This is a genomic window from Paenibacillus sp. V4I3, from assembly GCF_030817215.1.
Lineage (GTDB): Bacteria > Bacillota > Bacilli > Paenibacillales > NBRC-103111 > Paenibacillus_E.
The window spans coordinates 7,164,000-7,221,670 of record NZ_JAUSZA010000001.1; the positions used below are offsets into that span (position 1 = coordinate 7,164,000).

General features: G+C 45.0%; 55 protein-coding genes, 1 tRNA gene, 2 pseudogenes, 2 riboswitches and 1 other annotated feature (1 of these 61 only partly in view). Of the genes and pseudogenes, 10 read left to right on the forward strand and 48 right to left on the reverse strand.

Annotated elements, in window-relative coordinates; translation table 11 throughout:
- The 12 genes and pseudogenes from QFZ77_RS32800 to QFZ77_RS32855 form a co-directional block, all read right to left on the reverse strand.
- A protein-coding gene (locus QFZ77_RS32800; protein WP_307446629.1) for a M50 family metallopeptidase crosses the window boundary here: on the reverse strand, positions 1–130 show its 5' portion. The gene continues 746 nt to the left of window position 1, outside the view; the window shows 130 of its 876 coding nt (coding positions 1–130); its start codon is at positions 128–130; the stop codon falls past the left edge of the window.
- Positions 123–1,016 (reverse strand): M23 family metallopeptidase, encoded by an 894-nt coding sequence (locus QFZ77_RS32805; RefSeq protein WP_307446632.1) that lies wholly within the window; start codon positions 1,014–1,016, stop codon positions 123–125. Before QFZ77_RS32805 ends, QFZ77_RS32800 begins: the two co-directional genes overlap by 8 nt.
- Positions 1,017–1,127: 111 nt before the next feature.
- Positions 1,128–2,276, reverse strand: coding sequence for an FtsW/RodA/SpoVE family cell cycle protein (locus QFZ77_RS32810; RefSeq protein WP_307446634.1), 1,149 nt, complete (start codon positions 2,274–2,276; stop codon positions 1,128–1,130).
- A gap of 7 nt (positions 2,277–2,283) precedes the next feature.
- A complete protein-coding gene (gene minD / locus QFZ77_RS32815; RefSeq protein WP_057306153.1) occupies positions 2,284–3,078 on the reverse strand; it encodes a septum site-determining protein MinD in 795 nt (264 codons plus the stop codon).
- 40 nt (positions 3,079–3,118) lie between these two features.
- Positions 3,119–3,778 carry a septum site-determining protein MinC gene (minC, locus tag QFZ77_RS32820; RefSeq protein ID WP_307446638.1) on the reverse strand — a complete coding sequence of 220 codons (660 nt, stop codon included), beginning with the start codon at positions 3,776–3,778 and terminating at the stop codon, positions 3,119–3,121.
- Between the two features lie 72 nt (positions 3,779–3,850).
- Positions 3,851–4,378, reverse strand: a complete 528-nt coding sequence (gene mreD, locus QFZ77_RS32825) for a rod shape-determining protein MreD (RefSeq protein ID WP_307446641.1) — start codon at positions 4,376–4,378, stop codon at positions 3,851–3,853.
- Positions 4,379–4,391: 13 nt separating this feature from the next.
- On the reverse strand, positions 4,392–5,252 hold the full coding sequence (gene mreC / locus QFZ77_RS32830; RefSeq protein WP_307446644.1) for a rod shape-determining protein MreC: 861 nt from the start codon (positions 5,250–5,252) through the stop codon (positions 4,392–4,394).
- Between the two features lie 21 nt (positions 5,253–5,273).
- Positions 5,274–6,309: pseudogene (locus QFZ77_RS32835) on the reverse strand (rod shape-determining protein).
- 36 nt (positions 6,310–6,345) lie between these two features.
- The gene (gene radC / locus QFZ77_RS32840) at positions 6,346–7,035 is read right to left on the reverse strand and encodes a RadC family protein (RefSeq protein WP_047675978.1); all 690 of its coding nucleotides are present in this window, start codon (positions 7,033–7,035) and stop codon (positions 6,346–6,348) included.
- Positions 7,036–7,146: 111 nt separating this feature from the next.
- Positions 7,147–7,596 carry an RrF2 family transcriptional regulator gene (locus QFZ77_RS32845; protein ID WP_307446648.1) on the reverse strand — a complete coding sequence of 150 codons (450 nt, stop codon included), beginning with the start codon at positions 7,594–7,596 and terminating at the stop codon, positions 7,147–7,149.
- 120 nt (positions 7,597–7,716) lie between these two features.
- On the reverse strand, positions 7,717–8,319 hold the full coding sequence (locus QFZ77_RS32850; RefSeq protein ID WP_307446651.1) for a Maf family protein: 603 nt from the start codon (positions 8,317–8,319) through the stop codon (positions 7,717–7,719).
- 57 nt (positions 8,320–8,376) lie between these two features.
- Positions 8,377–8,619 carry a DUF4321 domain-containing protein gene (locus QFZ77_RS32855; protein WP_307446653.1) on the reverse strand — a complete coding sequence of 81 codons (243 nt, stop codon included), beginning with the start codon at positions 8,617–8,619 and terminating at the stop codon, positions 8,377–8,379.
- Between the two features lie 146 nt (positions 8,620–8,765).
- Between QFZ77_RS32855 and QFZ77_RS32860 the strand changes: the two genes are divergently transcribed.
- Positions 8,766–9,476, forward strand: coding sequence for an N-acetylmuramoyl-L-alanine amidase family protein (locus tag QFZ77_RS32860; RefSeq protein ID WP_307446657.1), 711 nt, complete (start codon positions 8,766–8,768; stop codon positions 9,474–9,476).
- A gap of 73 nt (positions 9,477–9,549) precedes the next feature.
- Positions 9,550–10,011: an S-layer homology domain-containing protein gene (locus tag QFZ77_RS32865; RefSeq protein WP_307446661.1), complete on the forward strand. Its 462-nt coding sequence runs from the start codon at positions 9,550–9,552 to the stop codon at positions 10,009–10,011.
- 49 nt (positions 10,012–10,060) lie between these two features.
- Here the strand turns inward: QFZ77_RS32865 and QFZ77_RS32870 are convergent, their stop codons facing one another.
- The 6 genes from QFZ77_RS32870 to QFZ77_RS32895 form a co-directional block, all read right to left on the reverse strand.
- Entirely contained in the window at positions 10,061–11,410 is a 1,350-nt protein-coding gene (locus QFZ77_RS32870) for an SPOR domain-containing protein (RefSeq protein ID WP_307446664.1), read from the reverse strand.
- A gap of 160 nt (positions 11,411–11,570) precedes the next feature.
- Positions 11,571–12,959: a UDP-N-acetylmuramate--L-alanine ligase gene (gene murC, locus QFZ77_RS32875; RefSeq protein WP_307446668.1), complete on the reverse strand. Its 1,389-nt coding sequence runs from the start codon at positions 12,957–12,959 to the stop codon at positions 11,571–11,573.
- Between the two features lie 7 nt (positions 12,960–12,966).
- Positions 12,967–14,343, reverse strand: coding sequence for a bifunctional folylpolyglutamate synthase/dihydrofolate synthase (locus tag QFZ77_RS32880; protein ID WP_373462696.1), 1,377 nt, complete (start codon positions 14,341–14,343; stop codon positions 12,967–12,969).
- Between the two features lie 70 nt (positions 14,344–14,413).
- Positions 14,414–17,083 carry a valine--tRNA ligase gene (locus tag QFZ77_RS32885; protein ID WP_307446674.1) on the reverse strand — a complete coding sequence of 890 codons (2,670 nt, stop codon included), beginning with the start codon at positions 17,081–17,083 and terminating at the stop codon, positions 14,414–14,416.
- Between the two features lie 99 nt (positions 17,084–17,182).
- Positions 17,183–17,435: a binding site (T-box leader), on the reverse strand.
- A gap of 177 nt (positions 17,436–17,612) precedes the next feature.
- Complete coding sequence (locus tag QFZ77_RS32890; protein ID WP_307446677.1) at positions 17,613–18,635, reverse strand: LysM peptidoglycan-binding domain-containing protein; 1,023 nt, start codon at positions 18,633–18,635, stop codon at positions 17,613–17,615.
- Between the two features lie 117 nt (positions 18,636–18,752).
- Positions 18,753–19,640 carry an RluA family pseudouridine synthase gene (locus QFZ77_RS32895; RefSeq protein WP_307446680.1) on the reverse strand — a complete coding sequence of 296 codons (888 nt, stop codon included), beginning with the start codon at positions 19,638–19,640 and terminating at the stop codon, positions 18,753–18,755.
- Positions 19,641–19,921: 281 nt separating this feature from the next.
- Here QFZ77_RS32895 and QFZ77_RS32900 point away from each other — a divergent pair, with 281 nt between their 5' ends.
- Positions 19,922–21,400, forward strand: coding sequence for a phosphodiester glycosidase family protein (locus QFZ77_RS32900; protein WP_307446682.1), 1,479 nt, complete (start codon positions 19,922–19,924; stop codon positions 21,398–21,400).
- Between the two features lie 60 nt (positions 21,401–21,460).
- Here QFZ77_RS32900 and hemL read toward each other — a convergent pair whose 3' ends face one another.
- The 16 genes from hemL to lonB form a co-directional block, all read right to left on the reverse strand.
- Positions 21,461–22,759 carry a glutamate-1-semialdehyde 2,1-aminomutase gene (gene hemL / locus QFZ77_RS32905; RefSeq protein WP_307446685.1) on the reverse strand — a complete coding sequence of 433 codons (1,299 nt, stop codon included), beginning with the start codon at positions 22,757–22,759 and terminating at the stop codon, positions 21,461–21,463.
- 130 nt (positions 22,760–22,889) lie between these two features.
- Positions 22,890–24,356, reverse strand: coding sequence for a protoporphyrinogen oxidase (gene hemG / locus QFZ77_RS32910; protein WP_307446687.1), 1,467 nt, complete (start codon positions 24,354–24,356; stop codon positions 22,890–22,892).
- Positions 24,353–25,300 carry a ferrochelatase gene (gene hemH / locus QFZ77_RS32915; RefSeq protein WP_307446690.1) on the reverse strand — a complete coding sequence of 316 codons (948 nt, stop codon included), beginning with the start codon at positions 25,298–25,300 and terminating at the stop codon, positions 24,353–24,355. The genes hemG and hemH overlap by 4 nt, the downstream gene beginning before the upstream one ends.
- Position 25,301: 1 nt before the next feature.
- On the reverse strand, positions 25,302–26,366 hold the full coding sequence (gene hemE / locus QFZ77_RS32920) for a uroporphyrinogen decarboxylase (protein WP_307446694.1): 1,065 nt from the start codon (positions 26,364–26,366) through the stop codon (positions 25,302–25,304).
- 197 nt (positions 26,367–26,563) lie between these two features.
- A complete protein-coding gene (gene hemB / locus QFZ77_RS32925) occupies positions 26,564–27,556 on the reverse strand; it encodes a porphobilinogen synthase (RefSeq protein WP_307446697.1) in 993 nt (330 codons plus the stop codon).
- Between the two features lie 58 nt (positions 27,557–27,614).
- Positions 27,615–29,147, reverse strand: coding sequence for a uroporphyrinogen-III C-methyltransferase (cobA, locus tag QFZ77_RS32930; RefSeq protein WP_307446701.1), 1,533 nt, complete (start codon positions 29,145–29,147; stop codon positions 27,615–27,617).
- Positions 29,148–29,152: 5 nt separating this feature from the next.
- On the reverse strand, positions 29,153–30,100 hold the full coding sequence (gene hemC / locus QFZ77_RS32935) for a hydroxymethylbilane synthase (RefSeq protein ID WP_307446704.1): 948 nt from the start codon (positions 30,098–30,100) through the stop codon (positions 29,153–29,155).
- Between the two features lie 2 nt (positions 30,101–30,102).
- Positions 30,103–30,870 carry a precorrin-2 dehydrogenase/sirohydrochlorin ferrochelatase family protein gene (locus QFZ77_RS32940; protein ID WP_307446708.1) on the reverse strand — a complete coding sequence of 256 codons (768 nt, stop codon included), beginning with the start codon at positions 30,868–30,870 and terminating at the stop codon, positions 30,103–30,105.
- Positions 30,861–31,691 (reverse strand): cytochrome C assembly family protein, encoded by an 831-nt coding sequence (locus tag QFZ77_RS32945; protein WP_307446710.1) that lies wholly within the window; start codon positions 31,689–31,691, stop codon positions 30,861–30,863. Before QFZ77_RS32945 ends, QFZ77_RS32940 begins: the two co-directional genes overlap by 10 nt.
- A gap of 33 nt (positions 31,692–31,724) precedes the next feature.
- The gene (gene hemA, locus QFZ77_RS32950; protein ID WP_307446713.1) at positions 31,725–33,128 is read right to left on the reverse strand and encodes a glutamyl-tRNA reductase; all 1,404 of its coding nucleotides are present in this window, start codon (positions 33,126–33,128) and stop codon (positions 31,725–31,727) included.
- 190 nt (positions 33,129–33,318) lie between these two features.
- Positions 33,319–33,855, reverse strand: coding sequence for an S-adenosylmethionine decarboxylase (locus QFZ77_RS32955; protein ID WP_307446715.1), 537 nt, complete (start codon positions 33,853–33,855; stop codon positions 33,319–33,321).
- Positions 33,856–33,981: 126 nt separating this feature from the next.
- Positions 33,982–34,389, reverse strand: coding sequence for an adenosylmethionine decarboxylase (gene speD / locus QFZ77_RS32960; RefSeq protein WP_056836369.1), 408 nt, complete (start codon positions 34,387–34,389; stop codon positions 33,982–33,984).
- Between the two features lie 255 nt (positions 34,390–34,644).
- Positions 34,645–35,232: a non-ribosomal peptide synthetase module gene (locus QFZ77_RS32965; RefSeq protein WP_307446720.1), complete on the reverse strand. Its 588-nt coding sequence runs from the start codon at positions 35,230–35,232 to the stop codon at positions 34,645–34,647.
- Positions 35,233–35,476: 244 nt separating this feature from the next.
- Positions 35,477–36,136, reverse strand: coding sequence for a ribosome biogenesis GTP-binding protein YihA/YsxC (yihA, locus tag QFZ77_RS32970; RefSeq protein ID WP_307446722.1), 660 nt, complete (start codon positions 36,134–36,136; stop codon positions 35,477–35,479).
- A gap of 23 nt (positions 36,137–36,159) precedes the next feature.
- On the reverse strand, positions 36,160–38,505 hold the full coding sequence (gene lon, locus QFZ77_RS32975; RefSeq protein WP_307446726.1) for an endopeptidase La: 2,346 nt from the start codon (positions 38,503–38,505) through the stop codon (positions 36,160–36,162).
- Positions 38,506–38,799: 294 nt separating this feature from the next.
- Complete coding sequence (gene lonB / locus QFZ77_RS32980; protein WP_307446729.1) at positions 38,800–40,518, reverse strand: ATP-dependent protease LonB; 1,719 nt, start codon at positions 40,516–40,518, stop codon at positions 38,800–38,802.
- Positions 40,519–40,722: 204 nt separating this feature from the next.
- Here lonB and QFZ77_RS32985 point away from each other — a divergent pair, with 204 nt between their 5' ends.
- A complete protein-coding gene (locus tag QFZ77_RS32985; RefSeq protein WP_307446731.1) occupies positions 40,723–41,418 on the forward strand; it encodes an N-acetylmuramoyl-L-alanine amidase family protein in 696 nt (231 codons plus the stop codon).
- On the opposite strand, the gene QFZ77_RS32990 is transcribed toward QFZ77_RS32985, so the two are convergent.
- From QFZ77_RS32990 to QFZ77_RS33015, 6 genes are all read right to left on the reverse strand, one after another.
- Positions 41,411–42,229 carry a divergent polysaccharide deacetylase family protein gene (locus tag QFZ77_RS32990; protein WP_373462697.1) on the reverse strand — a complete coding sequence of 273 codons (819 nt, stop codon included), beginning with the start codon at positions 42,227–42,229 and terminating at the stop codon, positions 41,411–41,413. The two genes, QFZ77_RS32985 and QFZ77_RS32990, sit on opposite strands and share 8 nt — an antisense overlap.
- 291 nt (positions 42,230–42,520) lie before the next feature.
- Positions 42,521–43,618: a flavodoxin-dependent (E)-4-hydroxy-3-methylbut-2-enyl-diphosphate synthase gene (gene ispG / locus QFZ77_RS32995; RefSeq protein ID WP_307446734.1), complete on the reverse strand. Its 1,098-nt coding sequence runs from the start codon at positions 43,616–43,618 to the stop codon at positions 42,521–42,523.
- A gap of 97 nt (positions 43,619–43,715) precedes the next feature.
- Entirely contained in the window at positions 43,716–44,984 is a 1,269-nt protein-coding gene (gene clpX / locus QFZ77_RS33000) for an ATP-dependent protease ATP-binding subunit ClpX (protein WP_057306183.1), read from the reverse strand.
- Positions 44,985–44,996: 12 nt separating this feature from the next.
- Complete coding sequence (gene clpP, locus QFZ77_RS33005; RefSeq protein ID WP_307446742.1) at positions 44,997–45,587, reverse strand: ATP-dependent Clp endopeptidase proteolytic subunit ClpP; 591 nt, start codon at positions 45,585–45,587, stop codon at positions 44,997–44,999.
- 199 nt (positions 45,588–45,786) lie between these two features.
- Positions 45,787–47,088 carry a trigger factor gene (tig, locus tag QFZ77_RS33010; RefSeq protein WP_307446745.1) on the reverse strand — a complete coding sequence of 434 codons (1,302 nt, stop codon included), beginning with the start codon at positions 47,086–47,088 and terminating at the stop codon, positions 45,787–45,789.
- 110 nt (positions 47,089–47,198) lie between these two features.
- Positions 47,199–48,116, reverse strand: coding sequence for a hypothetical protein (locus QFZ77_RS33015; protein WP_307446747.1), 918 nt, complete (start codon positions 48,114–48,116; stop codon positions 47,199–47,201).
- A 157-nt stretch (positions 48,117–48,273) separates the two neighbouring features.
- Between QFZ77_RS33015 and QFZ77_RS33020 the strand changes: the two genes are divergently transcribed.
- The 5 genes and pseudogenes from QFZ77_RS33020 to QFZ77_RS33040 all read left to right on the forward strand — a co-directional run bounded on the left by QFZ77_RS33020 (position 48,274) and on the right by QFZ77_RS33040 (position 51,172).
- Positions 48,274–48,347 (forward strand) — tRNA-Arg (locus QFZ77_RS33020).
- A 122-nt stretch (positions 48,348–48,469) separates the two neighbouring features.
- A riboswitch (cobalamin riboswitch) is annotated at positions 48,470–48,663 on the forward strand.
- A 149-nt stretch (positions 48,664–48,812) separates the two neighbouring features.
- Positions 48,813–49,534, forward strand: a pseudogene (locus tag QFZ77_RS33025) (energy-coupling factor ABC transporter permease).
- A gap of 53 nt (positions 49,535–49,587) precedes the next feature.
- Positions 49,588–49,872, forward strand: coding sequence for an energy-coupling factor ABC transporter substrate-binding protein (locus tag QFZ77_RS33030; RefSeq protein ID WP_307446751.1), 285 nt, complete (start codon positions 49,588–49,590; stop codon positions 49,870–49,872).
- A 53-nt stretch (positions 49,873–49,925) separates the two neighbouring features.
- Positions 49,926–50,675, forward strand: coding sequence for a cobalt ECF transporter T component CbiQ (gene cbiQ / locus QFZ77_RS33035; RefSeq protein WP_373462788.1), 750 nt, complete (start codon positions 49,926–49,928; stop codon positions 50,673–50,675).
- Positions 50,672–51,172, forward strand: coding sequence for an energy-coupling factor ABC transporter ATP-binding protein (locus QFZ77_RS33040; RefSeq protein WP_307446754.1), 501 nt, complete (start codon positions 50,672–50,674; stop codon positions 51,170–51,172). Before cbiQ ends, QFZ77_RS33040 begins: the two co-directional genes overlap by 4 nt.
- Positions 51,173–51,354: 182 nt before the next feature.
- Here the strand turns inward: QFZ77_RS33040 and QFZ77_RS33045 are convergent, their stop codons facing one another.
- The 4 genes from QFZ77_RS33045 to QFZ77_RS33060 all read right to left on the reverse strand — a co-directional run bounded on the left by QFZ77_RS33045 (position 51,355) and on the right by QFZ77_RS33060 (position 52,914).
- Positions 51,355–51,726 carry a (2Fe-2S) ferredoxin domain-containing protein gene (locus QFZ77_RS33045; RefSeq protein ID WP_307446757.1) on the reverse strand — a complete coding sequence of 124 codons (372 nt, stop codon included), beginning with the start codon at positions 51,724–51,726 and terminating at the stop codon, positions 51,355–51,357.
- Positions 51,727–51,758: 32 nt separating this feature from the next.
- A riboswitch (cobalamin riboswitch) is annotated at positions 51,759–51,967 on the reverse strand.
- Between the two features lie 133 nt (positions 51,968–52,100).
- On the reverse strand, positions 52,101–52,232 hold the full coding sequence (locus QFZ77_RS33050; RefSeq protein ID WP_307446760.1) for a hypothetical protein: 132 nt from the start codon (positions 52,230–52,232) through the stop codon (positions 52,101–52,103).
- A 165-nt stretch (positions 52,233–52,397) separates the two neighbouring features.
- Entirely contained in the window at positions 52,398–52,511 is a 114-nt protein-coding gene (locus QFZ77_RS33055; RefSeq protein ID WP_307446763.1) for a DUF4023 family protein, read from the reverse strand.
- Positions 52,512–52,557: 46 nt separating this feature from the next.
- The gene (locus tag QFZ77_RS33060) at positions 52,558–52,914 is read right to left on the reverse strand and encodes a hypothetical protein (RefSeq protein ID WP_056836396.1); all 357 of its coding nucleotides are present in this window, start codon (positions 52,912–52,914) and stop codon (positions 52,558–52,560) included.
- 177 nt (positions 52,915–53,091) lie between these two features.
- On the opposite strand from QFZ77_RS33060, the gene asnB reads away from it, so the two are divergent.
- Positions 53,092–54,936, forward strand: coding sequence for an asparagine synthase (glutamine-hydrolyzing) (asnB, locus tag QFZ77_RS33065; RefSeq protein ID WP_307446766.1), 1,845 nt, complete (start codon positions 53,092–53,094; stop codon positions 54,934–54,936).
- 53 nt (positions 54,937–54,989) lie between these two features.
- Here the strand turns inward: asnB and QFZ77_RS33070 are convergent, their stop codons facing one another.
- The 4 genes from QFZ77_RS33070 to QFZ77_RS33085 all read right to left on the reverse strand — a co-directional run bounded on the left by QFZ77_RS33070 (position 54,990) and on the right by QFZ77_RS33085 (position 57,591).
- The gene (locus QFZ77_RS33070; RefSeq protein WP_307446769.1) at positions 54,990–55,637 is read right to left on the reverse strand and encodes an XTP/dITP diphosphatase; all 648 of its coding nucleotides are present in this window, start codon (positions 55,635–55,637) and stop codon (positions 54,990–54,992) included.
- Entirely contained in the window at positions 55,621–56,379 is a 759-nt protein-coding gene (gene rph / locus QFZ77_RS33075) for a ribonuclease PH (protein ID WP_171644825.1), read from the reverse strand. Before rph ends, QFZ77_RS33070 begins: the two co-directional genes overlap by 17 nt.
- A 197-nt stretch (positions 56,380–56,576) precedes the next feature.
- Positions 56,577–56,939: a GerMN domain-containing protein gene (locus tag QFZ77_RS33080; protein WP_307446773.1), complete on the reverse strand. Its 363-nt coding sequence runs from the start codon at positions 56,937–56,939 to the stop codon at positions 56,577–56,579.
- Positions 56,926–57,591 carry a GerMN domain-containing protein gene (locus tag QFZ77_RS33085; RefSeq protein ID WP_307446776.1) on the reverse strand — a complete coding sequence of 222 codons (666 nt, stop codon included), beginning with the start codon at positions 57,589–57,591 and terminating at the stop codon, positions 56,926–56,928. The genes QFZ77_RS33080 and QFZ77_RS33085 overlap by 14 nt, the downstream gene beginning before the upstream one ends.
- Positions 57,592–57,671: the final 80 nt, after the last annotated feature.

Below are 57,671 nucleotides of genomic sequence, written 5' to 3' on the forward strand. Positions count from 1 at the left end.
CAAATTCGTGAACCAGTACGATGCCAAATAACGTAACGGCCTCCAGGAAGTAGCCTGTAATGGCAGAGCCAATCATAATGAGCGTAAATAAGGGGTGGAATCGATACGTAGTTCCGGCCCATTTAATCAAAGCTAATCACATCCGATGGATTGACGGGATGCCCGTCCTTCGTAACGGCAAAGTAAAGCGTTCCCTTCGCAGGATCCTTCTTGGATGCCTTACCGATGGGTTCACCGACTTTCATCCAGTCACCTACCTCAACATTGGCCTCACTCAATCCGCCGTACAAAGATTGAAGACCTCCTGGATGGCGTATCACAATCGTTAGGCCCGTTTCTGCAGCTGCACCGGAGAAAATGACTTGACCTGTATCCAGCGCATATACTGGTGCAAATTCAATGGTGTTCAAATTAACTCCTATGTGGGAAGTTCCATCATATCGCGTAAGAATACTTCCCTTTGCAGGAGAAAAAAAGGTACGCTTAGAGGCATTCACTCTTATGGCCTCATTCCCTTCACGGTTGAAACTGGGAATGAACGAAGGTGACCCACCAAACTTATCGCTATACCAAGCTGACAATGACGAGAAATCATATGACTGTGTAAGAGAAGCAGTCACGATTTGCTTCCCTTTATTAGCCCAAGGCTGATTAAGCTGGAACATCCCGTATAGCGCTGCAAACAAAACACAGCTAATGAATAGCTTGACCGCAATCTTACGAGGCGAAGGCGGCGCTAATAGCCCTCTTTCACCATCCCTCAGATAATCTCGCCCGACTAATGCTGTATCCATTAATAATTTTTGCTGCCATGCATACTCAGGATCCTCCATTCGCCGTTTCCATTCGGAATCCACATAAAGAGGTGCTTCGGAATGCTGATGTATGGGCAACGAATTACCCCTAATTCGAGAGGATCTCACCGGACTTCCACTCCCGTTAGATGGATCTGACGTTTCACGCAAATTGCGAAGTCGTTCTATCCTTCGCTGTTTCACTTTATCTTTGACTTCCATGGAAGCCCCTCCCCATCCTTTACCTTTGTACAGCCTATGAGAAGAGGGACAAGATTATGTGGACAAAAAGAGCCCCTGACCAAGGTCAAGGGCTCAAAATTTCATATACGTTTAGAAAAATTCTGGCTCACGTTCCTGATGCAGCCTTACGCTCATCACGAGGCCTAATGAAAGCATGTTAATCAGTAGAGAAGTTCCCCCATAACTGACGAAAGGAAGTGTGATTCCTGTTAACGGCATGATACCAATCATCATCCCGACATTTTCAAAAATCTGAAAGACGAACATGGAAACCACACCGACCACAATATATGCTCCGCTAAGCTGAGTACTCTGGATCGAGATGAGAATCATGCGGTAAATGAGTAAAAAATAGATCAACAATAGAACCGCTGACCCGCGGAAACCGAATTCCTCACCAACTACGACGAAAATCGAATCGGAATACGCGAATGGAATGAAATTACTATGAACAGAAGTACCTTTCAGAAAACCTTCGCCTTCCAAACCTCCTGAACCGATCGCCCTTACCGCATTACGGACCTGATAATTATCATCATCAGACACATCTTGCGGATAAAGGAACGTATCAATACGATCCATCCAATGACTAAAACCATAACCCTTAAGCATATCAAACAGGGATTGATGGAAATACTTATATAACGTCAACAGCAAGAATCCAGCGCCTATGATTACGACTGTGCTAAGTAAGACATGCGAATATTTAATATTACCAATCCAAATCATACCCAAAAGTATGATCACAAAAATGATCGCATTCCCTAGATCAGGTTGAATGAGGACCAAGAAAAACGGGATCAACACGGCTACGCCGACTGGAATAATATCATTCTTAATTTGCAGTAAATCACCTTTGCGCCTTGCCAACAGTGCAGTAACAGCAACGATTAGAATTAATTTCACTAACTCAGCCGGTTGAAAGGTTAAGCCGCCCGGGAGCTCAAACCAGCCACGCGCCCCATGAATTTTCGTCCCAAAAAAGTAGACAGCGACCAAAGAAAAGATCCCGATACCATAAAGATAGGGAGCGATTCTGATTAGTATTCGATAATCAAATAAACTGCTTGCAACAAATGCTGCTAGACCAACGCCATATAAAATCAGTATTTTTGTGATACTAACGTTAATTTTAGGATGATCGATAGATGCACTATATACAAGCATCGTACTAATGACCATAAAGGCAATCAAAATGACAACAATAGGAATATCTATGTTTTTCAGTTTGGCAAGCACAGATCTATCATCCTATTCCGATAAACTTTTTCATTCGTTTGACCCAGCCGCTTTTGTCCTCCAATTGCATGAGCGGCACCGTGTCACCCAAAATACGACGAGCGATATTGCGGTAAGCAATAGCAGCGCGTGACGACGGGTTCATCACGGTGGGTTCCCCTAAGTTGGCTGCTTTGATCACATGCTCGTCATCTGGAACTATCCCTAACAAATCTATGGCGAGTACCGAGCATATTTCATCAATATCCAGCATCTCGCCTTTTTTCATCATCAATGGACGAATGCGGTTAATGACTAACTTAGGCGAGGAAATTTTCTCATTTTCCAGCAAACCGATAATGCGGTCAGCATCACGTACAGCCGCGTTCTCCGGGGTAGTAACAACGATCGCTTTGTCTGCTCCGGCTACGGCATTCTTGAAGCCTTGTTCGATGCCAGCTGGACAGTCGATAATGACAAATTCAAAATCTTTTTTGAGCTCCAAAATAATATCCCTTACTTGCTCTGGCGATACGGCATGCTTATCCTTCGTTTGAGCAGCTGGCAAAAGATAAAGCTCATCAAAGCGCTTATCCTTAATTAAGGCTTGGGGCAAACGGCAGCGGCCTTCTGCAACATCGACAAGATCATAAATAATACGGTTTTCCAGACCCATGACCACATCAAGATTGCGCAGTCCAATGTCGGTATCTACCATGCAAACTTTTTTCCCTAAAAGCGCTAGTGCCGTTCCAAGATTCGCAGATGTCGTTGTTTTACCAACGCCACCTTTTCCTGAAGTGACGACGATTGCCTCTCCCATATTTTCTCACCCCACACGCTATTTTCACATATACAAACGATTATTTTACATTCGATTCTGGCCAAATACGATGAAGTTGGTGCAGCTTGTCGATTTCCATTTTACCTTCTTTGACATAAGCAAATTCCATGAATGCCTCGTCGATTCCCCATTCATCTGGTGGACGACTAATGATTCCGGCAATCCTCAGTTGCGTGGGACGCATATGAGAAGCAGCAATAATCGCTTTCTCATCGCCATCCACCCCCGCATGCGCCATGCCGCGAAGAGACCCCATTATATAAATGTTCCCTGTAGATGTAATCGTTCCGCCAGGATTAACATCGCCTAAATATAATAAATCACCCTCGTTGTGTAGGGTTTGTCCCGATCGAATCATTCCTTTGAGCGTTGTCATAGAAACCGCAGATTCTTCTGCAGCTTCCTCTTTAGGCGACTCACTTTCGATTGATTGGATAAGCAGGTTGCCTTTTTGTCTGATGACGGACCGAATTTCTTCCTTCTGTTCATCGGTCGCTTCTCGGGTGCCTAATTTAACGTGCACATGAATAATCGGTCCAGTCAATATTTGCTGATGCGTTTTCTCAAGCTTGTGCTGCAGCTCTTGCAGCAAAATTTGCCATTCGCATGCGTCGTTTAGCAAAAAAACAAGGCCATCCTTGACCCCTTTTATCATCACATGGTGCTTTGTTACAGACATAATTGCGCTACGACCTCCCAACCTATACATTTCGGTTCATGTCCCGGATTCTCCTGCCTAGAGCCTGGAAAATTAATCTTCGTTTCCGGACGTCACATTCCGCTTTCCTTCAAGCAGCTTGCGGATGGGAACGTAGCAAATCAAGGCGATTAGCAGATTAAATAGAACACTTGGAAGCATGTAATGGGTGAGAGCAAACTTCAAATCAATATCAATAAGCTTGAACAACCGATTGATACCATAATTAATAAACTCAAACAAGAGTAAACCAACGCCTGTTATGAGTAAGTTATAAAAAATCAAATTAGGCTGCCTTCGCTGCGCCAATCCGGCCAAATAGCCAGTAAGCCCCATGCCGAAGGAGTATACACCTAGCATCGATCCATAATAATTAAAGTCGTGCAATAGTCCGAACAATAGCCCATAAATTAATGCGGTATGACGATGATGAAAAAGTCCGATAAACAAAATGAATACAAGTGTTAAATGGGGTGTAACATTAACGCTAGATTGCCATGCTGAAGGGATCAGCCAAATAAGCAAGGTTCCTTGCAAGATAAACAAACCGAGTAGAATGAGCCACAACAGATGTCGAGTCACTTAAAGGCTCACCTCATTTCACTTCCGGGACTTCGACAACAAACACTTCACGAATATGGTTGAACGAAGCTTTGGGCTTCACCATAACCTTGTATGTAATGCCGAATTCCCCTGGACCGATGGAAGAGATTGTCCCAACCTCAATGCCCTTAGGAAATACTTGCCCCATGCCTGATGTGATGATTGTGTCTCCGACCTTCATATCGTCAGCATTTTCGACCTTATTCATCACAAACTCGCCCGTTTTGGAATAGGACTCAATCACCCCGAAAGGTGGATTCGCACTTCCTTTCACAGTAACAGCAATCGCCTTAGAGTTATTGTCGGTATCATTCATTTCGGTGAGTAATTGAACATTAGAGTGAAAACCAAACACCTTACTTACCCTGCCGACCAACCCATCTACGGTCATGACCGCCATATTCTCCTTGATACCATCTTTATCGCCTAAATTAATCGTAACCGTGCTATTATACGGATCCGGATCAATGGTTACAACCTCAGCAATACGATACGTATACACGTTAGCCTGACGCTGTCTTTCTGTAAAGCCAAGAGCCTCCATTAACCGCTTGTTTTGTGATTCTAGCTCATTCAGCCGCTGTGTATCTCGTGCATACTGCGTAAGAGTCAGTTTCAGCGTCTTATTTTCCTCGTAGATGACTCTTAGCTGCCGGATATCTTCGAAGAAACCCGCTACCTGCGCAGCGGGCTTGTAGAAGAGTCCTTGTGTCCATGATACCGAGTCTTTAACAAATTTCTCCGGCCACGTCATGGGTGCCCGGTTCCCGAGTGTCAGTCCCATCAATATAAAGAAGCAGACTAGACCGAACATCAGAAAAATCAACCTCTTGTTGCCCATAAATTTAAACAAATTAGCACCTTCTAACGAATATTAACGCTTATATCTCGAACTGGATCCTGATCTGTTCTTGAACAAATGGATATTTTCCAAAGCGCGACCCGTTCCAATCGCCACACAATCTAGCGGATTATCAGCGACGAGTACTGGCATTCCGGTTTCTCTGGCAAGCAGACGGTCAAGATTACGCAATAAGCCGCCGCCGCCCGTAAGAACAATCCCCCGATCCATGATATCCGCTGATAATTCAGGCGGGCACTTCTCGAGAGTAACCTTCACAGCCTCAACGATCGCATTCACCGTGTCCATCAACGATTCCGTAATTTCATGCGAAGTAACGCTTAGCGTTTTCGGTAATCCGGAAACAAGATCGCGTCCTCGTATTTCGAGAGACTCTGGCTTGTCCATCGGAAGTGCCGACCCGATTTCCATCTTAAGCGTTTCGGATGTACGTTCCCCGATCATCAAATTATACGTTCGTTTAATGTATTGAATGATGGCTTCGTCCATTTCATCGCCTGCGATACGGATGGAACGGCTCGTTACAATCCCTCCAAGAGAGATGACAGCAACCTCCGTTGTTCCTCCTCCAATGTCGACAACCATGCTTCCAGTTGGTTCCCAGACGGGAAGGTCGGCACCAATCGCTGCTGCGAAAGGTTCTTCAATCGTGTAAGCTTCGCGTGCTCCAGCCTGCTTCGTCGCATCTTCAACAGCACGCTTCTCAACAGCCTGTGATGCCCGAAGGCACACAAACCATAACATTGGGGTGACGCGGGAACAACCAACGCTGCTTCTGTGCTTGTCTTAAGAAGTAACGAATCATCGTCGCGGTCGTCTCGAAATCAGCGATAACCCCATCCTTCATCGGGCGAATTGCACGAATGTTGCCTGGTGTACGACCGATCATTTTTTTAGCGGCGTCTCCGACAGCCTCGATTGTTTTTGTATCAGTACGTAGAGCAACCACGGACGGCTCCCTAACGACAATTCCTCTGCCTTTTACATAAACCAGTGTATTCGCTGTACCTAAATCAATTCCTAAGTCTTTCGTAAAACCACCGAACATGGCAGTTGCTCCTTTCCTATTGCGTTATCTATTATATTACATAAAGCCTTGTTCCTTCAAACTTATGAATCTCTGATCACCAATGATAACATGATCAAGCACTTCAATACCAATTATAGTTCCTGCCTCCATAAGACGATGCGTGAGCTGAATATCCTCCGGACTTGGAGTTGGATCACCGCTAGGATGATTGTGTACACAAATGATCGAAGCACTGCTGCGCTTGATTGCCGCGCGAAACACTTCACGAGGATGAACAATGGACGCATTTAGGCTGCCCATCGATAATGTTTCCTGTGCAAGCAAATGGTTCTTCGTATTGAGAAATAAGCAAACGAAATGTTCTTTCTGCAAATAGCGAAGATCTTCACTTACCAAATCTGCGATATCCTTGGGAGATCGAATCGTAACTCGCTCCGCAAATGTACTCTTAGCCAGTCTGCGTCCGAGCTCAATCCCGGCTTGAATTTGTAAAGCCTTCGCATCGCCGATTCCCTTGATTTGCGTAAGCTGGTCTTTGCTCATGTCAACAAGGCTGCGCAGCCCGCCGCTTTCACTTAATATACGACCTGCTAGACGCAGTGCTGACTCCGACACCGTCCCTGTTCGAAGTAAAATGGCTAGGAGTTCTGCATGACTTAATGCACCTGCTCCATATTGGAGCATTCGCTCTCTAGGTCTTTCCTCCTGCGGTACTTCTCGTAGCATCAAGCTTGTGACTTCCATGAATTCCCCTCTTTCGTTATGTAGGTTGTGTTACTTAAACGCATCCCATTCATATGGATAAGTGCTCATAAAACAAAATAAAGCCCGCAGATTTGTAAGATCCGAGGGCTTCTAGGACAATTGCTCTTTATTCGATTGTGGACACTCGAACGCTCTGATTTGTTCCAGCATACTGCCGATGGTATGTCCATCAAAGTATATTTCCATCTGCTTCTCTGCGTCAATGAAAACCTTCCCCATCAATAGATCCATTTTGGATGATATGACGCAGGGCTTATTCTCATCACCAGAGCACCAGCTCGGTTTCAAGGAACCTTGACAAGTTAATCGGTAAATTTCGCCGAGTGTCACCTCGTTCGGGTTGCAGCTAAGTATGAATCCGCCACCGATTCCTTCTTTGGTCGAAACGTAACCTGCTTTTCGTAGAAAGCCCATAACTTTACGTATACGAGCAGAATGGGTAGATACATTCACAGCAATTTCTTCGCTGGTTGCCATATGATCCGGTAAATGAGCCAGAAATACGAGACTGTGGACGGCTATTGTAAATTCGCTGTTCATGGCCAATACCTCCCTGAAGAATGCGAAGTCATGTCGCTTACTGTCATTGTAACCGTTACAGATTACACAGTCAATGTATGAGTCCTACTTTGGACATAAATTCCAGCTAGGATCTGATAACTATAGAACTTGAATTTCAAAGCTTAGTAACAGATCACTGAGCAGAGAAAGCGGCAATCCAACAACAGTAAAGTAATCACCTTCAATAGATTCTACGATCGTTGCTCCGATCCCTTGAATCGCATAGGAGCCTGCTTTATCCTTAGGTTCGCCTGTGGCAATATAACGTAGAATTTGTGCGTCAGACATGATCTTCATCTTCACATGTGTCACACGATGAGAGACAACCTGCTTACCTGTAGCCGCATCCACACAAGCAACTCCACTGTAAACCTGATGCGTACTGCCTTGCAATGCTTTAAGCATCCTGAAAGAATCCTGTTCATCCACCGGTTTACCTAAAACTTCATCTTGATAGACAACAACGGTGTCAGATCCGATGATGATTCCTTCTTTTTCACTGGCTTCAAGCATTTCAAGAACAGTTAAGGCTTTACGCAAAGAGAGCACTTCTACGAGCTCAGCAGGCGATATTTTTTCTTCGACGGTCTCATCTGCGTCACTCACTCGAATGATATAGGGTAAACCAAGTGATTGAATAAGTTCCTGCCTCCGCGGTGAAGACGAAGCAAGAATAAGTCTTTGTTTAGGGGAATGACTCAAAAGAAACAACTCCTAGCTGATTGTAATATTTAATAAGGCTTTCCAAATGCAATCCAGTTACACCTTACGATACAGGAGGTACGCCCCCACTAATCCAAGAATACTGCACAGGTTTAGTTTCACCAAAAGATGGAACTCATATTTCACGACTTGTAAATCCGCTTTGGGCTCCCATGAAATTTGCGCCGTTTTGGTCAAAAATGCGAGAGCAGGCACTGCAGCCAGCAGCTGGCCTATGATAATCCCGGTAATTAAACCGACGATTAAAAATACGATCAATGTGAAGGTACCTTTTTTCATTCCAGTCATCCTCTCTTTATGTACAAGCCCTATTATACGGGTAGACTCTTCTTTTTTCCAAGTAAAAATAGGATAGGTTGGTGATTCTTACCAGATTACAACGTAAGCCGATCCTAGTAAGATAGTTAGCGGAGGTATTTCAACTTATGACTCTACTTAAAAGACTTATCCTTTTATCCTTCATACTTACATTTGCATTTCCTTATCAAGCATTCGCTTACAAAGTTGTCCTGGATGCCGGACATGGTGGTAGTGATCCTGGCGCAACCGGTGTAAACGGTCTTCGTGAAAAAGATGTCAATTGGGACATCACCCAGAAGGTACGGGACGAGCTAGTCGCAAAAGGTTACGAAGTCGTCTTAACAAGAACAGATGACTCCTATTGGTCACTCGCACAGCGCGTCGAATTTACAAATACGCTGCAAGCGGATTTATTCGTATCTATCCACGCCAATGCGCATCCGGACGGCAAAACGAAAGGAACTATGGTTCTCTACTACGACAATGATTATCCACAAGAAGATTATCCAGCAAGTGATACGATGAAACAATTAACTCCGTATAATAAAGACCTCGCACAGCATGTTTTGGATTCTCTACTAGCTGCTGCCGGCACCAAAAACTTAGGTCTCATTCCAAGTGCCGTTTATGTAGCCCGAATGGGAACGATTCCGAGTATTCTCGTGGAGACGGCCTTTCTTAGCCAAACAAGCGACGCTGCTTTGCTTGCAAGCGATTCCGTTCGGTCTAAAATGGCTGCAGGTATTGCTGATGGTATCGCTGCCTACTCGCCGCCCCTGTTCACAGATTCACTTGATCATTGGGCAAGAGAAGCGATCATGCGGATGAAAAAATAAAGGTATTATTGAAGGTATTGCTAATCGTTATGAACCGGAACGTGCGTTAACAAGAGCAGAATTTCTCACATTAATGGATCGGGTATTTACGTTCAGCAAGTTGAAAGCCGTCTGTGAGCCGAGCAATACTGTGACATCCATCGTTTACGGCTGCCAATCTCCGGCTGAGCAAAGTTACATAGACTTGCCGTCTTCCCATTGGGCGAGCCCTGTATTTACTAAAGCCAAAAACTTAAACCTCCTGCAGGGCTACTCCGATGGAACGATTCGACCGAATCAATCGATTACGAGAGGTGAAGTCGCTTTTCTCTTCGATCGTCTTTTACAAATGTCGTCTTCCACAACAAATAACCAGCCTGCTGTAGTATCATCCGCATCATTCAATGATGTACCTGAGACATTATGGAGTGCTAAGGCCATTTATGCGCTAAGAAATAAGGGCATCATTGATGGTATAACGGATACCGCGTTTAAACCTAGTCAAACCATTACCCGTGCAGAGATTGCGGCTATGCTCAATCGCTACTACAAATAAAAAGCAGTGTGTCCAAACTCCTGAGAGTTTTGGTCACACTGCTTTTTTATTAGGATACGCTGATTTTCTTAAGCAGCTCTCTTTGAGCAATAATGTACTGCATCATGGATGATTGAGCTTGCCAAAGCATAGCCGTAGAAGGACTCTTCTTGTACTCTTCCATCGATTGAACCGCGCTGTTGATCGATGTAGTCATTTTTTGCACGAATAGCTTCGTGTCATCACCTACCCCCTCGCCCATCGAGGCCGACAATGTCGTAAGCAGCTGATGCGAAGAGCGAATCGATTGCAGCGACGTTTCAGCAAGCGGGGTTGGCTTCGTCTCAGCCAAATGAACAAGCGCTAATCCATTGATCGTATTCACTAATTTATCACCTTCGGCAATGAAGGTTGGAACCGACTCCGGTTTCGGGCCGCTCCAACGAATGCCTGTAGCCGCGGGGATATCCACATTTTTCATATAAACCTCAATGGTTTTATCTGTTGTTTGCAGTTGTTCTCTTAATGCGAGAGCGTCATCTCGGTTTTTGGCAAATCCGACGAATACGGTTAGCTTATCTGTCGTGTCAAGGGCAGTGGCTAACCCTTTCTTCTTCAGGGTTTCTTGGATAGCTTGAGCTCCCTGTAAGGTACTATATACACCATTTTGAAGGAAAGTATACGATTTTGCAGGAATTTGAACCGCTGTGACAGCTGAGGCAGAAGCCGGAATGGCAGGCGCTTGATCTGCAGTCGTTTTAGTTGCTCCTGTTGGCGCTTTCGATGGGACTGCTGCTTGTACATTGGGCGAAGGAACTGTTATCGTATTTTTAATCGATGCCGTATCTTTGGTATCACGATCGCTTGAAAACATGGAGAGAACAAAGAAACCAAACGCAATACCCGTCACCACCGCTCCTGCCACTGATGTTGCAATTCGAATCCACGGTGTACCAGATGATTTCGCGTATCTGGCACCTGTCCCCGGTTCCTTATAGGGTTCCTTAGACGTCCAGGTTGACCACTCATCCCGATGTCTGTCAGAAGTAGGCTCTGCTCTCTCTGTTGACGGATTTCTAACAGCTGAATTCTCACGGGCTTCCTGTGACTCACGAATGATCCGTTCCACTCGCTCACCTTCCGACTCAATCGGACTGTTCCAGCTTCCAAAATCCGTCGTGAACGTATTTAAAGCATGAGGTTCAAATAAATGTTCGACTTGCTCCCTCTCCGCTTGATGATAAGGAGTAACCTCATCCGACGTATGACGGTCTATCGTAGAATCTATAACCTTAAACTCTTCCTGATAGAGTGGTATCACTTTCTCCTCTTGATCGGGTACTCGCGATGCTCTACGGTTTGATTCCGACCTTTCCTGTAGATCGAAACGGTAGGTTATTCTTGCTTTATTCTTGTTCATCTCTCAATCACTCCTCGTAATATTTATTTGGAAACGGGCATAGCGCCGCGTCGTCTTGTCCAAATCTTCTGTTACTAGATTATGATAGAGAGAACCCCATTATGTTTCTTTCATCAAAAAAAGACCGCCTCCAGCCGTTTGGCTTGCAGCGATCTTTTTTCTAACTAGTCGGTTCGTACTTTTTACGCAGCGATTTCGCTAAACCATCAGCTGCTTTCCAGATGTCGCCCGCTCCCATGGTTAATACCAAGTCACCAGGCTGCACATGCTGAATCAAATAAGCGAGTACCTCATCCCGAGTTGCAATATGCTGAACATTCGGGTTGCTGTTACTGCGGATCAAATCAACCAGTTTGGCTGAATCTATGCCCTCAATTCGCTGCTCGCCGGCAGGTGAGTAAATATCGGTAATAATAACCTCATCAGCTTCATCGAATGAGCGGCTGAATTGTTCAAATAAATAATAGGTTCGCGTATAGCGTTGCGGTTGGAATACAGCTATGATGCGTTTCCCTGTTGCTTTTGCTGCAGAAATAGTTGCTTGAATCTCCGTAGGATGATGTGCGTAGTCATCAATAACCAATATGTTCGCAACTTCTCCCAGCACTTGGAACCTACGCTTTGCACCGCGGAATTCCTGAATAGCTTCTGCAATTTTCTCGAAAGTGAGCCCTGCTTCCAAACAGGTGATAAGTGTTGCTAGTGCATTATATACGTTGTGTTTACCAGGTACGGACAAGCTAACCTGACCGAGTGCCGCCCCTTTGAACTGTACAGTAAACGTAACCTTACGATCACCTAACGTAATATCGCTTGCGACATAATCAGCCTCAGTATCTATGCCATACGTAATAACTTCGCTTTGAATATGCGGAATCATTTCACGTAAGAACGTATCATCATGACAAACAATAGCTCTCCCGCCAGGTCTAACTTGACTGAGGAATTGCTTGTAAGCCTTCTTCAAATTCTCGAAATCACCATTGTAATTCTCCAAGTGATCCGCTTCGATATTGTTCACAAGTGCGAGGGTTGGGTGATATTGAAGAAAGGTTCCATCACTCTCGTCCGCTTCTGCCACGACGAATTCACCCTTGCCTGCTTTGGCATTACTGCCCACATTCATGATCTCGCCACCAATGATATAGGTCGGATCTATTCCACAAATCTCCATGACTAAAGCAATCATTGATGATGTTGTTGTTTTGCCGTGTGCACCAGCTACCGCAATGCCTTTACGCTCATTCATGAGCCGAGCAAGCATTTGTGAGCGATGAATAATCGGAATATTCAATTGTTCCGCAGCTTGCATTTCTACATTGTCTTTGGCCAAAGCGGTTGAATACACAACCAAATCAGCCCCTGAAACATTCCTAGCTTCATGTCCGATGAAAACTTGCGCACCCTTCGCTTTCAGCTTTTCAGTAAGCTCTTGCTGTGCCAGATCGGAACCAGATATCCGGTATCCCATTTCCAGCATGACTTTGGCAATGGCACTCATGCCGTATCCGCCGATGCCTATAAAATGTACGTGTTCTGCTTGACTCACGCCGTTCTCACCATCCTTTTTCAGAATCGGTTTGATAGGTAATCCAAGAACGAACATCAGAGATTAAATACAGCGTGCCGGATACGACCGCCAGATCATCCTGCTCAGTTCTACTTGTTAGTGCTTCCAAAGCTCGCTTCCAGTCTCGCTCGACAATGATATCTATCTCACGGTTCATCTCGCGCAGCAGCTCTCTTGCAATCTCAGCAAGCATAGAAGCGTCGCCTTTTTTATGAAAATCGGGTTCCGTAATAACAAGAGTATCCACCAATGGTAGTATATGCCTCAGGTAGCCTGTATGATTCTTCGTCGAAAGCATTCCTACCATCATATGAAGCTTACGGTAAGTATATACATTTTGAAGCGCGGCAGCCAACGTTGCGGCCCCTTCTGGGTTGTGAGCGCCATCAAGTAATATACGAGGCTCGCTCGAAACCATCTCAAGCCTGCCTGGCCAACGTGTCTCCTTGAGTCCTTTGAACAGATCTTCATCATCTACGATGCAGGCATAATATTGACGAAGAACTTCAAGCGTCATTACGGCCACAGCTGCATTCTTCAATTGGTGCTCTCCGTTTAACGTAATCGGCACACCCTTAATATTTCGAAACGGCCCACTAAAATCAAAAGTTTGGCTATCTAGCTCACTTTTCACATTCGTGAAATTAAATTGTCCACCAAGTGAGTAGAGTGTTGCTTTTTTGGCCTTGGCTGTTTGATCGATCACACTCCAAACCTCATGCGGCTCAACAGCGGTAATGACGGGTACTCCCGCTTTAATAATACCTGCTTTATCTGCTGCTACTAATTCGAGTGTATCCCCCAAGATTTCCATATGGTCATGGCCAACATTCGTAATGATGGTTACGACAGGATTCACGATATTCGTGCTATCCAGCCTTCCCCCGAGACCAGTTTCCCATACTACGTAATCTGGATATGCTACTTTGCCAAAATACATTATCGCGAGCGTAGTCGAAATTTCAAACATAGACGGAGGACCGACCTCAGTCTCCGCAATTTCGTCAACCATTGGCTTCATTTCATTCACCAGTCTGAGCAGCACGTCATCTGGAATGTCGGCTCCGTTCACTTGGATACGATTCGTATACTTCTCCAAATAAGGAGAAGTGAATGTACCCACGTCATATCCACAAGCCTGCAAAACAGAAGATAGATAGGCACATGTAGAACCTTTGCCATTCGTCCCAGCCACATGAATGAACTTCAGCCTACGTTCGGGGTGACCTAGTTTCTCCATTAGCATCTGCATACGTTGAAGTCCCGGTTTCATGCCGAGCTTCTCCATCCGGCCGACAATCCAGGCAATGGCTTCTTGCGCTGTCTGGAATTCAGCCGAAGGGGTGTCTTTGATTTTATCCATTGATCTCATCCTCATTTACTATATGAATCAGCTTGTTTTCGTAACTAGGCAATCGTTTGATTTTCTGCGATTATCCTTTTAACTCCGCCAATCGAACAATCACTTTGTCTCGCTTGTCGGCATAATCGGCAAGCTTTGCTTTTTCTTCCTCGATGACCTTGGCAGGCGCCTTGGCCACAAAGCCCTCATTGCCCAATTTCTTCTCGATACGCTCTACTTCACCGTGCAAAGATTGTAATTCTTTATCCAAGCGCGTGAGCTCTTGCGCAATATCAATAAGACCAGCCAGCGGCAAGAAAAGTTCAGCTCCTGTAATGATAGCTGTCATGGCTTTCTCCGGAGCTGCCATCTCTGCGTCGATTTGGAGCAGGGATGTGTTACAGAAACGCTTCAGGTATTCCTCATTGTTGCTGAGAATACTCAGCGTATCGCTGCTAGCCGGTTTTACAAGCAGTTCAACTTTCTTACTCATTGGCACATTCACTTCGGCCCGAATATTACGAACGGAGCGAATAACGTCCATCAAGAGTTCCATCTCACGAACAGCGTCAGGCGATTCGAAAGCCTGATTCTCTACGGGCCAAGAGGCAAGCGTAATCGTCTCACCCACATGCGGCAGATGCTGCCAAATCTCTTCCGAAATGAACGGCATGAATGGATGAATCAAACGTTGGGTTTGGTCAAGTACATACGCAAGTACGGACTGCGTTTTACTTTTCGCAGCAGCATCTGTCCCGTATAAGCTTAATTTACTGAACTCAATGTACCAATCACAGAGATCATCCCAGATGAAATTGTACAGTAATCGGCCAGTTTCACCGAATTCATAGCTGTCTATTAGACGAGTCACGTCACGAACAGTTTCGTTCAGACGGTGTAGAATCCAGCGGTCTGCCGTACCTAGTTGACCCGTAAGATCAATATCTGCTGCGGTTACACCTTCGAGATTCATTAAAGCAAAGCGAGATGCATTCCAGATCTTATTCGCAAAATTCCGAGCTTGCTCCACACGTTCCCAACGGAAACGTAGATCTTGCCCAGGTGTGCTGCTCGTCGAAATCATATAGCGCATAGCATCAGCGCCGTACTTCTCAATTACTTCAAGCGGGTCGACGCCATTGCCAAGGGATTTTGACATTTTGCGGCCTTCGGAATCCCGTACAAGACCATGCATCAATACATCTTTAAACGGAATTTGATCCGTAAATTCAAGAGCGGTGAAGATCATCCGAGCTACCCAGAAATAAATGATGTCGTAACCCGTAACCAGTACATTCGTCGAATAGAAACGCTTCATATCCTCAGTCTCATTCGGCCAGCCAAGTGTAGAGAACGGCCACAATGCGGAACTAAACCATGTATCAAGCACATCGTTGTCTTGGTTCAAATTCGTGCTTTGGCAGTGCGAGCAAGCCGTAGCGTCCTCACGCGTTACCGTGATTTGGCCACAATCCGCGCAGTGCCAGGCAGGAATGCGATGTCCCCACCACAACTGACGGGAAATAACCCAATCACGCACGTTTTCAATCCAGTTTAAGTATATTTTCTCGAAACGATCCGGAACGAAGTTAACACCTTTGCCTGTTTTTTGTGCATCAATCGCTTGATCAGCAAGCGGCTGCATTTTCACAAACCATTGTGTTGATAAATAAGGCTCGATCACTGCGCCGCTGCGCTCGCTATGACCTACTTGATGAACGTGTTCCTCTATTTTGATAAGAACACCTTGCTCCTTCAAGTCAGCGACAATTTGCTTGCGGCATTCAAAACGATCTTTCCCCTGGTAAGGACCCGCATTCGCGTTCATCTTGCCGGTTTCGTCCATAACCAGAACTTGCGGTAGGTCGTGACGCTTCCCAACTTCGAAGTCATTCGGATCGTGAGCCGGTGTAATTTTTACGGCGCCGCTTCCGAACTCTTTTTCAACATACTCATCCGCAATGATCGGAATCTCGCGATTCACGATAGGGAGAAGCAGCGTTTTGCCGATGAGATGCTTATAGCGCTCATCCTTCGGATGAACAGCAACCGCTGTATCGCCAAGCATCGTCTCAGGACGAGTCGTGGCAACAACGATTGAATCTGTTCCATCCGTCGTTTTGTATTCTAAGTGATAGAGAGCGCCTTGCACCTCTTTATATTCTACTTCAATGTCAGAAAGCGCTGTACGAGCCGCTGGATCCCAGTTAATAATATAATTCCCGCGATAAATCAGGCCTTTCTCATAAAGGCTTACGAATACTTCACGAACGGCTTGTGATAGGCCCTCATCCAAGGTGAAGCGTTCACGTGAATAATCCAACGAGAAACCCATTTTGGCCCATTGCTCACGAATCGTGTTTGCATATAGTTCCTTCCACTCCCATACCTTCTCCAAGAACTTCTCGCGTCCAAGATCATAACGTGATTGTCCTTGCTCGCGGAGCTTTTGCTCTACCCTAGTTTGGGTGGCAATACCTGCGTGGTCAGATCCAGGCAGCCAAAGTGCGTCATAACCCTGCATCCGTTTGGTACGAATTAAAATATCCTGCAGTGTAAAATCAAGCGCGTGCCCAATATGCAGCATACCTGTAACGTTCGGAGGTGGAATCACAATGGTGTAAGTTTCCGCATCAGGACGTGTGCCCGCTTTGAAAAACTCATTTTTAATCCAGTAATCATACCACTTGCGCTCGGCATCTTTAGGATCGTACGTAGTAGGCATTTGCAATTGTTCTTTGGTTTCATTAGCTTCTGTCATAAGATTACCTCCATTACTATTATCTCTGTTAAACAGGCTTATGAGGCCTGTAAGTCATCTCACATCGGCGGCCATTCAAACAAAAAAAGCCCTCCGCCCGCAAAGGACGAAAGGCTTGCTTCCGTGGTACCACCTTCATTCCGCGCAGCTTCAAAAGAAGCGCGTGGCTCTCAAACAGATAACGGCTGCGGCCGGCGAATGCTAATGCTGCTCACCGCATAAACGGGCGCATACAATCACATTCACAACTCCAGGGCGACTTCGTTCGGTTGCTTCCTATGGAACCTTTCAGCGCTACCAGTTCCACTCTCTGAAGGGCTTACCGCCTACTACTCCCTATCAACGTTTCCAATATTACTCAAAATGGTTTACATCATATGATATCGAACATTTGAAATAGAGTCAATATATCATTCCAGTATTACCGTTTATGCATATATTATGCTTGCTTCCGAAAGATGTTACGAAAACGAATAAGAGCCCTCAGCCGCTATAAGCAGCCAAAGGCTCTTGCCTATGTATCTGTTATTTATCTAGGCAGATAAATAACCTGCCCAACTGAAATTTCTTGATCACTCATACGATTCAAGAGTTGAAGCTCACGCGGGTTGAGTTGATAGCGTTTGGCAATCGATTCCAACGTATCTTCTTTTTGAACAATGCAAAGTTTTAGTTTCCTAAACTCTTGCGTTCCTGCGTTGCTTTGAAGAAAGAGTCGCTTCCACTCCACAGCATCTATTCGCGTCTCTTCCGCAAGCGCAGCTTGCGCTTCTGCTTCTGCATTCCTCTTATCGGTAAGATACGAGCCCGCCTTAGAAAGAAGCGATTTAATACCATACGGGTTGATGTCCACAGCCTCAGCCGCCTTTTTGCCAAAGGCGACTTTGAGCTCTTTCTTGTCTTCCGTAACCACCGTGCTTTCTTGATGGGGTGTCACCTTTAATTCGGTTTGTTCAATCTCCACTACAACTACACCATCGTCAGAACCAACCTCATCTTGAATGGGAGCCACATAAGGAGTAACAGCTGCATAAGAAGCTACATTTACGGGTTCTCGTATGGTTGGAACTGCCTGAGGTTCCTGTACGGGCTGTGGTTGATAGGGCATAGGCGGCTCGAAACTTGGGATGTTAACCTCATGAACGAAAGTAACTTCCTCTTCTTCCCGCCAGCTCTCCAGCGGAGCCGACACAATTTCGACGCCTTGTAGGGAAAGAACACCTGTAACGTTCAAGCTTCTGGCTGATAAAAGATCAATATCAAAATTTTCAATCTCGACCTGAATATCTTCGACACGATGAATGCGATTTAAAGGTAATGTGATCTCGACTGGAATCAGGTGCTCAAGTGATCTGGGTGTACTCCCTTCCTCACTGAAATAATTGCCCGTGAGCAGCAAGTTTCCTTTCAGGATTGCCTGATCATCCAAAGTAATTACCTGAATATGAGGAAGCAATTCTACATCATTTAATTCTTGTATCCCCGCCAAATCTTCTTGCAAATGAACGCGTTCATAGATATCGAATCTTAAACCTGGTTGTTGTTCAGACACCGAATTAATCCTCCCTTCCATCAAATCCAAATGCTGGACAGCATTCGGATTGTTTGGCCATTTACTTGTTTGTCTCTAAAAGTATATGGGTGGGAAGGGCTAGGCATGACTACATTTTTACAGGGCTGAAACTTCTTCTAGCAAAAGTTTGAAATCTTGCGGCAGCGGAGCATGCACGATGACTTGCTTTTGAGTAACAGGATGATCGAACAAAAGCCTCTCTCCATGCAGGGCTTGTCGATGAAACAATCGCGATGAACCCCCATAAAGGGAATCCCCTACTAAGGGGTGGCCTAAATGACTGAGATGGACCCGAATTTGATGGGTTCTCCCTGTTTCTAGCTCCAATTCTATGAAAGCCGCTTTCTTCATTTGCCGTAAAACCCGATAATGTGTTACCGCTTGATCACCGCTAGGCGAAACTCTTCGCTTACCTGAGATATAACGATCTTTACCGATAGGTTCATCTATCGATCCTTGTTTTATTCGGAATACGCCTTCAGCTAGCGCTACATAGCGTCTATCAATTCGTTTGTCACGCATTGTTTCATCAAGAAGCACATGCGCCCACTCATTTTTGGCATATAGTACAGCTCCGGTCGTATCTTGATCTAAACGATGTATATGCCGAACCCCGCAAGCCTGGCCTGTCGATTCAAAATAGAAGGCTACCGCAGAAGCCAACGTACCGCTTTGCCCTGCTTCTGCTGGATGAACAGACATCCCTGCCGGTTTATTAACGACAAGGCAAAAGTCGTCCTCATATAAAATGCCAAGATCATAAGACTCAGGTTTGAAAGCAGCCTTCTCTTCAGGAAACGCATGAAGTCGAATTTTATCATCCTGAATCTTAATAAGGCCTTGAGAGGCTAGTCGAAGAAAATACTTTCTAGGAACTGGCAGTATAGCTGTTAATTCTTCTATAGCCCCTGGTTTAAGAGGTTTCCATAACGGATTTGGAACGGGGAGCTCCAACCATTCACCGCTGCGTTTCCACTCTGTCATATTCGAGTACCTTTACGAAAGGATAGATAGATTACGAGCAGAATGACTAGAAATACCAAAACAACCGCCATTAAATCTATTGGAAAATCAAAAAAGTAATATCGTTTCATAGAATTCATTACTCCTCATGAAAATAGGGATTATGTACACTTTATTTTAACAATTACCAATAACAATTGCATGCTAAAATATGATAATATAAGTCTTGTATTGTTTTTTTTCGACATTACTAATCAAATATTAAATACCAAATAGAATAATAGAGCAGGAGAGGAACAACCTTGGGTAGTTCAATATTAGAACATTTTCGGAGTTATAGTTGGCTGAAACGCACTTTTCTCGTTATAGCTGTTTGTACTTTTCTTAGTTCAAGCTTCTTATTTCTAACCCCACCTGGAGAATATATACGCGAATATTTGGCTAAAACGGTTATTACGACGCAGCATCGTGACTGGGCCTGGATTTTCGTTGGTGCTGAGCGTAGAGATCAGATGGTTCTCGAAATGCAAAATTTGACCGAAATCAACTCTGTTGAAAAACAAGATTTGCGGGCGGTTCAATTCAATAAAAATCGTTCTACGGAAAGTCTTGTGAAAGTCGAGGATATTTCTGGCCAGTTTTGGAAGGGCAAGAAAATGTATGTATATGACCCACGAACGATTCGTGTCGTTGTCCCCGCAAAGCAAGGTGAAGGGGAAAGAATTACATCCATGGTAGAGCGTACTGGCGCTGTCGCAGGCGTAAATGGCGGAGGCTTCAACGATCCAGACGGACTTGGAAACGGATTTGCGCCAATTGGTGCTATTATGTCCGGTGGAGAAATTCTTTATACAGACCAAGAAGGCAGCATTCCTCAACATATTGTTGGATTCACAAAAGAAGGCACACTCATTATCGGGAAGTATACGATTGACGAACTTCTTAAACTTGGTGTCACTGACGCCGTATCCTTCTATCCGCGTGTTATTGCTAACGGAAAACCGCTCATTACTAGCGGTGACGGAGGCTGGGGACGCGCACCTCGTACAGCTGTGGGACAAAAAGCCGACGGAACGGTTATTTTCATCGTGATCGACGGCCGACAAACGCACAGTGTAGGCGCAACACTTAAAGAGGTTCAGGATCTGTTTCTCGCAGATGGCGTCATTAATGCTGGCTTCTTGGATGGCGGAGCTTCCTCCGAGATGGTATACAACGATGAGCTGATTACGAAGCCCTCAAGTCGTTACGGGGAGCGTCGCTTACCTTCTGCTTTCCTAGTTTTTGATCATCCTGACCAAGTAAAGGTGAAGAATGTTTGGGAAGGACTTAAGACTATCGATCCAGGTGGTGCTTATGACCACCCTGATTTCCTGAGAGAACAAGCGACTAAAAAAGCGAACCCGCCTAAAGCAACACCTACACCGAAATCAACAACGTCAACCAAGCCTGAATCCAGCAGTGAAGCAGGTAAGAATGGCACGTCTAATCCACCTTCAGGATCAGATAATGGTACTGTCAAACCAAGTCCGTCAGTGAAGCCAGAAACTTCACCGACACCTTCTACGAAGCCAAGTCCTTCACCGAGTACAGGTACAGGCAATGGCAATACCGGCACAGGTTCTGGCACAGGCACAGGAAGCTCCTCACCAGGAGCTTCCACATCATCAAAGCCAAGCCCGACGCCTACACCGAGTACAAGCCCTATCCAAGGGCAAACAAACAATGGGAATAGTGCACTGCCATCTTCAAGTGTTGCTCCAACCATAAAAACAAACTAAAACTTACATAAGTAAGCAAAAGACCTGGCCACGTTGGCCAGGTCTTTATATATTACAAACTTATAATCGCTTCAACGCTTCACGATGAGCATCGATTGTTGCAGCGATATCTTCATCGGAATGAACCGTAGATATAAACATCCCTTCGAATTGCGAAGGTGCAACTGAAACTCCCAAATCGAGCAAATGGCCAAAATAAGCATTAAACTTAGCTAAATCAGACGTTTTGGCTGTATCGTAATTCGTGACAGCCTGCTCAGTGAAAAATGGACATATCATGGACCCTACTCGGTTAATTGTGCTTGCCACGCCAAATTCAGCGGCATTCCCAGCAAATCCAGCTTCCAGCTTCGCGGATTTGCGTTCCAGTTCCTCATAGACATTGGGCTCGCCCAATAAGGATAACGTTGCGAAGCCTGCTGCCATCGCTAGTGGATTACCGGATAAGGTTCCTGCTTGATAGATTGGACCTGCAGGAGCAATCTGCTCCATGATGTCCAGTCGGCCTCCATAAGCGCCAACAGGGAGTCCTCCGCCAATGACCTTACCTAGACATGTTAAGTCAGGTGTAACGCCGTACAAGCCCTGTGCGCAGTGTTTATGCACGCGAAAACCAGTCATCACCTCATCGAAGATTAGCAAAGAACCATATTGTTGAGTAATGGAACGTAATCCTTGTAAAAACCCTTCAGCTGGAGGCACAACTCCCATATTCCCTGCAATCGGCTCAACGATTAAAGCCGCAATTTCTTCCCCAAACTTTTCAAACACTAATTTAACGAATGCCAAATCATTGTAAGGCACGGTGATCGTATTCGAGGCCACGCTACTCGGGACCCCTGGACTATCTGGAAGGCCAAGTGTGGCTACACCGGAGCCAGCTTTGATCAGTAAGGCATCTGCATGGCCATGGTAGCTTCCTTCGAATTTCACGATCTTGTCGCGCTTCGTAAAACCGCGGGCTAACCGTAGGGCGCTCATAGTCGCTTCTGTCCCTGAATTCACCATGCGAACCATATCAATGGACGGCACCCGTTCAATGACCAGCTTTGCCATTTCCGTTTCTAGAAGTGTCGGCGCACCGAAGCTTGTCCCTTTTTCGGCCGCTCCTCTAATAGCTTCCAGCACGACAGGGTGAGCATGTCCTACGATTAATGGACCCCAGGATCCTACATAATCGATAAAGGTATTCCCGTCAATATCCGTTACGCGAGAACCTGAGCCTTTCTCCATGAACAAAGGTGTTAAACCAACTGATTTAAAGGCGCGAACAGGACTGTTCACTCCACCGGGAATGATCTTCTTAGCTTCTAGAAAGGCGGCCGAAGAGCGCGTGTCGATTCTACTCGAATTTCCCATAATTTCATACCCCCAGTAGTCTATCTATGATTAAATTTTTCCGAAAAAGAAGTCGGCTCCGTTTTTTATATGGTCCTCAGCGGTTCTGTATTTCAGCATCAGATTTCAAATTAGATCTGGCCAAGATTCGTTAAATCGAACTGGCTGTTTCAGCGGCTTCCTGTGACTGGTTTTGGATCAGGTCCGCAAGCTGCCACGCAGCCTCTTTACCTTGCCTTATACAATCAGGCAGACCCACTCCATGGAACCCCGCCCCCACGATAAGGACTTGAGGCATAGCTGCAGCAAGCTCTTCACGGAACTGCGCAATCTGCTCCAGATGACCCACAGGATATTGCGGCATAGAATGCATGAGACGAGTTACATCCGTAAAAAGCGGTTCCGCCTTTAGTCCTAATAATTCCCGCAGATCATGGCGGGCTTTGCTAATTAGTTGTTCATCCGACCACTTCGGCCACTCTTGCTCACCTGCACGACCGATATAACAACGCAGAAGCACCTTCCCGTCTGGGGCTGTATGCAGCCATTTAGCAGATGTTAAGGTACACGCAGTAATCGTCCTGCCTTCGGTTTTCGGCACTAGAAAGCCCGAGGCATCCAGTGCAAAAGGGATGTCTTTGCGATCGAAAGCCATAATAACATTCGCCACGGAAATGTAATCAATCTTCTTAAGCTGATTTGCTGCAGGTAAATCTGCTAGCATCTGCGCTGCCTGATAAGCAGGCGTAGTTAGGATAACGCCATCTACCATTTCACTATGTCCATCCTCAAAGATAACCTCAGTTTGCTGCTGACCCATTTTACGAACGGATATAACCCCGACGCCATTTCGTAGATCCACAGTCTTCAAGGCGTCTTCTAAGCCCGAAACCAACGTCTGAAGCCCCTTCTTGAACGTCACAAAAACCGAGTTACGTACCGCAGAAGGTAAGTGAGCACTCTCTTCACTCACGTTTTTGCGACTGACCATCATCCCTAGAATTAAACTGCGATGCTTCTGCTCCATCGCTCGAAACTGTGGGAACGTTGCTTTTAAACTAAGCTTAAACGTATCACCAGCATAAATCCCCGCTAGAAGCGGTTCCACGATACGTTGAAGCACTTCTTTCCCTAAGCGGCGCTCCAGAAAATGCCCAAGAGATTCATCCGTTGATAAATCACGCTTCGGCAGGATCAAATCAAGTGCAGCTCGCATTTTACCTAATGGGGAAATGAGGCCCGTCTTCATGAACGGTGTCATTTGTGTTGGTATGCCGAGCACTAAGCCAGGTGGCATGCGGTGCAGCTTACCTTGACGCACAATATAGGTCTTTTTCGCCCCAGGATTCGTTCCTGTAAGCTCATCTTCTAGCCCAAGATCATAAGCCAGATCAATAATAGGGCGCTTCCGTGCAAGGAAGGAATCCGGCCCTTTTTCAATGACGAAACCCTCTCGTTCTATGGTATGAATTTTCCCGCCAAATGTCGGGGACTTCTCCACCACAGAAAGACGAAAAGGAGCTCCCGCTGACTCCAACCTATTCTTTAAGTAAAAAGCTGCGCTAAGCCCCGTAATCCCCCCGCCAACAATCATGTAGTGAGGAATCCTAGTACTCATGATAAACGGGTGACCTCTTTCCATTTCTTGTATACAACATCACTCAATGTTTCCAGATACAGAGGGTCTGTATTTAGCGATTCTGTTCGTTCCAAATGCAGTCCAAGCTCCTTGGCTAGGGCCTGTGCTTCTATATCGATATCGTAGAGAACCTCCAGATGATCCGAAACAAAGCCGATCGGACATAGGAGAACATTCTTGACGCTTTCCTCTTGATTGATCTTACGTAAAACATCCAAGATATCCGGACCAAGCCACGGCATCGCTGTTTGCCCTGCGCTTTGCCAACCGAACTGCCAATTCGTCAGACCTACACGCTCAGCAATGACTTTGGAAGTGGCAAGCAATTGATCTGGGTATGGGTCTTTCAATTCAAGTATTTTCTCAGGCAAGCTATGCGCAGTAAAGATAACACGTACATCATTTCGATTCACACCGGAGAATTTCTCTAAGGCTTTGTCAACACGTGTGCTAAGGGCATCAAGCAGTTTAGGATGAAGATGATAGTCAAGAACGAAATCAATCTTCAGACCAAGTGCCTCTGCCTTATCTTTCGCTCTTTTCACGTACCCGCCAACGCTCATAGTTGAGTAGTGAGGGGCTAGAACGACTCCCACAGCCTCAGTAATACCGTCCTTAACCATTTGCTCCACACCGTCTTCTACGTAAGGCTGAGCATGCTTCAGACCTTGATAACAGACGAATTCAACTTCTGGGTGTTCTTGACGAAGTGTATTTTCCAGGCCCTTAACCTGCTTGTTCGTATTTTCACGCAGCGGGAAGAACCCTCCTACAATTGCCTCATAACGAGCAGTTAATTCATGCAGCTGCTCAGGCGTTGGAGGATGCCCACGTCTAATATGTGTGTAATAAGCTTCAACTTGATCCAAACTTTCCGGAGTACCATAAGACATGACTAAAACACCAATACGCTGATTCGCCATGCTAAACACCACTCTTTTCTGCTTGCTGCGTTAGTACGGAATGTGAGTAAGTATGAATGAATGTAGTCAAATCCTTTAACTTCTCAAGCGATGCTTCCGGGAATAGCCCATGACCAAGGTTAAAGATATATCCTGGTTGCTGGATCCCCTCATCTATAATGGCTTTCGCCTGTTGCTCAATAACGCTCATCGGAGCTGTTAAAATATAGGGATCCAAGTTTCCTTGCACGGCAAAGCGCTCGCCAATTCTTCCACGGCCTACAGAAATTGGAATCCGCCAATCTAGACCAATAACATCCGCTTGGATGTCTTTGAGATAAGGAAGTAACTCCCCTGAACTCACGCCTGGGAAATAAATCTTTGGTTCCTTCAAGTCCGCAAGTTCTTTGAATATTCGCGTCATTGTCGGCAGCACATACATTTGAAAATCCGCAGGAGAAAGTGCGCCAACCCAGCTATCAAATACTTGAACAGCCTTAGCACCCGCTGCGATATGCGCTCTCAAGTACGTAATGACCATATCACCAAGCTTCTCCATTAAGGCAAACCAAACGGTTGGTTCGGAGTACATAAGCTGCTTCGTGCGAATATAGCTTTTGGATGGCTTACCTTCAATCAAGTAGCTCGCAATCGTAAATGGCGCACCCGCAAATGAGATGAGGGGAACCTCAAGCTCCTTGTCTAAGATACGGATCGTTTGAATAATATGCGATAAATCTTTCTCCACGTCTATAGGACGCAGGCGCTCAACATCTTGCGCTGTCCTAACTGGCGTATGAATCACAGGACCCACATCTTTGACAATATCAAAATCGATTCCAAGTGAAGCAACGGGATTCATAATGTCCGAATATAAAATGGCTGCATCAACACCCAACTTTTTAATGGGCATCATGGTAACTTCCGCGGCTAGCTCTGGTTGCTGACAAATTTCAAGCAGTGAGTACTTTTCTTTGATTTTGCGATAATCCGGATCATAACGTCCAGCTTGGCGCATATACCAAACGGGCAGCGTATCCACCTGTTCTTTTCGGCATGCTTTAATAAAATTATCGTTGTAGGTCATGAGGCACCTTCCTCTGGGTTTCCATCTATTCTCATTCATTATGCCCTAATTATACCCCTGTCACAACTGAGGTAAGCTTATGTTTTGCGACAAAAGTATGACAAAAGAACCATCCGCACTAAGATTACATGCTGATCGTTTCCTCCGGAAACTGCTCGCCTTTGCATCTTAGGTGAATGGCTCTATTTGGAAATTTGCTATTTTTTTAAATAACGAGCAATATCTTTGGCAAAATAAGTCAAGATGATATCCGCACCGGCACGTTTGAAGCTTGTCATTGTTTCCATCACGATAGCCTCTTCATTAACCCATCCCTGCATGGCTGCAGCCTTAATCATCGAATATTCCGCACTCACATTATAGGCAACTATCGGCAAATCGAAGTTATCTTTCAGCATCCGAATGATGTCCATGTAAGCAAGAGCCGGTTTCACCATGAGGAAATCAGCGCCCTCTGCAACGTCACTTTCCGCTTCACGCAAAGCTTCGCGCCCGTTAGCTGGATCCATCTGATACGTTTTGCGGTCACCGAATTGCGGTGTTGAATCCACAGCATCTCGAAATGGACCGTAATAGGCTGATGCATATTTAACGGAATAAGCCATAATCGGTGTATTCTCGTAGCCAGCTTCATCTAAACCTGAACGAATAGCATGTACATAACCGTCCATCATGTTTGAAGGAGCGATAATATCAGCACCCGCTTTGGCTTGCGATACAGCCGTACGAACCAACAGCTCCAAGGAGGCATCATTTGCCACATCCGCCTGTCCCGTAACCGGATGATGATGAATAACACCACAATGACCTGTATCCGTAAACTGACATAGACATGTATCGGCAATTACAAGCAAATTCGGGTTCAATTCTTTAATAAGACGAGCCGCTTGCTGCACAATGCCATCATCCATAAAAGCGGAAGTTCCTGTCGCATCTTTATGATCCGGAACACCAAATAAAAGAATAGCTTGAATGCCAAGCTTTGTAATTTCTTCGATTTCTTCTTGCACTCTGTCTAAAGAAAAATGATAAACACCTGGCATCGAAGCAATTTCTGACTTGATGTTCGTACCATGTGTAACAAAAATCGGTTGTACAACATCGTAAACGGTCACTTGATTTTCACGTACCAGATTACGAATAGCTGCATTGCCGCGTAAGCGGCGATTACGAACGATAGGGAAACTCATGAAGAATTCCGCCTCCTTATTGGCGATCAGATGCAGCTCCTTAAGAAGCTGCATCTGATTATTTAGGTTGAGTAATACTTTGGACTAATGAAGCAACGGTAGCCTCTTTAGCCATATACGTAACCGGCAGTCCACATTGACTTGCTGTCTCTGCCGTTTTGGGTCCAATACAGGCAATTTCAACCCCTTGCAGCAAGGATAGCGGATCTTCCACACCCAGTTGACGCAAGGCTTCAAGTAAATTTGTAACCGTAGATGAACTTGTAAAAGTTATGATATGAATGCTTTGATTTTGCAGAAGATGAATGATTTCATCCCCATCGTCTGTTATGAGTACATTTTCGTAGACGTCAACTTCGGTTACTTCAAGACCGAGCTCTTTGAGCTTACCAGGCAAATAATCACGTGCCAAGTCAGCCGTAGGTAATAGAACCTTCTGGCCGGCTTTCAAATCTGCTTGAATAGCTTCCAGGATACCCTCGCCTTGATATTTAGCCGGGAGTACATCCGCAATGATGCCACGCTCAGCTAGCGCTTCGGCTGTCTTCGGGCCTACAGCTGCAATGCGAGCTTTCCCCATTTTGCGAACATCAATCCCTTTTTCACGCAGCCTACGGAAAAAATACTCAACACCGTTTACGCTTGTCAGCAACACCCAGTCAAATTCATGAAGCTTGTCTAGGGCCAGGTCCAGTGCTTGAATGGCCTCTGGGCGACTTGGCGGTTGTAATCGAATCACAGGGAATTCAACCGCTTCTCCACCCATGTCATCGATTAAATCCACAAGCTCACTTGCTTGACTTCTAGCTCTTGTTACCAGCACTCGACGCCCGAAGAGCGGCTTCTTCTCAATCCAGGCCAGCTTCTCACGCAGCTTAACAACTTCACCAATAATAATAACGGCTGGTGATTTGAAATTAGCCTCTCTTACCTTCTCCGTAATATCGGCCAAGGTTCCCGTAATGGTTTGTTGATCCGCCCATGTTCCCCATCTGACGAGCGCAACAGGCATTTCCGGCGGTTTGCCGCACCGAATCAATTCACGACAAATTTGTTCAAGATTCGCCACACCCATCAAGAAGACCATGGTGCCGATCGCCTTAGCCAAATGCTCCCAGTCCAAACTGGAATAAGTCTTATTCGGGTATTCATGACCAGTAATAATCGCAAATGACGAAGTGAAGTCGCGGTGGGTGACTGGAATACCCGCATAGGCAGGAACAGCAATCGAGGATGTGATACCTGGAATAATATCGAAGATCACATCGTTATCTGCGAGCAGCTCCGCTTCCTCGCCCACTCGACCGAAGACACTGGGATCGCCGCCTTTGAGACGAGTCACAACTTTCCCCTGAAGGGCCAGATCTACGAGCAATTGATTAATTTCTTCTTGCTTTAGTATATGTTTATCCGGAAGCTTACCGACAAAGATCAGCTCAGCTTCCGGTCTACGATGCTTGAGTAGACGAGGGTTGGCCAGCCGGTCATAAACGATGACATCGGCTTTCTGAATGGCTTCCATACCGCGAACCGATATGAGTTTAGGATCTCCGGGACCCGCACCAACGAGATAGACTCTTCCTTTGTTCACGATGCTCACTTCCTTACCTCAGCCAGGATACGTTCTGCGCCTTGCGCGATAAGTTTATCGGCGACAAGCAAACCTAATGCTTCCGGATCGCTCCCGGAAGCTGTTTCCTTGAGCATGGTGACGCCGTCCGGCGTACCAACCATGCCCGTTAAAGTGAGCAGCGGCACCTCTGATTCGCTGCTGTCTTCGCTTATGCTCGCGTAAGCGCCTAGCGGCACTTGGCAGCCTCCATTGAGTCTGCCAAGGAAAGCCCGCTCCGCTCGCACCGCGAGCGCGGTTGGCTCATGCTGGAACCTGCTCAGCAGGTCCAGCATGAAGGCGTCGCCGCCCCGGCACTCGATGCACAGCGCCCCCTGCCCTACGGCAGGGAGGCAGATCTCGGGCGGCAGGTACGCGCTGATGCGATCCTGCCAGCCGATCCGGTGCAAACCGGCCGCGGCAAGCAGAATCGCATCGAAGTTCTCATCATCGAGCTTGCGCAGCCTCGAATCAATGTTCCCGCGGACCGACTCGATTCGGAGGTCCGGGCGGAGGTGCTGCAGCTGGCTGGCGCGCCGCAGCGAGCTGGTACCGACGAGCGCGCCTTGCGGCAGCTCGTCCAGGGAGCGGTGCCCGCGTGTGATCAGCGCATCGCGCGGATCCTCACGTTTCGGCACCGCTCCAACGACCAGCCCTTCGGGTAGCTCGAAGGGCATATCTTTCATGCTGTGAACGGCCATGTCGATGTCGCCGTCCACCAGTGCCTGTTCGATTTCCTTGACGAACAGCCCCTTACCGCCTACCTTGGACAAGGTGACGTCCAAAATGCGGTCGCCCTTCGTGACAATTTTCTTTATTTCAAATTGACAAGCGATCCCATGTTCAGCTGCAAGCTGTTTTAAAAGCTCCACAACTTGCCCCGTCTGAGTTAGTGCCAATGCGCTTTGCCTAGTTCCTACTATGATTGTTCTCATCTCTACCCGCCTCCCTGTACTTGCTGCCCGATATCCTTGATAGCTGCTAACCAAGCAGATAGATCCGTACCTCTATCTCGAACTTGCCCCTGCATCCAAGGTTCTTTCTCTAAGGTTATGTAGAGCTTCTCTTTCCAACTCTCGAATGTGCCGCTCCGTATTTTGGCAAGCACGTCCCATTCAAGCATCTCTTTAAAAACACGTTGTCTAGCTTGTTTATCGGCCACTCTACTCTGAATCAATAACCGCAAATCACTAAGGAAATCGAGGTACGTTTCATACTCTTCACCATATGCGTTGTCTAATTCTTGAGCAATTTTACGAGCAGCTGAAGGACTTGCTCCACCTGTTGAAACGGCAATAACTAACTTCCCTCTTCGAACAACAGAAGGCGCGATGAAGGAGCTCAATTGAGGTTGATCAACAACGTTGATTAGTTGACCCTGCCGTGATGCTATCTCATGCACGTGAGCATTCACTTCCGCATCATTCGTTGCAGCTACAACCAAGGTGTAAGGCGCAAAATCTGAACTTTCATCGATCATGATTGATGGATGAAACGTTTGCCTATACAGAACCACTTCAGACTTGTTCTCCATCTCCATAAGTCCCTCAGTAAATTCTGTGCCTACGATCGTTACACGGGCACCTGCTTGCAGCAGTGATTTCACCTTTCGTTCAGCCACAGCCCCTCCGCCGATAACTAAACATCGGCGTCCAGACAGATTCAGCATAATTGGATAGGGATGATTTATCGTCGTTAGCTCCATATCCACCCATGAAAACCTGAAACCAGATTAGAAACCACGAAATTGAGAACTACAATTAAGAATGCTGCGAGGTTCCATGCTGCCAGCTTATTTCCCGAAATACGCATAGAATGCTGCTGAAATAAATAGAAAGCGTACGCTGCTAACACAAAAAATGAATTAATCACCTTAGGATCATAAAGTAAATTACGATCTCCCTCCAGTACAACCCAGACCACACCCAGACTTAAAGCCATAAGAAGCAATGGTGCTCCGATAATAACGGAGAGATAGGTATAATGCTCAATTTTCTCAAGTGAAGGTAATCTCATAACCGTTTGAGAAAATTTCTTCGCTTTCAACATTTTGTGTAAAAACACATACATGCCTGAGAAAATAGCTGCAATCGAGAATGCCACGTAACTGCCAATCGCCAGGGTAATATGGATAAATAATAGCTCATCATTGATGTCCCAATCGGGCTTAATTGGCGTTACATTCGGATTACCGAATACATTCAAAGCCAAAATGGCAAAACCAAGCACATTCACAAAAAATACAAACAATTCAATCCGGATAAATCGATTAATCAACAGTGAAATCGTGACAATCAACCACGAAAACATAAAAAGTACATCCGATCGGGCAAACGCCCATTCCGTCAAATGACCATACAAATTAATTCCTAAGTAAGCGGTTTGCAGAACCCATACAAACAAAAGCAGCCCCGTCCCCATCCGTTTCGCGCTTCGGTTCGCATTAGCGAAATCCGAAAAGTAAAACAATAGGCTCAGGGCATACATATAAATCATCGCATCAAACAACCAGCTACGTGTTACCATGGCACCTCTCCTAGGCGATTAGCGCCCTTTTCTTCAAGATTGGGCTAGAATATCAGCGTTCTGTAAATTAAGCACGGACAACTTATCATCCAGCATCTGCTTAGCTTCAACTGCTTTATGCCCGGCTTCTAGTTCTTGTGCTAACTGATTGGCTTGCTCTTGTTGTTCAAGGGTCTCTTCTAGGGCAAACAGTTTCGTGAATAACTCAAGCGCTTCATCACCATGACGCTCTCCCGCCATTTCCTTAATGCGAAGGATCGGGTCTCGCAGCACTTGATTCACAATGCTTTTCGTTAATTTACGAATAACTTTAATTTCACGTTCATCAAGGTCAGGCAGCTTCTTTAACATGTTATCCATCGTCTCTTCGTGGATCTGACTCGCTTTTGTTTGAAGAGCGCTAATGACTGGACTTACACCTAGCGTCTTCGTCCATTGTTCGAAAACACCCATTTCAGACTCAATCATTGTTTCAATCTTCGCTGCTTCTTTCTTTCTCTCTTGTAAATGTTTATCTACGATATTCTCCAGATCATCGATATCATAAAGAAAAACATTAGGTAAGCCGCTAATTTGTGGATCTAGATCACGAGGGACAGCAATGTCCATCATGAAAAGCGGACGTGACTTTCTCTTTTGAACATAGGACTGAATATCATTCTTCGTAAGAACATATCCCGGAGCGCCCGTCGAGCTAATAATAATATCCACTTCCGCTAAATGCTCCAGCATGTTATCCATGGTACATGGAATGCCGTTAAATTTCTCCGCCAATTCCACAGCACGTTCAAACGTACGATTAACCACGATAACTTTGTTAGCTCCATTCGCGTAAAGATGCTTAACGGTCAGTTCGCTCATCTTACCAGCACCAATAATCATAACCGTTTTGTTCATGTAAGAGCCGAATATTCGTTTACCAAGTTCCACCGCGGCGTAGCTGACGGAAACTGGATTATTGCTAATGCCTGTTTCGGAGTGTGCTTTTTTGGCAAGTGTCACGGATTGCTTAAACAACGTATTGAAATAAGCCCCGGTTGCTTTCATATTTTGAGATGATAAAAAAGCATCCCGCACTTGTCCTAGAATTTGGGTTTCCCCAATGACCATGGAATCTAAACCGCTTGTTACGCGGAATAAATGTTCAATCGCTTTTTCATTTTCATACATATATAAATGCTTTTGGAATTGATCCTTGCCGACTTGGAACCAACGTTCAATGAAGTGTGTCAAGTAATGACTGCACATCTGCGGTCGATCCACAACAGCGTAGATTTCCGTGCGATTGCAGGTGGCGACAATTACACACTCCAATATACTTTTCGTTTCTTTCAATTCTGCCAATGCCTTAGGTAAATCCTGATCGGAGAAAGCGAACTTCTCCCGAATTTCTACCGGGGCCGTACGATAGTTCAAGCCTAGTGCGATAATATGCAAAGGTACCACCTGCCTTTCCGTCTAATTCTATGTACCATTATAGCACAGCAAAACATGCAATCCGACAAATTTTTTGTATAATTTATGAATGCTACATTCTGCTCGTTAGTTTTAACAGCATTTCGTTCCTATATACCTAATATAGCGATCTTTGAGCTCCACTCAAGAAAAGATCCCTATATTGACCATTTTATTGAAGTGCTTTTTTTCGTATAAAAGAGGTTAAATTTCGATCTAGTTCCGCCAGCTTCGTATTTTGGGACGAAACAATATCGCCATTCGAAGCCATGATTTTCTCATACAGATCGTACAGACTCTTGTACTGAAGCCAAACTTCCTTCAAAACCTGGCTCTCATCAGGCTTTAATGTTCGCTCTCCCCCCACCTGCAGACGCTTCAAGTACTGCGTTAGCTGGGTCATACTGTCCAGTGAAGTCAGATATTCGCTTCCTCCCGCAGCAAGCACCAGGCGTTCATGCGTATAACTTGCCGAGTAAAGGGCTTGTTGGACAGCATTCAATCCTTCGGTATCTTTGCTTTGAGCAGCTTCTTCCAGATAGCTCTTCAGAAGTTCCATCTGAAACAGAGAAACTTGATACAGTAGATGGGTAGCATCATGCTCTTCTTTATGAGGACCTAATATTTGAATGAGTTGATAAATAGGCCAGATGATGAGAAAGAGAACAATACTATAAATCACAGCTTTTCTAACTATTTTCTGTTTCAAATCTGTTCCCCCATTTCATGTTTGCTTCATGTTTGGACATGTGTCGCAATAACATTGTATGGGTATCTGGACAAACAAATAACCACGGATTTCTCCGTGGTTATCGTTATTGTTATGCGCAGATTCTTATTTAACAAGCTCTGCATGCTTTATTTCAGGAGTTTCTACTTGTAGTTCACCCATTCCGCGAACTAATTTCTTCGCATAGAATGTTTCTGGTTTCAATACGGATACCATAAAGTCGATCGCTAATTGAGGGTCCACTGTCTCACCGCATGTATAACAGTCAAGCGCGGCAAAACCTCTCTCAGGATAAGTATGAATGGAGAGATGACTCTCGGACAACATAACAAGTACAGTTGCTCCTTGTGGTTCAAATTGCTTGGATTGTACAGATAGTACGGTTGCTCCGCATACCTCGGCAGCTTCTACCATCTGAGCTTGCAGCCAATCTGCATTGTTCAGAAGTTCGAAATCTACCCCCCAAGTATCTACAGCAACGTGTCTTCCGAAAGTTGAGTATTCTGTTTCCATCTTTCGGTTCCCCCTTCCTAGGAATAAAATGTCTGAAAAAAAATTTCATCCGCTAGGACCTACGTCATTCACTTCCCGAGGGTATTTATCTCTCGCAACATTCAATGTCCTGAGTGAATCCTGGTTCCTATATTGTTTTCAACGAGAATAAAAATAACATCTATCGACGAGAAATGCAATAGTTTTTTTTGCTAAATGCCTTAAAACAAAAAAGACCCTAAAAAGGGTCTATTATAATTGTAGGTATATGTGTAGTTAAGCCTCCAATATAAACAAACGATGCGTTAGCTCATTGAGGCGAGTGTCGATCTGTTGATGTTCTTCCTGTTGCTGCAGCATATTACGCAAATCTAGAAGATGGTTAATTTGATCGTAGATCATTTCAATCTCTTGCTCGACTTCTCTCTTTTGGAACATTTGCTGCATGAGACCAATGGTGTCTTTGTACTCATAGATAACGGTCAACAATTGCCCTTTGACTTCCTCGATTTTAACGACGGTTCCACGTTCATAGTAGTAAACCATTGTATAACTAGGGTAAATTCGGTTTACTGTTGCGCTTCCTTTAAACTCTGACACTGCTTTACGCATCAAATTAGCAAGTAAGGTGTTACTTAATCTGCAGGATCCTGTGCATTCATATAGGCCCGATTTCTTCTCAAATGAAAGGACGATTTCCTGACCTGCTCCATCTTGAAAAACAACCTCTTGGTTGCCATTTTCTAAGACTTTCACTTGCAATGTCACTTGATGATCCACAAACATTTGAAAAAACTTGAACATCTCGGCTTCTGTTAACTGGAGGCAGGTTTTGACATATTCAGTCGCTAACCTTTGTGCCATAAAAATCCCTCGATTCTTTGTTTTCAAGCCATTAACTATTACCTTGTTTATTATTATACTACATGCGTCTCTAATATTCCTGCGTGCATTTCATTATAATCAGCCAAATATTCTGAAAAAACCAAGGAATTACGGAATGCCAGCAAATTTTCCCCAGTAAACCTCGCTTTCCCGTGTGCTTCTTCTTGATTTTCTCTGTCTTTTGACGTCCTTCTTATCCTTACACAAAAAACCGCCCTATGAATCAGGACGGTTCTTGTTCTTTATCTTGTTCTTGCTGGGTCACGAGTTCATTTGCTTCTTCAGGCTCTGGTTCTCCATAAGCGATGGCTTGCTCTAAAATCCCCCACAGCTCGTCCTTGCCGAGCCCAAGCTCCGAGGAAAACATCAACGGTTGGACACCCTTATCCATACCCAGTGTTTCTCGAACAATCTTGATATGCTTCGGCCATCTGCTTTTCGGGATCTTATCGGCCTTGGTTGCAACGACGATGACTGGGACATCATTATGTCTTAGCCACTCGTACATAGCTTGATCATCTTTGGAAGGAGGATGCCGCAAATCAACTAATTGCATAACAAGGCGCAGTGTTTCTCGATTCATTAAGTAGCTCTCAATGAATTTCCCCCACTGCTCCCGTTTCGTTTTGGAAACTTTGGCGTAGCCATAACCTGGAAGATCTACGAAATATAAGTCCTGATTGATCTTATAATAATTAAGCGTTTGGGTTTTGCCGGGCTGTGAGCTGGTTCTGGCCAAATTTTTGCGGGAGATCAAACAGTTAATGAGTGATGATTTCCCGACATTAGAACGCCCTGCCAGAGCAATCTCTGGCAAGGCATCCTCTGGATATTGGCTAGGTCCAACCGCACTGATAATAAACTCAGCTTGATTGACTTTCATGGATGTTCAACTACTTTCTATCGTTATCCGACTTGCACGGGAGGCTTATTTTTGACAAGTGCATGTTCAAGCACTTGATCCATATGGCTAACTGGAATGAAGGTCATCTCGGCGCGGACACTTTCTGGAATTTCGATGATGTCTTTCTCATTATCCTGAGGCAGCAGGATGGTACGGATACCAGCTCGATGTGCAGCGAGCGCCTTTTCTTTGAGTCCTCCGATTGGAAGTACCCGGCCGCGCAATGTAATTTCACCTGTCATAGCAACCACACGAGAAACAGGAATATTCGTCAAAGCTGAAATTAATGCCGTTGCCATCGTAATTCCTGCGGATGGACCATCTTTTGGAATGGCGCCTTCAGGGATATGAATATGGATATCGTTCTTCTCATGAAAGTCAGGTGCAATGCCGAGCACGTCAGCCCGTGAGCGTGTATAACTGAAAGCAGCTTGAGCGGACTCCTTCATCACATCACCGAGTTTACCCGTCAAAGTCAATTTGCCTGTTCCAGGCATTACGGTGACCTCAATGACTAAGGTATCCCCGCCAACTTCTGTCCAAGCAAGGCCTGTCACTGCACCTATTTGATCTTTCTCTTCAGCTACATTATAGCGGAACTTGCTCGGTCCTAGATAGTCCTTCAAGTTTTCTTCCGTAACATGTACCGGTGTAGTTGGGTCAGATACGATCTTTTTAGCCGCTTTTCGATTCATACCTGCGACCTGCTGCTCTAAATTACGAACGCCCGCTTCACGTGTATATTCACGAACGATTTTCATTAAGGCATCTTCATCCACAACAAGTTGGTCTTCTTCTAGACCATGGTCACGCTTCTGCTTAGGCAGCAAATACTTTTTCGCAATTTGAAGCTTCTCAATCTCTGTGTAGCCAGGAATGTAGAGAACCTCCATCCGATCTAGCAGAGGGCGAGGAATATTGTGAACAGCATTCGCCGTTGTCACGAACATGACATTGGACAAGTCAAAGGGAACTTCAATGAAATGATCACTAAAAGTGCTATTCTGCTCGGGATCAAGAACTTCAAGCAATGCCGAAGCCGGATCGCCGCGGAAATCCATTGCCATTTTATCAATTTCGTCTAGTAAGAAAACAGGATTATTCGTTCCAGCATTCTTCATCCCCTGGATAATCCGTCCCGGCATAGCCCCAACATACGTACGACGATGACCGCGAATCTCAGCTTCATCCCTAACCCCGCCAAGCGAGATACGAATGAACTGTCTTCCCATGGATCTAGCAATCGAACGAGCAATGGAGGTTTTACCAACGCCCGGAGGACCAACTAAACAAAGGATAGGTCCTTTCAGCTTCTTAACAAGCTTCTGTACCGCTAGGTACTCGAGTACGCGTTCTTTTGGCTTATCGAGACCGAAGTGATCCTCATTCAAGATTTCCTCGGCTTTATCCAAATCCAAGTCATCATCCGTATTTTTGGACCAAGGCAATCCAAGCAGCCAATCAATATAGTTGCGGATGACGCCTCCCTCGGCAGAAGTCGCTGGCATCTTCTCTAGTCGGTCGATTTCCTTCTCAACCTTCTCGCGGACTTTATCTGGCAATTCGGCTTCCGTCAACTGGCTGCGTAGATCATCCACTTCGCCAGCGCGGCCTTCCTTATCGCCGAGTTCCTTCTGGATTGCTTTCATTTGTTCGCGAAGGTAGTACTCCTTCTGCGTTTTCTCCATTTGTTTCTTAACACGTTGACTAATTTTACGTTCAAGTTCAAGCACTTCTCGCTCATTGTTCAAGATATTGAGCATTTTCTCGAGACGCTCACGCACATCTACGGTCTCCAGAATCTCTTGTTTATCCTTAATTTTGAGCGATAAATGGCTGCATATGACATCTGCTAAACGGCCTGGTTCATCAATGTCCGATACCGCAGCAAGCGTTTCTGGTGTAACTTTTTTCGACAAATTAATGTAATGCTCGAATTGGCTTAGTACACTTCGCATGAGTGCATCGATCTCAGGATCGGTGATTTCTTGCTCCGGTAATTCCTTAGCCGTGACTTCATAATATTCATCATTCATAAGGTATTCAACAATCTCAGCACGCAAAACGCCTTCTACCAATACACGAATGGTTCCATTCGGTAGTTTCAGCATTTGCCGTACCTTAGCAATTGTCCCGATGCGATAAATATCCTCTTTGGCAGGTTCTTCTATGTTGATCTCTGATTGAGAGCAGAGGAGAATCATGCTGTCATCCACCATTGCCCGCTCGAGTGCTTTAACCGACTTTTCTCGCCCTACATCCAGATGTAGAACCATGCTCGGATAAACCAGCAGTCCCCTTAGAGGCAATAGCGGCAATCTGCGCACCTTGATTTTTCCGGGTCCCATCCTCTGCACCTCCTAATATATGGATCTTTGAACGGAGTTCAAAGTCTCTCCGCTTCATGGATCTTTGAACGGAGTTCAAAGTCTCTCCGTTTCATGGATCTTTGAACGGAGTTCAAAGTCTCTCCGCTTCATGGATCTTTGAACGGAGTTCGAAATCACACCGTCTCGGATCTCTGTACGATATTCAATGTCATTTATTTCTGTACCCTCGTTGCCCTTTACATTTTATCAAAACTGCAAACAAAACACCAACTGGCACTCTGACGCGTCATGTGAGGTCTTCTTTACTCTGATTTAGGAGTCAATTGTATGTTGTGAATTTGCATGTAAAATGGGTAAAGACGAAGCTGGAATCGTCCTTTCCGTGGCAAAAGGCAAGTGAATCACATTATCATGGAGTTCTAAGCCTAATGCAACTTCCAGCACTTCTTCGATTGAGTCAGCAGCAAGCACCTCTACTCCCGGCAAATTAGCAAACATTTCTTGCCAGTTTTCTTTAGGGATAATAACTTTGGTAGCTCCCGCTTGGAATGCAGCTTCGACCTTCGCTACAACGCCGCCAACGGGTTTAACTTTACCATGGATACTCATTTCCCCCGTCATTGCCAATTTATTATCCACAGGTATTTTATGTATCGCAGATGCAATAGCTGTCGCCATGGAAATGCCTGCAGAAGGTCCATCGATAGGCACTCCGCCAGGGAAATTAATGTGTAGATCATAATCTGACGTATTAAATCCAAGTTTGCGAAGGACTGTCAGCACATTTTCCACTGAGCCACGCGCCATACTCTTTCTGCGAATGGTTCGAGAGCCTCCTCCCATTTCCTCTTCATCTACAACACCCGTAATATTAAATTTCCCAGTACCCGCAGTTGCAATTGGTATTGCGGTCACTTCGATCTCAAGTAGTGTACCCAAATTAGGTCCATAAACAGCTAATCCATTGACGAATCCAATTTGCGGTTGTGCAGGTATTTTTCGTTCTGGTCTAGGTGGGATCTGCGATGAATTGACAACCCACTCAATGTCGGCTGCGGTAATCTCATCTCGTTTATCCGTTAAGGCAATACCCGCGGCAAGCTGAATCACATTCACAGCCTCTCTGCCATTGGTTGCATATTTCGTTACCACTTGAACCGCTGCTTCACATTTCTTGAAGCCAATCTTATCCAGAGCTTTCCGAGCAATTTCTCCTACCTCACTCGGTAAAAGAGGACGGAAATAAATTTCCAAGCAGCGCGAACGGATAGCTGGAGGAATCTCGCTAGGTGTACGTGTTGTAGCCCCTACTAAACGGAAATCAGCAGGGAGACCATTTTGAAATATATCATGAATATAGCCTGGAATATTCGTATCCTCGGAGCTATAATATGCGCTCTCTAGAAATACTTTGCGATCTTCCAGCACCTTTAATAATTTGTTCATTTGTGTGGGGTGTAATTCACCGATTTCATCGATAAATAAAATACCGCCATGCGCCTTCGTTACGGCACCTGGTTTAGGCTGTGGAATCCCCGCAACCCCCATTGCACCTGCACCTTGATAAATAGGATCATGAACCGAACCTATCAACGGATCGGCAATTCCTCTTTCGTCAAAGCGTGCAGTCGTGGCATCGATCTCTGTAAATTTGGAATCCGGCCGGAAGGGTGAATCCTGATTTTTCTTAGCTTCTTCTAAAACAACACGAGCAGCAGCCGTTTTACCAACCCCAGGCGGACCATAAATAATGACATGCTGCGGATTGGGACCGCATAGCGCTGCTTTTAGGGCTTTCAATCCTTCAACTTGGCCAACGATATCCTGCATGGAGGACGGTCTTGTTTTCTCTGAGAGCGGTTTTGTTAGCGAAATGGATCTCAGCTTTCTTAATTTCTCCAATTCTTTCCTGGACTCTCTATCGACAGCAGACCGATTCGTCTGTTGATTACGCAGCAAATTCCAGAAATACAACCCAATCACAACAGCAAAGAAAACTTGAATTACCATAAGAATAATACTTAAACTCATTTGTCATACCTCCTAGGAGCTTTGCTTTGGCAAAACTGTCGTCGTAATCATAAGCTTCGGTTTCGAAATAAAACTAATTTTTTCGCTCAAACTTTTGTCATAGCTTCCATTATTCCCGTGAAAAAGAAGGTTAATCCAATACATGCAAACTTTTGCGTGACGTATGATAGCCCTCTTACAGAAGAAGGATAAGAGTAGATATTCATGCAAAAGGACGTGATTCGTTTGAAGCAAAGCTTGATGATTTTACTTGTTTTCCTCTGTCTTTGTAAGACCTCTGATGCATCCGCTTTAGCTGATGATCCCTTACTGCCTAATGCTGATATCATTATCGACGTAGGACATGGAGGCATAGATAGCGGTGCTTTACATGGTAAATATCAAGAAAAAGATATGAACCTAGCCATATCCAAAAAAACGTACAAGCTCCTTAAGAAAAAGGGTTATCGCGTCATTATCAACCGAACGGAAGACTACGCATTAAGTGAAGACAATAAGTGGTCGTTCGGTGGAAGACACCGCAAGGATTTAGCCCAGCGTTCCGGACTCGCCAACACCATTAAGCCCAAAATGATGCTAAGCATGCATATTAATTGGTCCGGCAAATCCGATCGAAGAGGCCCACTTGTCATTTATCAAAATCAATCGGATAGCATTTTGCTTGCTCAACTTTTGCAGGAATCCCTAAATCGTATCTATGGTACGGAAGAAAAGCCTGTTCTCGGTAAAAAGTATTATGTGCTTAGGCACACAAAATGCCCAGCTGTCATTGTTGAACTTGGATTTATTTCAAATAAAACAGACCGCAAGCTGCTGAATGATTCTCATCATCAGGCCAAGCTAGCAAAAGCCATTACTCAAGCGGTAGATCAATACTTTGCCATGATTCATCCTAATTAGTATTTAGCTTCATTGTTTGTGAAATCGGAACAAAAGTAGCTTCCTTTTGAATGATCGGAATAGCCTCTTTGATAACTTGAGCTGTCTTTTTCCCTGGTGGACCCACATGTCCGATCGCGATGACCATGTCTCGTTGATGGATTAATTTTTTAAACTTTACCATTTGCTTGCTGATGTGACTGTACGTATAAAGATCATCGAAGAAAAGTTGATTCTCGGAATAAGGAACTCCATTTTGCCCCGCTAGCTTGCCGATTAGGCTTTTTGAAGTCGTACGGCTATCTAATAAAATGAGATTTTTCTCTTTGCAGATTTCAACGAGAATTTTCATCACTCTCTCATCTGCGGTAGCCTTGGATCCCATATGATTATTAATTCCTATTACATAGGGAATATCTTCGATTGCCGCTACGATCCTTTTGTGAATCTCATCATTCGATAAGTCCGTAGTAATGGCCCCTGGGCCTAACCAGCTCTTCTTACCCCTCACAGGCTCCATCGGCAGGTGTAGAATGACTTCATGTCCCTTATCGTGTGCTAATTGAGCATCTTGTTTGGAAGAGGGCAGGAATGGCATGACAGCGACAGTTAAAGGGATGGGGAGATCCATCATCTCTTTGGTGCCGTCCATATTGTTGCCAAAGTCATCAATGACAATGGCCACCTTCTTCGTCTTGATCTCAGCTGCAAGCTGTGAAGGCATTGCCACATTTGTGGCACCGGTATGCATGGGTAAAAGAAGCAAAAAAATCCCTGCGATTACCGAAAGGGTAATGTGACGAGCAGTCCTATACTTGCTTAGCAAATTCATAGCATCTCCTTGTTTGCATGTAAGCGTTAGAAAAACTTACTTCAAATGAACAAGCTTTCCAGTTTTACTCATTATGCTTCTCTTGTGCTACAAATATGCGTGAAAGGAATTAAATGGCGCACATACGTTGCTCTAATTCAAATTTTTACCGCATATTTCAAAAATAGAGCCCTGTAGTTACCAATTCCGTACAGTCATAGGCTCTGAATTCCAACAGACAACACAAAAAAGCCGTTAAAAGCACCTCACTCGAGGCACATTTAACGGCTTTCTTTTTTAACATATATGCTATTAGTGCTTACGTCCTGGAATAACACCCGTTTTTTCATAAGAATCTACGATGATATCAATTTCTTTCTTCAACTCATTGAGCAGTTCTGCTTCAGGAACCTTACGGATCATTTCTCCATAACGGAAAAGCATGCCTTCACCACGAGCTCCTGCAATCCCAATATCAGCTTCACGCGCTTCCCCTGGACCATTTACTGCACAGCCAAGTACAGATACCTTAATCGGCACTTTGATCTTTGCAATATAATCCTCGACTTCGTTGGCTATCGAGAACAAATCAATATCTAACCGCCCACAGGTAGGGCAGGAAACGAGAGTTGCAGCATTGGTAATCAAGCCAAATGTTTTGAGCAATTCGCGAGCTACTTTAATCTCTTCTACTGGGTCCGCGCTAAGCGAAATACGCAGGGTGTTACCGAGTCCCATATTGAGCAGAGTTCCGATACCTGCCGCACTCTTTACGGCCCCTGTAAAGAGCGTTCCAGCCTCTGTAATCCCGAGGTGAAGTGGGTAGTTGAATGCTTTAGCTGCCTGGGAATAAGCTGCAATCGCCATAGGAACATCGGAAGCTTTGAGTGAAACGATAATATCGTGGAAATCAAGCTCTTCCAGAACGTTAATGTGGAACAAGGCACTTTCTACCATAGCCTCAGGCGTTGGGTATCCATACTTTTCAAGAAGATGATTCTCTAGTGAGCCAGCATTGACCCCAATACGAATTGGAATACCACGTTCTTTACAAGCTTTAACGACCGCTTCTACCTTCTCGCGGCGGCCGATATTACCTGGATTAATACGCACTTTATCGATGCCATTCTCAATAGCAGCAAGCGCTAAGCGATGGTCAAAATGAATATCCGCAACAAGTGGAATATGAATTTGTTTTTTGATTTCTTTGATTGCCTCAGCGGCTTCTTTGTTATTAACCGTAACACGAACGATTTGGCAGCCTGCTTCTTCCAAACGAAGGATTTCTGCTACTGTCGCCTTCACATCCGCTGTCTTGGTTGTGCACATACTTTGCATGATGACTTCATTACTGCCACCGATCGTCAAATCGCCTACACGAACGGCCCGCGTATCTTTTCTATGGAACATTATGGTTTCTCTCCCCATGACACCAAACATCCTCCGCTCCAATGCCCTTTAGCAGGGTATCGGATTGGAGGCTGTGTGTAATTTGTGAAATTATGGGTTACGCGCTTTCTTCTTTTTTCTTACCAGTCGCCTGCGCGCCATCTTTGGTCGTTAAAACAGGAGTGATCTTGTTTTGAACCGTCTCCTTAGATACCACACATGTCGTGACGTCTGTTCTCGAAGGGACCTCGAACATCACATCAAGCATAATGCTTTCAATAATAGCTCTCAGGCCGCGCGCGCCAGTATTACGTTTGATTGCTTCTTTGGCAATGGCATCAAGCGCCTCTGCGTCAAATTCGAGTGAGACATTATCCATCTCAAGCATCTTCTGGTATTGCTTCACGAGCGCATTTTTAGGCTCCGAAAGAATACGCACAAGGGCTGGTTCATCCAGCGGCTCTAGTGTAGAGATGACCGGTAAACGACCAACGAATTCCGGGATTAAACCGAATCGTAAGAGATCTTCCGGAAGCACCATGGATAAGTACTCGCCTGGTTTCAAATCAACTTTTGCACCATCCGTGCTAAAGCCAATCACTTTTTTACCGATTCTGCGTTTGATAATTTGCTCAAGGCCATCAAAAGCCCCGCCGCAAATAAACAGAATGTTGGTTGTATCAATTTGAATGAATTCTTGATGCGGATGCTTACGTCCACCTTGAGGAGGAACAGAGGCAACTGTACCTTCAAGAATTTTGAGTAAAGCTTGTTGAACACCTTCGCCGGAAACGTCTCTAGTAATAGACGGGTTCTCGGATTTACGTGCCACTTTATCGATCTCGTCAATATAGATAATGCCGCGTTCGGCTTTTTCTACATCATAATCTGCAGCTTGAATCAGCTTGAGCAAAATATTCTCGACGTCTTCGCCCACATAACCAGCTTCTGTTAATGAAGTGGCATCCGCGATTGCAAAAGGAACATTCAGAATTTTAGCAAGCGTTTGCGCTAGCAACGTTTTACCGCTTCCTGTAGGTCCTAGTAGCACGATGTTACTTTTTTGAAGCTCAACATCTTCCAATTTGTTTTGCGAATTAATACGCTTATAGTGGTTATAAACCGCTACAGCCAGCGATTTTTTCGCTTGATCCTGCCCGATCACGTACTGATCCAAAATATTGCGAATTTCCTTTGGTTTCGGAACATCTTTCAGATCTAGCTCTTCTTCATGCCCTAATTCTTCTTCCACAATCTCCGTGCAAAGCTCTATACATTCATCACAAATGTAAACTCCCGGACCTGCAACAAGTTTGCGAACTTGGTCTTGGGATTTTCCACAAAAGGAACATTTGAGTTGGCCTTTTTCATCGTTAAATTTAAACATGGGATCACTCCTTTATTTCAAGTCGTTTCGAGTGATAACCTCGTCGATTAACCCGTATGTCTTCGCTTCATAAGCGCTCATAAAGTTATCCCGGTCGGTGTCTCTTTCGATCTTTTCAAGCGGCTGTCCCGTACGGTCCACATAGATCTGGTTGAGTTTTTGTTTCGTTTTGATAATCCAATCCGCGTGGATTTTGATATCGGTTGCTTGACCTCTTACACCGCCGAGCGGTTGGTGAATCATGACTTCTGCATTCGGCAGCGCGTATCGCTTACCTTTGGCACCTGCGGTTAATAGCAGAGAGCCCATACTTGCAGCCATACCCACACAAATCGTAGATACATCTGGTTTAATAAACTGCATGGTATCGAAGATACCCATTCCAGCTGTTACAGATCCACCTGGTGAATTGATATATAAGTGGATATCCTTATCGGGATCCTGAGCTGATAAAAAGAGCAGCTGGGCAATGACCAAATTAGCCACATCGTCATCAATAGCGCTCCCAATGAAGATAATGCGGTCCTTTAATAAACGCGAGTAGATATCGTAAGAACGTTCCCCACGAGCCTCTTGTTCAACAACCATAGGAATAAGACTCATTGTACCAACTCCTTTTGCGGCAATAGCCAAGTTCTCTCAATTGAGATTCAGATACAGTTTAACACGTTTGAACAGCAAAGTCATTTTTTCAGAGAACTGCTATGTATGAGGGTATTTCTTATGGTCTTGGGCAGTTTGGGGGCTAAAATAGGGTAAAAGAAAGGCACGTTGCTTACGTACGTGCCTTTACTTACCTTATTTATACTGCTGCGGAAACATGCTTGCTATTTTCAAGCAAGAAATCAACCGTTTTTCTAATCACAAGATCGTTGCTCAGACCTTCTAGGCTGCCGTTAGAAGCAAACAGTTCACGAAGTTCTGCCGTTGTTTTTTGGTAGGATTGTGCATATTTCTCAAGCTCCGTGTCAACTTCCTCATCGGAAACTGTGATTTTTTCTGCAGCTGCGATGGCTTCAAGAACAAGGTTGTTACGAACACGCTTATCAGCATCTTCTCTCATTTGTTCTTTCAGCACGCTCTCGTTTTGACCGGAGAACTGGAAGTAGATCTCAAGTGTCATGCCTTGGGAGCGAAGACGTCTTTCGAATTCCTTCACCATAACATCTAGCTCTGCTTCTACCATGGAAGCTGGAATTTCAACTTCAGCGTTAGCTGCAGCTTTTTCAACAACAGCTGTTTCCAGAGCAGCCTCTGAATCTTTTTCTTTGCGCTCTTGAAGACGTTTTTTTAGTTCTTCTTTGTACTCTACAAGTGTATCGTACTCACTCACATCTTTTGCAAATTCATCATCAAGCTCTGGCAAATTTTTGCGTTTAATGTCGTGAATCAGCACTTTAAACACAGCTGCTTTGCCTTTCAGATCTTCGGAGTGGTAGTTTTCAGGGAAGCTAACGCTAACTTCTTTCTCTTCGCCTTTACCAAGACCTACGAGCTGCTCTTCGAAACCTGGAATGAAGGAGTTGGAACCAAGCTCAAGGGAATACTTCTCCGCTTTACCGCCTTCGAACGCTTCTCCATCAACGAATCCTTCGAAATCAAGGACAACGACGTCACCATTTGCTGCTTGTCCTTCTTCAAGGACAACCAATTCAGCATGACGCTGTTGCAAACGTGTAAGCTCTTCATTCAATTCTTCATCCGTAACATCTGCGCTTACCGCTTCAACTTCGATACCTTTGTACTCGCCAAGTGTTACTTCAGGCTTAACAGTTACTTTAGCTTTGAACTTCAGTACTTGTCCTTTGCCGAATTGCTCAACGTCTACTTCAGGACGATCGACAGGCTCGATTTTAACCTCTTCAATTGCTTCCACATAAACTTCTGGCAAAATGATATCTAAAGCATCTTGATACAAGCTTTCTACACCAAATTTAGCTTCAAAGATAGAACGAGGTACTTTCCCTTTACGGAAACCTGGAACATTTACTTTCGCGGATACCTTTTTAAATGCTTTATCCAAAGCATCTGCGACGCGCTCTGCGCCAACTTCCACTTCAAGAACGCCTACGTTCTTCTCTATTTTTTCCCAACTTGCTTTCATTTTATGCTTTCCCCTCCAAAAATGTACGATGACATATTTTCACGTTACGCTCATTACAACCATTCTATTATACCATATAAGATTTTCATTTCAAGGCAGCCTTTCTTACCTTATGATGGGTCTGGATTAAACTGCTTCACAAACGCTTGCAGCACAAGGTTAGCTCGCTTCCACTGAAGCTTCATGGAATCAACAATCCCGTAATTGTCTAGTAATTCTTCACGATTCACCGAGCCAAATAATTTCTCTTGAAGTATAGCATGAAGGGCAGATGCCCACACATCAACAGCGCCTTCTTCCGCTTTCTGTAAATCTGTATAGATCGATGTCCCATAGGCATAGGCTAGAAATTCCTGCCAAGTCTGCTTGGCAAAATAAACAAAATCAGGTTGGCTTATTTCACTAATGTCCCCGACTCTGCGAATCATATCACGAATGCGTGATGGAAAGTCCTCTGGACACATCGGTGTCTCCTCGATCTCGACTAGGATCTTTTCCCCATTCTTGGGGAACTCGATAAATCCACGCTCACCCATCTGTTTAAGCGCCTGCAAAGCTTTGAATTGAATGTGAGGGTGCCGCGGTTTCTCACACAGCCACTCCTTTACACGTTGGCTTACGTCAGATTGATCGATGAACGCCAATTGTTCAAGGGCATTGACTTGCTGCTCCAACGTACCGTCTCTTAACATATTCAGAAGCTTAAGTGCAAAAGCGCCATCATCGGCTGTCTTTTCTTGTATATACTGCCGTAAAAGATCCGTTTCTTCCTCTGGGTCCTCTTCCAATGGAGACGTCATTGGGAACATGGTTTCCGGAAACATGGTATACAGCCAGTTCCTCAGAGCTTCCCATTGTTCGGTCTTGTGATGGTCTACTGTCGGAAATTGCAGTAGAAAGGTTAGCAATTGGAGTGCATCACTATACTGCTCTGTTTTTAGAAACCGAGTCAGCTCCTCTTCGTAATATTGCTCTGTTTTCGGAAAAAGAATTAAGTTATTGATGGATGGGTCCGTTATGATGATCACCTCAGAAATCTTGGTCTCGCTGGTGACAGTTTACTTGATTGTCAAAGTGATTGCAAAATAAACATTTAAAATAGGGTTGACTTCACTTGAAACTATATGATAATATAACTCTTGCTTCGCTAAACGGATCACATCCGCAAGGTAAGAAGAGGTCTATGTCTCAGTAGCTCAGCTGGATAGAGCACACGCCTTCTAAGCGTGCGGTCGGGGGTTCGAATCCCTCCTGGGACGTTCATGTACGGCAAAGGATCGCGAGAAATCGCGATCTTTTTTTGTTTATCTACATTTGTTAAAATAAAAAAATCACTACGCTACGAATCTTTCATATTGTGTTATACTCTTTTCAATTACATATTTTTTCGAATAAATGAGGTGCCCTTGCGTAGCAAGCAAGGGGTAACAGGGAATCGGGTGCAAATCCCGAGCGGTCCCGCCACTGTATTCGGGGAGTTTCTTTCTATCATGTCACTTGATGCATATTCAGGGAATGCTGAAAGAATACGATAATCCGAGAGCCAGGAGACCTACCTTCATTTATGCACCCAGAAACCTTCGCGGAAAGGAGAGGTGTACGTCAAGTCTTTCGACATCTAGCTTATATTTATCGTTTATTCGTACATACCCACGACCAATCCATTAGGATTGGTCTTTTTTGTTCGATAATCAAACTTTAATTAGGAGGAATAAAAAAAGACCATGCAAACAAAAACACGAAAGACAAAGGTTACTAGCTTCTTACTTGTGGTCATAGGGTTAGCCCTCTATCTATTCATTAATGAGCCGCAAACCGTCTACGGCATGCACATTATGGAAGGATTTCTCCCCGTAGGTTGGGCTATATTCTGGTGGGCAGCCTTCCTTCCGTTCTTCTTTCTAGGTGTCCGAGCACTTATCAAAATTACGAAGGAACATCCAGAGCTCAAAATTATGCTCGGCCTTGCTGGTGCATTCACCTTCGTACTTTCAGCATTGAAGATCCCTTCTGTAACCGGAAGCAGTTCTCACCCAACAGGTACAGGTATAGGAGCTGTAATGTTCGGACCGCTCCCTATGAGCGTCTTAGGATCGATTGTTTGTTATTTCAAGCAGTTTTACTTGCTCATGGAGGACTTACGACTCTCGGGGCAAATGCTTTCTCAATGGCCCTCTCCGGTCCAGTAGTTGGTTACTTCATATATAAGTCCGTGATGAAAACAACCGGCAAACAAAAATGGTCGATATTTTTGGCGGCATCTCTTGCCGACTTATCCACATACATTGTTACTTCTGTCCAATTAGCTCTTGCATTCCCCGCTGAACAAGGTGGATTTATAGCATCCTTCTTGAAATTCGGCGGCATTTTTGCCATTACGCAAATCCCTCTTGCCATTAGCGAAGGCATTTTAACCGTATTAATATGGAATTGGTTACAATCTTAAAGCCCTAAAGAGCTATCCATTCTACAACATAAAATGAAAGGAGCTTCTGAGCAATGAAAACTCGTACCGTGAATACCCTGATGCTAATTGCCGTTGTACTATTGGCAGTCTTACCCCTTATTTTCGCAAAAGGCGAATTTGGTGGATCGGATGATGCCGCTGAACAATTGATCCAAAGTATTGAGTCTTCCTATACGCCATTGTTCTCTTCTTTATTTGAGCTCCCAGCTGAGACGGAAAGTATGCTGTTCGCCTTACAAGCTGCCATCGGGGTTGGCTTCATTGGGTATGCCTTTGGCTTTTTCAAAGGGAAAGCATCTAAATCCAAAAACCAATGATGAAACGGATCAATTCACTCTCCTATAAAAATGCCTTACGCCCCCTATCACCGATGTGGAAGTGCGGTTTTGCAGTTACTATGCTGTTGTTTTCATATCTAACGCATCCAGCCGTCCAGATAGTGATCGCTATATGGATGGCCATATGGACGGTAGGCTACGCTCGTGTTCCATTCAAATATTATGTAACGATCATCGGTGCTGCATGTCTTTTTTTTGTAAGTAGTGTACCCGCATTAGTCGTAGAGATCCGTCCTCTGCAAGCCTTGCCGGATATTCATGTGGTGGCGGCTTTTGCATTCATGGACTGGAAGTTGTCCGTTACTTCAACAGGTCTTTTGCTAATTGGCAAATTATTCGTTCGTATTATAGCGAGCCTAAGCTGCGTGTCCTTAATAATGTTCAGCACTCCTTTTTCCGAATTGCTGCAAGTCTTACAAAAAGTTCGTGTTCCCAAGCTGGTTCTGGAAATTATGCTTATCATGTATCGGTTTCTGTTCATCCTATTTGAAATTGCTAATAACATGTATGTAGCTCAGCAATCAAGAGGCGGTCAAACCGGTTTCCAAAATAGACTAAAGGATACAGCCATTATTATTGTTCAAATGTTTATCAAAACGATGCAGCGGTATAAATCATTGTCAAATGGCCTTGTCTCCCGAGGTTTTACGGATGACATTCACATGGCGCCTTACCGAGCTAATCCTGTACCTTTTCGATATAAATTGGAAAGTTATGTAGGGTTCACGCTGCTGCTGCTGCTCGAAATTTGGCTGCGTTGGAATTGGAGGAGTATCCGATGAGCACGATTTTAGAAACCTTAGAAGTGAGTTTCAGCTATCCCGCTTCACAGACTATAGCTTTGAACAAGTTAAAGCTCCGCATCCCCGAGGGAAAATTAACGGCCATTTGTGGTCATAACTGTTCTGGAAAATCAACTTTATTTCTTCATGCTATTGGCATTCATTCACCTTCATCGGGTCAAGTTTTATGCGAGAACGAACCTTTGACTTACACTCGCAAAGAACTTAAACAATTACGTCAAGACATTGGACTTGTCTTTCAAGATTTGGAACAGCAGATCATTCTGAATACTCCTTATGAGGATGTCACCTACGGTCTGCGGAATGCTGCCATTCCTGAGCCTGAGATTACTCGCCGAGCAGAAGCTATTTTACGAACGATGGGACTCGAACACTTGGCACATACACCCATTCACCACTTGAGCCTCGGTCAAAAGAAACGAGTAGCCCAAGCCGGCGTGCTTGTGCTTGAACAAAAAGCTGCTACTTCTGGATGAACCAACGGCCTATCTGGATCGCATATCGGAACAACAGCTTGTCGAGGAACTTGACCGTATACATAGTCGTGGTATCACGTTAGTCATCTTTTGCATAAATGATAATCAACGACTCTACAATAAAGTTAAAACCCCATCCAGTTTGGATGGGGTTTTTGGTATTAGGACGGTATGTATGATAATTATTTATTACTTTGTATGCGGCTAATGCCCTTATTTCCTATGCCGGTTGGCACAAAACGTTCCTCAAAGCTATAAATCATATGTTCCTGGAGTGGTTTCCCCTCTAGTAAATGCTCTCTAACAAGCCTTCTCCCAGTCTCTGGTGTCATTTCCTTGTACCAAATCCCTTGCGGATACACCGTAACAACACCTGCGTCCTGACAGCGGCCATTACATCTAGTCCGAGTTGTATGTATAAGATGCTCGGCTCCGTGCTTCGAAATTTCATCTCGGATGGCTAGTGTTGTTTCATCTCCTGAATTTTTCAGGCAAGATCCCCCGTTACAGATAAGTACATGATGTTGGACTGTTGATAGATCCCACGTACTCATAAGAACACCTCCCTATCTCCCGTAGGCATATAACTGTGCTGCTGAAATAGGCAGGTCTCCTGGCTTCAGGATCTTCATCAAACGTCAGCCTTCCCAATCGGTCGATCAGTGGCATAGAGATAGAGACGTTGACTCCTCTGTTACAGTGGCGGGACCGCGTCGGCTTCTAACCGATCTTCCCTTTTAAGCTTACCCTGCGCTTGGAAAGCGGAACGTAAGCACCTATTTCGAATATGAAATTGTGTCCAAGTTTATTTAAATCTTTTAAACTTAAATCTCATCTTACCTCATAGTCTACTTACAAACAAGGAAAAAGCCCTACCAAATGGCAGGGGCTTCATCGAATGCTGTATTTACGAATTCAAATCACTCATTTAAACGGAAGGACGATTCGGTTGGTGATGTCCAGGCTCTGTTGAATCCAGATTGGCCTGTATGCGAGAAGATTGCTTCGAATGATCGATTGTGCTTTGAGTCCGCTGGTCCATACTTTTCTTTTTGCCCATAATGGATTAATCCTCCTGTAAATTGAAATAATGATCACTTGATTAGTATGGAGAAATATCGTATCAAATATGCTGTTTAAAATACCCATTAAAGCCGAAGGACGAAGGAAAAGCAAAAGCCTGTAAGGAGATCTCCTTACAGGCTCTTGATGGTGCCATTAGACTTTAGTGCTTCTTGTGCGGCAAATTACTGCCTGGCTGACCGTCACCTTGGGTCCTCAAATTCTTCGCGGCTTTCTTCTGCTTGTCGTGCAGCTTGCTAATGAAATGACTATCCATGAGCATTCGCCTCCTGAAGAAAGAATGGCACTACCTCTTTAGAATGTCACACAAGCTCTAAATTTAAACGCATGGCAAGATTAAGAATCGCGCCTCTTGCTTCTGCATCTGTTTTGACTTTTTCGTACAATTCCTCAAAATTAGTGCGGTTTTGAATAAATTCCGGTTCGGTTTTGATAGCCGTTTGTGTCCAGTTAATTAAGACATTCTCAGCTTGGGTAAGTTCATTGTAAGCACGATGCAAGCCTACACGCTCAATAATTTCTTCCATTTCTGCTTGCCCAACTTCTTTACCTTCCTCTTTTAATTCCGCAATTCGTTTATCCGCTTGGTTACTAATTTGCAGAAAATGCTCTCTTGAGGCCAGATAATCAATTTGTGCTTTGGAGTGTTTCTTTTTCATTGTCATCACCTTTGTCATTTAGTAAGTAAGAATTGGGTTTATTGTATCAGGCCTGTCAACAAAACACAAAATCCGTCCAGCGACTGCGCCCATCCACTTCTGGACAGACATTATATACCTTGAGTTTGCATACCTTTTATCATCATGCTCTCTTTATAAGGAAAGGAAGGAACGTCTATGTGCGGAATAACGGGTTGGATAGATTGGCGGAAAGACTTGACCGGGTACCCGTCCATTCTAGAAAATATGACGGAAACGCTCCATTTGCGTGGACCTGATGCTTCTGGTACTTGGATTTCACAGCATTGTGCCCTCGGCCATCGACGTCTTAGTGTAATGGATCCGGAAAACGGCGCTCAGCCTATGGTACGGAAACAAGGAGACTACACGTATACGATCGTATATAATGGCGAACTCTATAACGCACCTGAACTCAAAAAGGAGCTCGAACTTCGTGGACATCATTTCCGCACGACCTGTGATACAGAGGTGCTGCTTGTTGCCTTTATTGAGTGGGGGAGAGCTTGTGTAGATCGACTTAATGGCATTTTCGCTTTCGCGGCCTGGAATGATCAAGAACAATCTCTTTATTTGGTCAGAGATCGGCTTGGCGTAAAGCCGCTTTTTTATTCTCATCAAAATAGTGTGCTTCTATTCGGCTCTGAGCCGAAGGCCATACTCGCGCACCCCGACTTCCAAGCAGAGGTTGGTGCGGAAGGCTTGGCTGAAATCTTCGCAGTAGGTCCGGCTCGCACACCTGGTCAAGGGATTTATCGCAATATGTCAGAACTCAAACCAGGACAATGCGCTGTATTTGACCGCAACGGCTTATCCATTCGTACGTACTGGAAGCTCGAAAGCCACCAGCACTCCGACGATATCGCTGCTACTGCATTACAAGTTCAACAACTGCTCAGAGATACATCCCAGCGCCAACTTGTGTCTGATGTACCCATTTGTACTCTTCTATCGGGTGGTCTTGATTCTAGTGCGCTTACTGCACTTGCCTCTGCTCATTACAAGGAAAGCGGGCAAGGCGCTCTGCATACTTTTTCCGTTGATTACAAAGATAATGACAAACATTTTAAAGCAAACATATTTCAGCCAAATTCAGATGCACCTTGGATTAAACGGATGACAGAGCATCTAGGAACTGAGCATCACTATATTGAATTCGACACACCCGAGCTTGTGGAATCTCTGAAAACAGCGGTATTTGCCCGTGATACGCCAGGGATGGCTGATGTTGATGGGTCTCTTTATTTATTTTGCCGTGAGATCAAAAAAGAAGCGACGGTTGCCATTTCCGGGGAAGCAGCTGACGAAATATTCGGTGGATATCCTTGGTTCCACAACGAAGAAGCTTTGGCTGCGGGTACGTTCCCTTGGTCTTTAAAACTGAACAATCGCATCGACCTGCTGGCTCCCGATCTTGTGGATTGGATCAAACCAGTCGAGTATGTCAACAATCGATATCAGCAAGCACTCAGCGAAGTGCCGCGGTTAGCTGGGGAAACACAGCAGCAAAACCGTATGCGAGAAATGTCTTACTTAAACATTACTCGGTTCATGCCTACACTTCTGGATCGAAAGGATCGTATGAGTATGGCCGTCGGACTTGAAGTTCGCGTCCCTTTCTGCGATCACCGTCTTGTCGAGTATGTTTGGAATATTCCCTGGGAAATCAAAACATCGGGTGATCGGGAGAAAGGCATTTTGCGCAAAGCGCTCAAAGGTGTTCTTCCTGAGGATGTGCTAACTCGCAAGAAAAGTCCTTATCCAAAGACACACAATCCTAATTACTTGGCAGCTGTGAGAAAATGGGTGTTGGAAATTCTTGATGACCCCAGCTCACCCTTGCTCCCCTTCATTGATGTTAAAAAAATCCGTGCACTCGCCAGCTCAGAGACGAATGATTTCGATCTCCCATGGTTTGGTCAGTTGATGACAGGTCCTCAACTATTCGCCTATTTGGCGCAAGTAGATACTTGGTTACGTTCCTATAAAATTTCCATCCGATAAATCAAAAAAGCCTGCTACCCACCGATGAAGTGGAAGCAGGTTTCTTCATGAAATTAGCCGTTCTGATCAGGAAGTCTATCCAAAAACATGCGCAAAGCTTTGGCTCGATGGCTCATCTCATTCTTCTCTTCCATCGTTAATTCAGCCATCGTTCTCCCAAGAGCAGGGATATAAAATAACGGATCATAGCCGAAGCCGCTTTCGCCACGTTCTTCGCCAATGATGTAACCACGGCAAGAGTCCTCCGCTTCAATCACTTCATTCGCTACAGGATCGATGAGGGTAAGCGCACAGACAAAGGAAGCTTCACTAAGAAGCTTGGGGTGCTCTGCGTCGGCAGGCAATCCGTCTACTGAACCTACCTCGCTCAATGCTTGCAGCAGCTTAGCATTATTGTCTGCATCCGTAGCATTCTCTCCAGCGTACCTGGCTGAATAAACACCCGGTTCACCGTTCAAAACCGCCACACACAAACCTGAATCATCGGCAAGAACCGGCACATGGAGGTGTGCCGAAATAATCTGTGCTTTAATCCGTGCATTTTCTGCAAACGTCGTTCCGCTCTCCACGATTTCCGGAAGATCCGTGTAATCCGTTAAGCAGCGAACTTTGTAGCCTTTTGCTCCAAAAAGCTTTTCAAACTCTTTTACTTTTCCTTCGTTACGCGTCGCAATGACGACGAAATTACTTTGTAGCAGCATGATGTACACCTCGAATGCGATCAGCGATCGGGCCTAATACTTTGGACTGCTCTTCAATCATCGTATGGATGCCTGTTTCAGCAAGAGCGAGCAATTCATCGAGTTCCTTACGGGAAAAAGGAGCATCCTCGCCCGTTCCTTGGATTTCTACGAATTGCCCCTGCCCCGTCATCACGACGTTCATATCTACTTTAGCATGTGAATCTTCTTCATAATTCAGATCCAGCCGTGGTGTTTGGCCAATAACACCAACACTCACAGAAGCCAGAAAGTCGTTAATCGGGAATTTAGCTAATTTTTTGTCAGTCGCCAGCTTATCGATGGCAAATGCCATAGCAACAAAAGCGCCGGTAATTGACGTAGTACGAGTACCGCCATCCGCTTGAATAACGTCGCAATCCAGTGTGATGGATCTTTCGCCTAATGCTTCCAAATTCACCACGGAACGAAGCGCACGGCCAATAAGACGCTGAATCTCCATCGTACGTCCACCAAGCTTACCTTTGGCAGCTTCACGCTGATTTCTAACCTGCGTAGCACGAGGCAGCATTGAATATTCGGCTGTAACCCATCCTTTCCCTTGACCCTTCATAAAAGGTGGGACGCGCTCTTCAATCGTCGCTGTACAAATCACTTTGGTATCCCCGACCTCAATAAGCACCGAGCCTTCCGCGTGTTTTATATAATGAGGGGTTATTTTCATAGGTCGCAGTTCTTGATTCGTTCTTCCGCCAATTCTCATAAATGTTGTTCTCCTCCTGTTGCTTCCATCAGAAGCTTTGTTCCTACGCCCCATTGTAACAAAGTAGCCAGCGAAAAGCATCCCAAGCCAAAAACAATGATGCGGAACATTGATTATAATGCTGAGAAAACCCCTATGCAAGCGCCTTGTTGAAGACAGCGTTTTTGCATAGAGGTCGTTAGAACCGGGCAAGCTTCTTAAAGCTTAGCCGGATTAATATGAGCTGTTTTAGTTACAGGCTTCACAGCGCCATCCACTTTAATTTGGACTTGTTTAAAGCTTGTATTCTCGGTCAATGAAAGAATAACGGACTGCATAGCCTCAGCGGATGCCTTCTGATCGGCACCAAGGAATTTATTGGAGAAGTCAACCGTTATAACGCCATCCGCCGGCTTAATGCTCTTCACTTCCGTTGTAGCATTCAGAACAGCAGCCAGACCCTTCTTCTGATCAGGCCCTTTGATCAACTGTTCGACAACCGCTTTCGCAACATCATCCGTCCTTTTGACGAGCCTTGTAACAGGTACATAATATTTGTAATTTTGATCATTTTGATTCAAGAAATAGAGTGTAACCGGTGTGGATTGACCAAATTTCAGCGTCCTCAGCCTTCTCAATGTTGATCCCCATAGAGCGTGCAAGAGGAGTATCCAGCGGTGTCTTCCCTTTCGGCATCTCCTTCAGATCTTTCCCATCTACACGCAGCTGCACTTTCTCTACGGTTGGGAAGCTCGTCAGGTTCCAAGTGATAGCCTCCAAAATCTTTCTCTCATTCGGCCCATCATAATTGAGGAACTCCTTAGAGAAATCAACAATGGCACGCTTGTCTGAAGTAACATTCAAGCTTACGACTTTCGTACCTTTAGGCAACAGAGCTTGGAAACCAGATGGAAGCAAACTTGCAACTGGTCCTCCGTCCACCATGTACTCGAGAGTCGTTTTGGCGACAGACACCGTCTTTGGTAATCCAAGACTAAGTGGAGCTACGAAGCCTTTTGCATCTTTTACATATACCGTCATCTGTGATGAATTGTCTTCGATCATATCGATCGTAACGGCTGCTGATGTCGTCTTCGCGTCAGCTTCCGCACCCGTTGTCGGAGGTGCATCGATGTCACTTTTCTTCCCAGTGCCAAGAACCGAACATCCCGTGGTCAGCAAGGCAATTACCCCCGCGATAGCGGCTGAACGAATCCAATGTTGATGTTTCATTAGCTTATTTCCTCCTCCAAGTTTTTGCAGAAGCTTGCTCAAGAAGCATCTGCCCTGTATTTTCTTTGCATGGCCTGTAC

Coding starts and splice junctions, on each gene's coding strand:
- QFZ77_RS32805 (WP_307446632.1), bottom strand. CDS start 1,016: ATGGAAGTCAAAGATAAAGTGAAACAGCGAAGGATAGAACGACTTCGC.
- minD (WP_057306153.1), bottom strand. CDS start 3,078: ATGGGAGAGGCAATCGTCGTCACTTCAGGAAAAGGTGGCGTTGGTAAA.
- minC (WP_307446638.1), bottom strand. CDS start 3,778: ATGTCTGTAACAAAGCACCATGTGATGATAAAAGGGGTCAAGGATGGC.
- radC (WP_047675978.1), bottom strand. CDS start 7,035: ATGGAAGTCACAAGCTTGATGCTACGAGAAGTACCGCAGGAGGAAAGA.
- QFZ77_RS32845 (WP_307446648.1), bottom strand. CDS start 7,596: ATGAACAGCGAATTTACAATAGCCGTCCACAGTCTCGTATTTCTGGCT.
- QFZ77_RS32855 (WP_307446653.1), bottom strand. CDS start 8,619: ATGAAAAAAGGTACCTTCACATTGATCGTATTTTTAATCGTCGGTTTA.
- QFZ77_RS32860 (WP_307446657.1), top strand. CDS start 8,766: ATGACTCTACTTAAAAGACTTATCCTTTTATCCTTCATACTTACATTT.
- QFZ77_RS32865 (WP_307446661.1), top strand. CDS start 9,550: ATGGATCGGGTATTTACGTTCAGCAAGTTGAAAGCCGTCTGTGAGCCG.
- QFZ77_RS32870 (WP_307446664.1), bottom strand. CDS start 11,410: ATGAACAAGAATAAAGCAAGAATAACCTACCGTTTCGATCTACAGGAA.
- QFZ77_RS32880 (WP_373462696.1), bottom strand. CDS start 14,343: ATGGATAAAATCAAAGACACCCCTTCGGCTGAATTCCAGACAGCGCAA.
- QFZ77_RS32885 (WP_307446674.1), bottom strand. CDS start 17,083: ATGACAGAAGCTAATGAAACCAAAGAACAATTGCAAATGCCTACTACG.
- QFZ77_RS32895 (WP_307446680.1), bottom strand. CDS start 19,640: ATGACAGAGTGGAAACGCAGCGGTGAATGGTTGGAGCTCCCCGTTCCA.
- hemL (WP_307446685.1), bottom strand. CDS start 22,759: ATGGGAAATTCGAGTAGAATCGACACGCGCTCTTCGGCCGCCTTTCTA.
- hemG (WP_307446687.1), bottom strand. CDS start 24,356: ATGAGTACTAGGATTCCTCACTACATGATTGTTGGCGGGGGGATTACG.
- hemH (WP_307446690.1), bottom strand. CDS start 25,300: ATGGCGAATCAGCGTATTGGTGTTTTAGTCATGTCTTATGGTACTCCG.
- hemE (WP_307446694.1), bottom strand. CDS start 26,366: ATGACCTACAACGATAATTTTATTAAAGCATGCCGAAAAGAACAGGTG.
- hemB (WP_307446697.1), bottom strand. CDS start 27,556: ATGAGTTTCCCTATCGTTCGTAATCGCCGCTTACGCGGCAATGCAGCT.
- hemC (WP_307446704.1), bottom strand. CDS start 30,100: ATGAGAACAATCATAGTAGGAACTAGGCAAAGCGCATTGGCACTAACT.
- QFZ77_RS32940 (WP_307446708.1), bottom strand. CDS start 30,870: ATGGAGCTAACGACGATAAATCATCCCTATCCAATTATGCTGAATCTG.
- QFZ77_RS32945 (WP_307446710.1), bottom strand. CDS start 31,691: ATGGTAACACGTAGCTGGTTGTTTGATGCGATGATTTATATGTATGCC.
- speD (WP_056836369.1), bottom strand. CDS start 34,389: ATGGAAACAGAATACTCAACTTTCGGAAGACACGTTGCTGTAGATACT.
- QFZ77_RS32965 (WP_307446720.1), bottom strand. CDS start 35,232: ATGGCACAAAGGTTAGCGACTGAATATGTCAAAACCTGCCTCCAGTTA.
- yihA (WP_307446722.1), bottom strand. CDS start 36,136: ATGAAAGTCAATCAAGCTGAGTTTATTATCAGTGCGGTTGGACCTAGC.
- lon (WP_307446726.1), bottom strand. CDS start 38,505: ATGGGACCCGGAAAAATCAAGGTGCGCAGATTGCCGCTATTGCCTCTA.
- lonB (WP_307446729.1), bottom strand. CDS start 40,518: ATGAGTTTAAGTATTATTCTTATGGTAATTCAAGTTTTCTTTGCTGTT.
- QFZ77_RS32985 (WP_307446731.1), top strand. CDS start 40,723: ATGCAAAAGGACGTGATTCGTTTGAAGCAAAGCTTGATGATTTTACTT.
- QFZ77_RS32990 (WP_373462697.1), bottom strand. CDS start 42,229: ATGAATTTGCTAAGCAAGTATAGGACTGCTCGTCACATTACCCTTTCG.
- ispG (WP_307446734.1), bottom strand. CDS start 43,618: ATGTTCCATAGAAAAGATACGCGGGCCGTTCGTGTAGGCGATTTGACG.
- clpX (WP_057306183.1), bottom strand. CDS start 44,984: ATGTTTAAATTTAACGATGAAAAAGGCCAACTCAAATGTTCCTTTTGT.
- clpP (WP_307446742.1), bottom strand. CDS start 45,587: ATGAGTCTTATTCCTATGGTTGTTGAACAAGAGGCTCGTGGGGAACGT.
- tig (WP_307446745.1), bottom strand. CDS start 47,088: ATGAAAGCAAGTTGGGAAAAAATAGAGAAGAACGTAGGCGTTCTTGAA.
- QFZ77_RS33030 (WP_307446751.1), top strand. CDS start 49,588: ATGAAAACTCGTACCGTGAATACCCTGATGCTAATTGCCGTTGTACTA.
- cbiQ (WP_373462788.1), top strand. CDS start 49,926: ATGTGGAAGTGCGGTTTTGCAGTTACTATGCTGTTGTTTTCATATCTA.
- QFZ77_RS33040 (WP_307446754.1), top strand. CDS start 50,672: ATGAGCACGATTTTAGAAACCTTAGAAGTGAGTTTCAGCTATCCCGCT.
- QFZ77_RS33045 (WP_307446757.1), bottom strand. CDS start 51,726: ATGAGTACGTGGGATCTATCAACAGTCCAACATCATGTACTTATCTGT.
- QFZ77_RS33050 (WP_307446760.1), bottom strand. CDS start 52,232: ATGGGCAAAAAGAAAAGTATGGACCAGCGGACTCAAAGCACAATCGAT.
- QFZ77_RS33055 (WP_307446763.1), bottom strand. CDS start 52,511: ATGGATAGTCATTTCATTAGCAAGCTGCACGACAAGCAGAAGAAAGCC.
- QFZ77_RS33060 (WP_056836396.1), bottom strand. CDS start 52,914: ATGAAAAAGAAACACTCCAAAGCACAAATTGATTATCTGGCCTCAAGA.
- asnB (WP_307446766.1), top strand. CDS start 53,092: ATGTGCGGAATAACGGGTTGGATAGATTGGCGGAAAGACTTGACCGGG.
- QFZ77_RS33070 (WP_307446769.1), bottom strand. CDS start 55,637: ATGCTGCTACAAAGTAATTTCGTCGTCATTGCGACGCGTAACGAAGGA.
- rph (WP_171644825.1), bottom strand. CDS start 56,379: ATGAGAATTGGCGGAAGAACGAATCAAGAACTGCGACCTATGAAAATA.
- QFZ77_RS33085 (WP_307446776.1), bottom strand. CDS start 57,591: ATGAAACATCAACATTGGATTCGTTCAGCCGCTATCGCGGGGGTAATT.